This window comes from Mycobacterium farcinogenes, from assembly GCF_019739075.1.
Taxonomy (GTDB): domain Bacteria; phylum Actinomycetota; class Actinomycetes; order Mycobacteriales; family Mycobacteriaceae; genus Mycobacterium; species Mycobacterium senegalense.
This window is the reverse complement of the sequence record NZ_CP081673.1, coordinates 3,491,559-3,549,229: the sequence shown is the minus strand read 5'-3', so window position 1 is coordinate 3,549,229 and position 57,671 is coordinate 3,491,559. Positions and strand designations below refer to the sequence as shown.

Sequence of the window (57,671 nt, the reverse complement as noted above, 5' to 3'; positions counted from 1 at the left end):
GACATCGCACACCCGTCAGGGCACCACGACCGCGCGGCCGCGGACTTTGCCGTCGTTGAGGTCACGGTAGGCCTGGGGCGCATCATCGAGCGAATAGGTGGTCGACTCGGCGTGCACCATGCCACGGGCGGCAAGGTCGAGCAGCTCGACGAGCTCGGTTTGTCCGCCCCAATATGTGGTTTGGACGCTGACCTCGTAAGGCTGGGAGAAGAACGACAGAGGCACCGAGCCCCCGGCGATGCCGACGATCGTTACGTCGCCGAGGGGGCGTGCGGCGCTGCGCGCGAGTTCGATTGTGGCAGTGGCCCCGACGAAATCCAGTAGGACATCCGCCCCATGTCCGTCGGTGAGATCCTTGATGGCCGCAACAGCGTCGTCGTCCGACGGCAGGACGTGATCGGCGCCCATCTTCGTGGCCAGTTCCAGTGCTTCCGGCCGATTGTCAACGGCGACCACCCGGGCAGAGGTGGTGGCTTTGATCAATTGCAGCGCAACATGGCCCAGTCCTCCGACACCTATCATCACCACCGTCGACGTCGGTGTCATCTTGGGCCACGATCGGCGGATCGCATGATACGGAGTCAGGCCGGCATCGGTGAGCGGTGCGGCTGTCTCCGGCTCGAGTCCGTTGGGCAGCGGCACCAGCAATCGTTCGAACGGGACCAGCAGGTACTCGGCCATCCCGCCGTCCAGTCCGAGGCCGCCACCGCCGCTCACGACCGGGGCAGCCGTTGGATTCTCGCAGTAGTTTTCAAAGCTCAACCGGCAGCGCTGGCAGGTGCCGCAGCCCCACGGGCCGTAGACGGCGACGGCGTCACCCTCGGCCACCGTGGTAACACCGGCGCCGACGGATTCAACCCAGCCGGCGTTCTCGTGGCCCAGGGTGAACGGCATCTGCCACGGCATCGTTCCCGGTTCGAAATCGTGCATCAGGTGCAGGTCGGAGTGACAGGCGCCGGCACCTCCGACTTTGATCACCACTTGCCCCGGCCCGGGCGTCGGTTTCGGGACGTCGACGAGTTCGGGTTCGGTTTTCCAGTCCATCAACCGCAGTGCTTTCATCGTGCCCTCCATCGGTGTGAGTGAGCAGCTCTCATTCGAACGTAGGCCACGGATCGACGGTTCGGATCGGAAACCGGTGGTCATCTGCGGTGAACTCAGTTCGGTCCCTTCTCGCTGTACATTCGCGCCTATTGGGGCCAACCCGCGATCACCGACGGCACGTGGAAACCCCCTGCAGTAGAACCGATGTGATCCGCTTCGGGCCAGCGGTCACGGAAACGGTATAGGTGGAATGGCAGAAGGCAACGGGACTTCGGGAATGGCCCCGGGTAATTCGACTCGAGGTACGTCCGCCGGAAGCTGAGCGCGCGGGATATCGTTCGGCAGCGGCACCTCGGGGACCGCACTCGGCAGCGGTACGGGCGGAACATCACTGGGCAACGGGAACGGCGGTATGTTGGCCGGAACCGGCAATGTTGTCACGGGATCTTCGGACGCGGCCGGCCGTCCTGGGGCGACACCGCAGCCGGCCGTGGCCACCAGTGCGGCCGTCAAGGACGTGAGCAGCACGGCTCGCCGACACGTCCGTTCACTCCCGGCACCCACCTTGTTCACCCTTCGCGATCCGTGTTCGACGCTATCACCGGCCTGTCCCCGGGATGCGACGCTGTATCCGTAACCGCACGAAACTAGCTGCCCCCTCGGGCGACGATCACCGGCACACGAGACTCCTGGGACACTGCCGTGCTGACTGAGCCCAACAACATCCCGGTGAACCCGCCGCGACCGTGGCTGCCCACGACGACCAGCTGGGCATCTTCGGCACGGGCGAGCAGTTGGCGAACCGGATTCTCAAATTCGACCTCGACGCTGACGTTGACCGCGGGATAGCGTCTCTGCCAGTGGGCCAAGCGTTCGGCCAGGCTCTTTTGGGTCGTCGACTGTAACGCCGACCATTCCATGGCGAAAAAGCCGTTCGTGGCGGTTGAGTCGGCCAACACGTGCAGTGCTACCAAATCCACCCCGCGCCAAGATGCCTGCCCGAACGCGATTTCGGTCGCCCGTTCCGATGCCGGTGATCCGTCGATCCCCAGCAGCACCGGCGATTGCTGTGCCGACGGCGAGGATGCCGGCTCATCGTGAATGACCGCGACCGGGCAGTGGGCGTGGTGGACGACACCGGTGCTGACCGATCCGAGCAGTCGGCGATGCTGCCATCCCGTTTCGCCGCGGCATCCGACCACTACGATCTGGGCTTGTTTGGACAGACCGACCAAGGTCGGCGCCGGCTTGCCGAACCGCAACTCGCCGATGATTTCCGGTCGCTCGCCGGCGTTCGCACAGTCATGCGCGAGACTGATTGCCTCGGCCAGGATGGTGGAGCCTGCGTCCTGTTGAGCCTGGACGACCTCCGGTGGGATTTGGCCAACGGACCAGTCCAACGTCGAGGCCACCGCCGGTAGCGAATCTGTGACATGCACGATGGCCAGTGGGGCGTTACGCCCGACTGCCTCATGTACCGCCCATCGCACCGCCTCGCGCGCCTGCGGGGATCGGTCCACCCCGACAATCACGCTGTGTGCTGCGATTCGGTTCGACATCGCGCTGCCTTTCTTCCGGGAACGGCTTGCCGAGCAAGGCAACTTGGTGGTTGGTCGATGTCGACCCCACGTTCAGTTATCTCATGCGCAGAACGCGGAATGAAGGGCCTTTGGTCTCATTTTCCAGGCACCGACGTCAAGAGAATTGCAGCAACGTTGACCAGTACTCCCAGAACCGCATCAGGACCAACAGGGCCAGTGAGGTGTACCAGAGCACCACGAACGACCAGCGCCACTGATAAATGGCGCGGGCGAGCGCATTCCGGTGCAGCGGTTGCAGCGCTATCGAACTCACGACGACCATCAGAGGGATGGTGACCGCCCATACGATCATGCAATAGGGGCACAATGCGCCGATGCGGTAGAGACTCTGAAATATCAACCAGTGCAGGAATACCGAACCCAGGACGGTTCCTGCCGCCAGACCTGCCCAGTACCAGCGGGGCAACCGGATGCCGCCGACCGTCAGCACGCCGGTGACCAGCGTGACGGTGAAGGCAACCATCCCGATCAGTGAATTGGCGAAACCGAGCACCGAAGCCTGCCAGGTCACCATCACCGAACCACACGAGATAACCGGGTTGACGCTGCACGAGGGCACGTAGGACGGGTCGATCAGCAGCTCGATCTTTTCGACGGTCAGGGCCGTCGACGCTGCCAGCCCGAGGATGCCGGCGATCAACACATAGACCGCACCGGCCTTACCGACGGCTGGTCCCGGGGAGCGCTCGTTCTCTGCCACGCCGGACGAATCTAGTCTCGCGCCAAATACCGCAGCTACGGCCAAAGGTCCTCACTTGTCGCGTCCTCGACCAACCAGCTGTCCCGCCGCCGCCAGCCCCAGTGGGATCCTGAATTCCTGCCGAAGGTCCGCGCGCAGTGGGCCGAAATACCCTCGAAACACATATGCACACCTGGTGACACTGGCGTGGTCACTCCGCACCACCGCGTGGAGTCGGTACCGAATCGCCTTCTCCCGACACGTCTGAAGTTCTCGCTGAACGGTAAGGAGCTCACGATGGCTGCCAGCCCGATTCGGTCAAATCGGTTTTCGGTACGAAACATCTTGAAGACGGGCCTTTTCGGATTTCTCCTGGCTGCCCTGCTGGTCACGGCCCCGGCCTGGGTACACCAGCGTGGACAGTTGAATGTACCCGGGACTGTGTCCGGGGATGCGGCGATCCGAACGTGGTGGATCGACAGTCGTCCCGACTTCATCGCACTTCGGACCGCATTGGACGACTCACAGGAGGCGTTGCAGCAGGGGAACGTTGAGGCGTTGGAACCGGCGTGCGAGCGCATGCACGACATGGCCGCCGTTGATCTTGCCGCCCACCTGCCGACCCCCGATACGCGACTCACCGCCGAGCTGACGGCCGCGACGAACGACGCACACGACGCCGCACATATCTGTCTGTCCACGATTGGCGGTGCGATGATCAGCTATCGTGCCGAGTTCGATACCGACATGGACCAGGCGTACAAGCACATGGCTGCCGCCAGGGAGATCATCGACCGAGTCGTCAGCAATACCCGATATGCGTGACTGCTACCCGTTTTGGCGCCGAGATGGTCGCGGACAGTACGGAAGGCGCTGCGGGTATTTCTCTTCAGATCGGCGGTTGTCAGTCAGCCACTGTGCATCAGCCCAATGTGAGCCCGCGGGAGCCCTCCTGGTGCGCCGGCTGGATATGGCTCCACTGCAACCGAACCTGCGTGCCAGCGGGCGCGGACTCGACCACCGCACGATCGGCAAGTGCTCGCATCAGCGAGATTCCACGGCCGCGGGACGGGTCCTGTTCCGTGTCAGGATCTCTGATCCGCCAACGCCCTTCATCGGCGATGGTGACGGTGAGAGTCGACAGATCCCGATAGTCGGCCCGCAGATGCATCACCCCGCGTTGTGCGCTGGAGATGTAAGCGAACTCGGCAGCGTTGGCCAAGGCTTCGTGAACGGCGAGTACGATATCGCTGGCCTGGTCTGGCGCCAGGGTGAAACTCCGGCGCAGCCACTCAGAGAATTCGAAGCGTAGTTGCGCGACGTGCGGCAGTGTCGCGGGAACCCCAAGCTTACGAAAGCTTGTGGACCCGAGAGCTCCGGTGGTTTCGACTTGTCCGGATACTTCTGTCAATTCGCCTGCTCCGCCAGTGCGAGCAATGCCTCGGCACGCGTGGCATACACGTCGATAATGTTGGTGATACCGATCAGTGCCAGCGGGCGACCGGTCGCCGGACCGCTGGCGACGACAACGAACCGAGCCGCCGGGGCGAGAGCGTGGTGTGCGGACACGAGTAGCCCGATCCCGGCTGATGCGAGAAAATCTACTGCGCTCAGGTCCACGATCACGGCTTTGGGCACACGGGTCGCGGGCCAGGTCATCGCAGCTTCCAGCCGGGGAAGTGTCAGCGCATCGACAATTCCGGCTACTTCGACCAGGCAAATATCGCCGCGGCGTTGCTCTGTGACTGTGCAATGGGAATGATGCCCGCTGCCATTGGTCGCTGGGTCTGGCCCACTCGTCATCTACCGGCCTTCCTGGGTTCGGCTCTACCTGGTCTGCACCGTGTTTACGTCGATGAGGTGCCCGCGCAGTAGAGGCGAAGGTCCCAATGGGCCAACTCTTCCTGCAGCCCGCGGGATTTCATGGCGTCCACGGCCATACAAAGGCCATTCGTCACTAGCATCGACGGATTCCGCCCTGTTTAGCTCGGACGTTGTAGCGACGTGTCGAAGGGGACACCATCGTATCGATTCACGACTACTCAGAGAGGAAAGCACCCATGTCATGCGTCATGGCGAAAGCCGGTGTTGCCGGCTGCATCCCTATCCGAATCGACTCGGTGGGGTAGCCGCGCGATGAGACGGATGAAATGTTCTGCCGACGGGTGCGACGGCCACCACATCGTCGAAAGCCGCTGTCATTACTGTGATCAGCCGCCGAAGGCGCGGGGGCTGTGTGTATCCCACTACAACAAGGCGCACTACATCTGCAGTCAGCGCACGCTGCCGACTTACCACGTCCTCACTCCCGAAGATGTCCGAGCGATCCGCCGGTTGTCGGCATCTGGAGTGACGCAGTACGAGCTGGCCGCCAGGTTCGGAGTGACCCAAGCCAGCGTATCCAAAGTGGTGCGCCGAAAGACATGGCGTAACGTGGGATGACCATTCGCAGCCGTAGCCGAGAACCACCTCAGGAACAGGGAACGCCCCGCTGCGGAAGTTCAGCGGGGCGGCTGCAGCAGCGCGACCGACTGCTAGGGAGGGTCGAGGCTATCGGAACCTCGGCCCAGTCGCGCCTCCCTGACCAATTGGAACTGCAGCATCACCAAGGTAGTTCGCCGGTGCAGCGCCCTCATAGGGACTTTGGACCTCAAAGGATCACTGAAAGTCCCTACGTTGCCCGGGCTTTGGGGAACAGGAGTAGTGAAAGCGGAGTCGTGCCGACCGCGATCACGTTGAGGAAATCTAGGGCCTTGTGGCCCTTCCGGATTGCCGCTCTACTGATCCAAACTGGGGTCTCCCGAGATCGAGAGGCCTAGCTGATGGCTCAATACCGCGCACCGAAGTGGGTGTGGTTGCTACTGGTCGTGGCGTTACTCCTTTGGGTTGTGCTCTAAGACGCCTACGGCTGTCCACTTCGGTTCGAGGAGGCGCTCGACGGCACGATCATCACCGGGCAGGGCGAGTGGTGAATGAGGGCGTGGCTGGTCGAGCCGAGGACTGCACCCACAAATTCGCTGCGACCCCGACTACCAACGACGATCAGCTGCGCTTCATGCGCCCAACGCATCAATGCCCACGCCGTCCGGCCACTCGTCACCGCGCAATGAACGACGACCTCCGGGTAGTGTTCGCTCCACCGCTCGATGTGCTCATTCAGGAGTTGCAATTGTTGCGCTTGGTATTCCAGCCACCATCGTGGCTCTGAATCCCGGTCGGTGAGGCTGCCGGGCAATTCACCGCAGCTGAAGACGGCGGTGAGATCAGCGCCGCGCAGCGCAGCTTCCGCGAATGCCCACTCAGTAGCGTTGTCAGCTGCCTCAGAGCTGTCCACACCCACGACGATCGTTCGCTGCTGTTCTGCGTGCGCATCGTTTCGCACTCCGCGTACCACCACGACTGGGCCGTATCCGTGGGCACTCACGGACACCGCAACCGACCCGGCATTGGCGGCGCCCTTAGTTTCGGCGCGACTCGTGCCCACCACGGTCATTAGTGCCTCTCGTGACAAAGCAATCAGCATCTGCAGGGGTCGACCCACCATCGACGAGGTCTCGACTACTACCTCCGGGCACATGGCAGCAATCTGCTGCTGAGCCTCAGCCAGCAAGTCGACGGCGTTGAACTCCAGATGCTTCAGTATCCGGTGCTGTGACCAAGGGCCGAAATCGATTTCTGCCTCCCGCGGATCGATGATGTGGACCAGCCGCACCGAGGCCTTCCGCCGGTCCGCTTCGCGTGCCGCCCATGCGGCCGCGTCGAGAGCCGCCATCGATCCGTCAATGCCGACAAGTATGTTGGCATTGACGGCGGCCCCGTTCTCGTTCCTGGGCAATGGAACTCCTTGTTCTCGTTTCGGCGCCGTGACTGCGCGATGTAGTGGTCAGCCCACGTATTCCGCTGCGCTGTTCAGTCCGGCACGTCCGTCATACCCAGATTGGTGTCCCGATTGGGCCACGTGAAGGGTCCTTGGTCCCCAACATCGAGCCCCTCTCGGCGAGAGAACCGCTGGTGACAGCCGCCGCTGACGGCGAACCACTGAGGACTTTCGGCCCTGCTGAATCTGGCTTCCCAGCAGTACTTTTGACGGTGGCGCGACCAAGTGCCGCAGAGACGCCGAGACTTTGCAGGGTGTCCGCCGGAGCGCAGCGACTTCTGTTCGTCTGGAAGTGAGAGATGTATACGCCGGAACAGTGCAGGATACTGTCAGATCTACCCGTCGGATCCTGCGCCACTATTGTGAGAATCTCCGACGAATCGCCAGATTGCGTCGCTTTGCGGTTGCGTCACTTAGGTTTTCGTCCCGGGTATGCAGTGGAACCAATCCGGGTCGCACCGCTCGGTGATCCCGCCGTGTACCGCATTCTGGGCTATGACATGTGCCTAAGACGTCGCGAGGCGCGCCACATCCTGGTGACGGTGGTTTCGTGAACGCTCCTGCCTGTCACGGCAACGCTGCCGATGACATGCCTATCGGTCAAACGCGTATCGCTTTGGTCGGTAGTCCCAACAGCGGAAAGACCAGCGTCTTCAATCACCTCACCGGCATGAGAGCCCGGACGGGTAATTATCCGGGCGTCACGGTCGCGCGCCGTGTCGGAGCGGGTCGGCACAACTGTACAAGTTGGGGCACGGTGAAGTTCATCGTCGAAGACCTGCCCGGTAGCTACAGTCTGCACCCGGTGAGCCCGGACGAACAGGTGGTTGCGGATTTGCTGCACGGGGCCCTTCCCGGCATTTCCAGTCCTGACGCGCTGGCCGTGGTCGTCGATGTCACCGTGTTGGAGCGCTCGCTGTCACTGGTGTCCCAGGTACTGGCCCTCGGCCGGCCCACCATGGTCATCTTGACGATGATGGACGAACTTGCTGCCCGCGGCGGCCATCTCGACATCGCTCAGCTGTCGACCGCGCTCGGGGTGCCGGTAGCTGGAGTAATCGCCAGCCGCGGTAAGGGTTTCGGACCGGTACGGGAACTGATGGCCGCTCCGGAGTGCTGGCCGCGGGTTCCGTTCCCGCCGCCGCAGGATGACGCGGAGTTCAGTTCCTGGAGCGCATCCGTACTGGCCGCCGCCGAGTACCGGGCGCCGCGGGCCGACGACCGCAGTGCGCGAATCGACCGTGTGCTTTTGCATCCGCTGTGGGGAACGTTGACATTCCTGACGGTGATGGCCGCATTCTTTCAGGTCATCTTCACTGTCGCTGCGCCGCTTCAGGATCTGGTGGAGCAGTTCTTCGGCTGGCTGGGCGGTTCGGTCGCCACGGTCATTCCCAACGAGGCTCTGGCTGGGCTGCTCGGTGACGGTGTGATCGGCGGGGTCGGCGCGGTGCTCGTGTTCATTCCACAGATCGTTTTGATGTTCCTGCTCATCTCGCTACTGGAGAACGTCGGATACATGGCGCGGGCCGCGTTCTTGGTGGACCGCATCATGGCGACGACCGGGTTGGAGGGACGTGCATTCGTGGCGATGCTTTCCTCGGTGGCCTGCGCTGTACCCGGCATCATGGCCACCCGCACTCTGCCTTCCTCGCGCGACCGGATCGCGACGATCATGTCCGTTCCGCTGATGACTTGCTCGGCCCGCCTACCGGTTTACGTTCTCCTGGTCGCCCTACTGGTCGACCCGAACGTGCACTGGGGCCCGGTCGGGCTGCAGGGGCTGGTGATGTTCGGGCTGTATGTTCTCGGTGGTTGCGCGGCCATGACGACCGCATGGCTGTTCAAAAAGGTCGTCTTGGGTGGGGACATGTTGCCCTTTTACATGGAGCTACCGCCCTATCGGTTCCCACCGGTCAAGTCGGTGTTGCTCAGTATGTGGGACGCGGCGCAGGCATTCCTGCGTAAGGCCGGCACCATCATCCTGGCCACCTCGGTGTGCTTGTGGTTCTTGTTGAATTTGCCGCCTCACGCCGACGGCATCGACCAGTCATATGCGGCCGCGATCGGCAGGTTCATCCAGCCGATTTTCGAACCGCTCGGCTTTGACTGGCGGATTTGTGTCGGACTGATCGGCGCAATGGCCGCACGGGAAGTGTTTGTCGCCACCATGGGTCAGATCTTCGCCGCCGGGGATCCTGCCAGCCCGATTGACGCGATCCGCGGAGCAGTGTGGCTGTCCGGGCCGCACCAGGGCGAGATGTTGTTCACGCCGCCTACCGTGGCCGCGCTGTTGGTCTTCTTCGCCTTCGCGCTGCTGTGCATGTCTACGGTGGCGACGATCCGTCGTGAGACGAATTCTTGGCGGTGGCCGGTGGTGGCGTGGTGCTATATGTTTACGTTCGCCTGGTCCGGAGCCGTTGCGGCGCGTCAACTCACGATGTTGGTGACCGGGCAGTGACGGTGCTGCTGCATTCCGAAGCAACTGGGGACCCGCGAACCGTGCGGTGGGTCACCAACATCAACTGTGTTCCACGCAGTCTGATCGATGAGTTGCGCCTCGACGGCACTTTGGCAGCTGTGGAGGTGGCCGACGGCGAAATCCGCACCCGGTTGGCGTCTGGTCGCTGCTGGTCACGTGACGGTCCTCGGGTGAGAACTGCACTGTTTCAGGCGCTCTCAGCGATCCCGGCTTCCGATGACCGGCTACGGGACCAGATCGCCCGACTGGTGGCTCATGAGGTCGGGCCGTTCGTCGCTTCTCACGGCGGCAGCGTTCAGGTGGTGTCAGTCATAGACGGAGTTGTCACGGTCGCTCTCGAAGGCGCCTGTGGGCCTTGCAGTTTGCGCAATGCCACGCTGAATGATCTCATCCTGTCGTTGATCAGGGCCAAGTTCCCGGACATCCGGGCGGTACGCGCCGGCCCGTAGCTCGGCCACGCCAATAGGGTCTTTCGGCCCTATCCGCGGATAGGGATACCGCCGGTACCGTTTGTGTACACGCGGTGGGGATATGTAAACCCCGAATGGGAGGTCTGCAACATGGCTCGGACCAAGATGGTCAGGCGTTGGCGCAAGAACATGGACGTCAGCGACGACATTCAGTACACCGACATGCTCGCGACACTGTCCGAGGGTTCGGTGCGACGTAGCTTCAACCCGTACAAGGACATCGAGTGGGATACACCAGCATTCGCCGTCAAAGCAGACGACCCCCGGTGGATCTTGCCGGTATCCGATCCGATCGGAGCTCATCGCTGGTACCAGGGGCAGCCGGACGAGCGTCAGATCGAGATCGGCATGTGGCGGCAGGCCAATGTCGCCAAAGTCGGCGAACAGTTCGAGAACATCCTCATCCGCGGCCTGATGGAGTACTCGTTCTGGGTGCCCAACGGCTCGCCGGAATACCGGTATTGCCTGCACGAATCGATTGAGGAGTGCAACCACAATCTGATGTTCCAGGAGATGGTGAACCGCATCGGCATGGACGTGCCCGGCATGCCGCGGCTGCTCAAGTGGCTGCAGCCGCTGATCCCGCTGACCGCCGGCCCGCTGCCGATTCCGTTCTTCTTCGGCATCCTCGCCGGCGAGGAGCCGATCGACCACACGCAGAAGAACGTGCTGCGCGAGGGCAAGGCCCTGCACCCGATCATGGAACGGGTCATGGCCATCCACGTCGCCGAGGAGGCCCGGCACATGTCCTTCGCGCACCAGTACCTGCACAAGCGGGTACCGAACCTGCGCTGGCACCAGCGCCTGCTGTTGTCGCTTTACGTACCGTTGGTCATGCGGATCCTGTGCTCGGCGATCATCGTGCCGCCGCGCGCGTTCTGGAAGGAATTCGACATCCCGCGCTCGGTGCGCAAGGAGCTGTTCTTCGACGCCCCCGAGTCACGCAAGATACTGCGCGACATGTTCGGCGACGTCCGCATGCTCTGCTACGACACCGGATTGATGAACCCCATCGCCAAGTTGATGTGGAAGATCTGCAAGATCGACGGTCCGCCGAGCCGCTATCGCAGTGAACCGCAACGCCAACACTTGCTTTCCGTCGGTTAGCCGCCCTCGGCTGCCCGAAACCGCCCGCGAATTTGACTATTCCGGGTCGCATCGACGGCACAGCAGTAATTGCGTCATCGGCAATCCCGTGCATCGAAAGGCTTGATCGGCTATGACTGACATCGAACACTGCGACGTCCTGATCGTTGGTGCCGGCATCTCCGGCATCGGTGCTGCCTACTACTTGCAGCGCGAACACCCGGGCCGCCGTTACATGATTCTGGAGGCCCGTAATGCGATCGGCGGCACCTGGGATCTGTTCCGCTACCCGGGAATCCGATCGGATTCCGACCTGCACACGTACGGCTACGAGTTCAAGCCGTGGCGCGACGAGTACGCCATCGCCTCCGCTGACAAGATCCTCGACTACCTACGCGAGACGGTGTCGGAGAACGGGATCGACGGGCATATCCGGTTTCATCACAAAGTGCTGGGGGCAGCCTGGGATTCGAACACGGCCACCTGGACCGTGGACGTCGAGCGGACCAGCCGTGCCGGCGCAGAACCAGAACTCGTGCAGATTTCCGCCAGCTGGCTGTTCTGCGGCGGTGGGTACTACCGCTACGACCAGGGCTACACGCCAGAATTCCCCGGCTCTGAACGCTTCACCGGACAGATCGTGCATCCTCAGCACTGGCCGGAGGATCTGGACTACGCCGGCAAAAAGGTCGTCGTAATCGGCAGCGGTGCCACCGCGGTCACATTGGTCCCGGCAATGGCCGACACGGCCGGCCACGTCACCATGCTGCAGCGCTCGCCGACATACGTGATGCCGGTCCCGGCCAAAGACAAGTTTGCGAATACCGCGAAGCGTTTGCTGGGCGGCGAGCGTGGGTACGCGTTGACGCGGCGCAAGAACATCCTCAAGCAACGCGGAGTCTACGAATTCTGCCAGAGGTACCCGAAAGCGGCACGGGCGGTGATCCGTTGCTTCAACGCCGCCAAACTGCCGTCCGCGTTCCCGGTGGACGTGCATTTCAACCCCACCTACAAGCCGTGGGATCAACGGCTTTGCGCAGTGCCCGACGGAGATCTGTTCACCGCGATCAGGAACGGCAGCGCCTCGGTGGTCACCGACCGCATCGCGACGTTCACCGAGAACGGCATCCTGCTGGAGTCCGGTCGCGAGCTCGACGCCGACATCATCGTGACCGCAACTGGACTGAACATCCAGTTGCTCGGCGGTATGACGCTCACCGTCGACGGTACGCCCGTCAACCTATCGAAAACGGTGGCCTACAAGGGCATGATGCTGTCCGGCGTTCCCAACTTCGTGCTCGCGTTCGGCTATACGAACTCGTCGTGGACGCTCAAGATCGATCTTTTGTGCGAGCATTTCTGCCGGTTGCTGAGCCACATGGACAGCCACGGCTACGACATGGTGTCACCGGTTGCCGATCCGGAGATGGAAACGCTCCCGCTGCTGGATTTCTCGGCAGGATATGTGCAGCGCGCGCTGGACCAGATGCCTCGCCGCGGCGTTGACGGTCCTTGGGTGATGTCGATGAACTATTTCCATGATGTTGCGACTTTGCGCAAAGGTCCCGTGGCGGACCCGCATCTCGAATTTGCGAAGGTCGCGCCGAAGACCCGTTCCGAGGCAGCCTCGAGCTAGCCGGTGAGATCGTCGCGTTCGGCTGCGGCGATCAGGTCTTCGCGGGCGCGTGCCACCCGGGAACGGATGGTGCCGACGGGGCAGCCGCACACCTCGGCGGCTTCGGCGTAGGACAGGCCCAGGACCTGGGTCAGCAGCAGGGCGTGGCGCCGGTCGGGATCCAGGCCGTCGAGCAGGAGGCGGATTTCCACCATCTTCTCGAACCCGCCGACCGGGCGGTAGCTCTCCAGGACCTGCTCGACGTCCACCCCGTGCTGGGTGCGCGGCCGGCTCTGTTTGTGCCGAATCTGGTCGACCACCACGCGGCGGGCGATCGACAGCAGCCAGGTGCGCGCGGAGGAGCGGCCGCTGAACCGGGGCAGCGCGGTGATGGCGCGCATGAACGTCTCTTGGGTGAGGTCGTCGGCCGAACCGGCGTCGCCGAGGTAGGCGACGGTGCGCCAGACGTCGGTCTGGGTGGCCCGGATGAATTGCTCGAGCGCCGCTGAGTCACCGCGGCCGGCGGCGAAGGCCAGCCGCGTAACGTGGTCCTCGCCGCGTTCGGCTATGCCGAGGTCATCGGTCATCGGGCTCTTCGCTGCCTTTCGTTGTTCAGCCACAGTGGCCGTTCACAACTGCCACGCACCGATCTTCTCTGGGGCACAACAGAGATAACAGGGTCGAATGGCCCTACGGCCCGGTAATACGGCGTGGCGCTGCGGCGCCCAGGGCGATGAGTCAGCCGAATCCTGCGGCTGCCCAACGCGCCCGGCCCTATCTGCTCTGGCTCCTCGTCGGCGGGTTGGTGGGGATTGGCGTCTGGGCACTCCAATTCTCTTTGTGCGTATCGTACTTGGCTTTCAGCTAGCACAGACTCCGACTTCGGAACGTCTGTGGCTGGGCTACTTCGAACTTCGACGCTTCGAGACGGTTCGTCGACTTCTGACAATAGCCCTCAGGCGCGGGGGACTTCAGTCCCTAGCGGGAGCGATCGCGCAATGGTCGAATCATTTCAGCTGCTCGGTAGCACCGAAGGAGGTCCGATGAAACCCTGCCGACTACCGATCCCAGACCCGGCCTTCCCGGATTGGCGCTCGCATAGCAGCTGCCGCGACGTCGATCCGATGGTGTTCTACGGCCCCGATCACGAAAGGGCCGCGGCCCGACGCCGACGTGTTGCCAGAGCCAAGGCGATCTGTCATTCATGCCCCGTAAGACAGGTTTGCCTGAGACAATCACTGAGAGTTCCCGAGCAGCATGGGGTCTGGGGTGGGCTTACTCCCGATGAACGTGACGACATCCTCACGGCGTTGTCAGTGATAAACAGCTAGAAGGCAGTTCCGCGACGAAGTGGAATCGGGGGAGTGAGAAAGAGTGTCGACATCTCGGCTCCTGGGGTTTCATACTCCCGTCATCGATTCCCCGACCCGATACTGAAGTCGTGACCCCACAAGCTCACAGCGGTGGACTCGCGGACCACCCACTGATGATCATCGACGTGCAGACCCTCGCAACCGAATTCAAGATCGAAGCCGCCGGGCGTCTTCATGTAGAAAGACAGCATGTTGTCGTTGACGTGCCGCCCCACCGTCGCCGACAACGCAACATTGCGGCGGAGGGCACGATCTAGGCATAGACCCAGATCGTCACTGTTCTCCACCTCGATCATCAAGTGCACAATGCCACTGGCAGGTTGAGCGGGCAGAAATGCCAGGCTGTGGTGGCGGGGGTTCACCCCGAGAAATCGGAGCCACGCCGGTGGCCCGTCGGCGGGCAGTCCCAGCACCTGTGGCGGGAGTCGCATCGAATCGCGCAGTTTGAAACCCAGCACGTCGCAGTAGAAGTGCAGCGACTCGGCGTCATCGAGTGCGGTCAGCACCACATGCCCCAGCCCTTGCTCAGCGGTGACGAACTTGTGCCCGTACGGTGTGACCACCCGACGGTGCTCAAGCGCCACACCGTGGAACACTTCCAAGGTGTTGCCCGAGGGGTCCTGTAATCGGATCATCTCGTCGACACGCCGGTCAGCACGCTCGAGTGGCCCGGCTTCCTCATAGCGCCAGCCCTCTCGATCCAGCGCATCGCGAATATTTCCCAGCGCAGCGGCATTCGCGGCCTCCCACCCGGATACCAGCATGCGGTCATGTGTATCCGGGACGATCACCAGGCGAGTGGGGAACTCGTCCATGCGCAGATACAGCGCGCCCTCAAGGGGGCCGTTGCCTTCAACCATGCCCAGTACCTTCAGGCCGAATTCACGCCAGGCCGCCACGTCGGTGGCCGCGATATGCAGGTACCCGAGCGACCGGATGTTCATCGTCGCCGTTCGTCCGGTCATCTGTCAGACCATCGTGTCGGCCGAGGGCAGGCCGAACTCGTGGTTGCCGAAGATCAGGTAGGCGCGCTCCGGATCGTTGGCAGCGTGCACCCGGCCGGCGTGGGCGTCCCGCCAGAAGCGCTGCACCGGAGCGTCGTTCGATAGTGCCGTGGCACCCGAGGCCTCGAAGAGCCGGTCGATCGAGGCGATCGCGCGGCCGGTGGCGCGGACCTGGTCGCGACGGGCGCGGGCGCGCAACTCGAACGGGATCTCCTTGCCGGCCAGCAGCAGCGCGTACTCGTCGGCAACATTGCCCGTCAGCTGACGCCAGGCCGCGTCGATGTCGCTGGCCGCTTCGGCGATACGGATCTTGGTGAACGGGTCGTCCTTGGCTTTCTCGTTGGCGTACGCAGCGCGCACCCGCCGGCCCTGGTGCTCGACGTGCGCGTGGTAGGCACCGTAGGCCATACCCACGATGGGCGTTGAGATCGTGGTGGGATGAATAGTGCCCCAGGGCATCTTGTACACCGGTGCAGTGTTGGTCTGGCAACCTCCTGCGGTACCGTCGTTCATCGCTCTGAAGGACAGGAAGCGGTGCTCGGGTACAAATACCTCGTCGATGAGGAGGGTGTTGCTTCCCGTGCCACGCAGGCCGACCACGTTCCAAACGTCATCGATGTCATAGTCGGCGCGCGGGATGAGGAAACTGCCGAAGTCGACCGGGCGGCCGTCCTTGATGACCGGGCCTCCTACGAAGGTCCAGCCGGCATGGTTACAACCGGACGACCATTTCCATTCGCCGCTGACCAGATAGCCTCCGTCGACCGCCTTGCCCGAGCCCATCGGGGCGTAGGAGGACGACACACGCGCAGACACGTCGTCGCCCCAGACGTCGTCCTGGGCCCGCTGGTCGAAGAGCGCCAGATGCCAATTGTGCACGGCGAGGATGCCGGCCACCCAACCGGTGGAACCGCAGGCGCTGGCCAGCCGCCGGACCGCTTCGCAGTAAACGGTGGGATCGCACTGCAAGCCGCCCCACTGTTCCGGCTGCAGGAGTTTGAAGAATCCGATCTCTTCGAGTTCCGTCAATGACTGATCGGGGATCGCGCGCAGATTCTCGGTGGCTTGCGCGCGCTCGCGCAGTCGAGGTAGCAGTTCGGCGACCCCGTCGAGAACTGTCTGAGTGTCGCGGATCGCATGGATGCTGCTGTGGTCGTGTGAAATCACTAAACTGCCCTCCCAGGGCTCGGCTGATCGAGACCAGGGGCAGCGGTCTCGGATTTATCGCGAACGGCTGCTGTCGATGTTTCGCGCTTTCGAAGGTTTTCGGCCACTTCTGCGCGCCAGTACTCATTGGCCGCAGTGGTGTCCACCTCGTACTCGAACCGATCAGTCATCTCCGGAGTGACATCGGCGGCGTCGACGTAGAACTGTTCATACCATCGTCGCAGCTGATAGACCGGTCCGTCCTCTTCCACGAGAAGCGGATTGTCGATGCGGGTCTTGTTCTTCCAGATCTCGACGTCCTGCAGGAAGCCCTGGCTGACACCGTCGGTGAACGCACGCAACAGCAGGTCGGTGGCCTCGTCGCTCAGACCTTGTGGGCGGCGAACCATTATTCCCCATTGCAGTACAAAGGAATCCGGAGTCACCGGGTAATGGCAGTTGACCAGGATGGCTTCCACTTCGTACCCGCCGTAGCTGTTGTGCAGCCGGTTGATCATGAACGACGGCCCGAAGTAGGAAGCCTCGGAATCGAGGATCTGCTCGCCCGCATAGTGCGAACCGCCCAAGTTGACGTCGGGCCTGCCGATCGTCCGAAGGTACTGGGATGCTACCTGGCCTTCGAACACATTCTTGAAATACGTCGGAAACCCGAAATGGATGTAGTAGAAGTGCGCCATATCGACGATGTTGTCGACGATCTCGCGGCAATTGGAGCCGATGACCTCAGTGCGCCAGGACCATTCCGTCCAACCCTCGTCCTGAAACTCCGGAATGTCGGGGATGTCCAGATGCGGCGACGGCGCACTGCCTTCGGGGTCATGCCAAACGAACAAGAGACCTGCACGAATACTCGATAACCACACACGTGTACGTGCAAGTCGGGGAGCACGCTTCGCATACGGGACCTGAGTACAGCGGCCATTGCCGGCCCACCTCCAATCATGGAAAGGACATGCGACGGCATCACCTTTGATCGCGCCTTGCGAGAGGTCACCACCAAGATGTCGGCAGTACGCGTCGAGGACGTGCACCGCACCCTCACTGTCGGCGAAGACGACCAACTTCGTTCCGAACGCGGTGATCGAGTGCGGCTTGCCGTCGATGAAGTCCGACACCATTCCGAGGCAATGCCAGCCCCGGGCAAATCTCGTCGGCGTCGTTCCGACATCGATCTCACGCACCGCAGCACCAGTCGAATCTTTGGACAAAACGGTCACCTCCAGCTACCTCAGGAAAAACGAGAACACGTTCCTTAATTCGCTGGGTTGTCACACTAAGCGCAGGCTGGAGCTATAAGATAGGGACGAAGGTCCCTAGTTTGAATCGTCTCGCTTCCGCCAGCTACGGGTCGCGCCATCGGACCCGGTCCTGTTGGCGTGCAGTGATTTCAGTGATGCCATCACCGAAGTCGGTTGGTATGCAATACGTTTGGTGGAGCGTAGGCCGAGCTAAGGACCAAAGGCCCTTTTCTGCACCCATGTCCACGGCAATAGTGGTGTGCACTGCTGCATCGCCCGGTCCGAGAATGTAGGGAGCCGTCCGCCATGGTCAATCTGAATATCGCGCGAGGCTTTGATCCCCTCGACGCCGAGCGCAACCTGTCGGGTCTGCCGATTGCCGAGCTTGCGGAGCTGCGACGGACCGAACCGGTCCATTGGGTTGATGTGCCCGGCGGAACCGGTGGGTTCGGGGATAACGGCTACTGGCTGGTGACCCGGCACGTCGATGTGAAGGAAGTGTCGAAGCGCAATGACGTCTTCGGCACCTCCCCGGACGGCGCGATCCCGGTGTGGCCGCAGTCCATGACCCGTGAGGCGATTGACTTGCAGCGCAATGTTCTTCTCAACATGGACGATCCACAGCACGCCCGGCTGCGCAACATCATCTCGCGCGCGTTCACCCCGCGCGCGCTGGCGCGACTCGAAGACGAGCTGAACTTCCGCGCGCAGCAGATCGCGAAGGCCGGCGCGGCGTCGAACACCGGCGACTTCGTCGAACAGGTCGCCTGCGAGCTACCGCTCCAGGCCATCGCCGAGCTACTCGGTGTGCCACAAGACGACCGCGACAAGCTGTTCCGCTGGTCCAACGAGATGACCGCCGGCGATGATCCCGAGTACGCCGACGTCGATCCCGTGGCCTCGTCCCTCGAGCTGATCACCTACGCCATGAAGATGGCAGAGGATCGGGGTAAGAATCCGACCGACGACATCGTGACCAAGCTCGTCCAAGCCGACATCGATGGTGAGAAGCTCACCGACGACGAATTCGGCTTCTTCGTCATCATGCTTTCGGTCGCGGGCAGCGAGACCACCCGCAATTCGATCACTCACGGCATGATCGAGTTCTCTCACAACCCGGACCAATGGCAGCTGTTCAAGCGTGAGCGCCCCAAGACCGCCGCTGACGAGATCATCCGGTGGGCGACTCCGGTGTCGGCATTTCAGCGCACCGCCCTCGCGGACGTCGAGCTTCATGGCGTGCACATCGCGAAGGGCCAGCGGGTCGTGATGTCGTATCGTTCGGCCAATTTCGACGAGGAAGTCTTCGACCACCCGCATACGTTCGACATCCTGCGGGATCCCAACCCGCACCTAGGGTTCGGCGGCACCGGGGCGCACTACTGCATCGGTGCGAACCTGGCCCGGATGACGATCAACCTGATGTTCAACGCGATCGCCGATCACATGCCCGATCTCAAACCGATCGGTGCGCCCGAACGCCTGAAGTCCGGCTGGCTCAACGGCATCAAGCATTGGCAGGTTGATTACGGGGGCCACTGACGCCGTCCAGGCGAAAATCGCCTGGCCTCAATCCATTTGTCCTGACTCCATCGAAAGGCTGTTTGTGCAGGTCACCAGCGTCGGGCATGCCGGCTTCCTGATCGAGACCAAGGCGGGAAGCATTTTGTGCGACCCCTGGGTCAACCCCGCCTACTTCGCCTCCTGGTTCCCGTTCCCCGACAACAGCGCACTGGACTGGGACACCCTCGGTGACGTCGATTACCTCTACATCTCACACCTGCACAAGGACCACTTCGACCCGGAAAACCTGCGCCGCCACGTCAACAAGGACGCGATGGTGTTGCTGCCCGACTTCCCGGTACCCGACCTGCAACGCGAACTGCAGGCACTGGGCTTTCACCGGTTCTTCGAGACCACCGACTCGGTCAAACACACCGTGCGCGGCCCCAAGGGCGACCTCGACGTGATGATCATCGCGCTGCGCGCCCCCGCCGACGGCCCGATCGGCGACTCAGGCCTCGTGGTGTCGGATGGCGTCACCACGTTCTTCAATATGAACGACTCCAGGCCCGTGGATCTCGGAATGCTGGACACCGACTTCGGCCAGATCGACGTACACATGCTGCAGTACTCCGGGGCCATCTGGTACCCGATGGTCTACGACATGCCGGCCCGGGCCAAAGAAGCCTTCGGCATCCAGAAACGCCAGCGCCAGATGGACCGGTGCCGCCAGTACATCGCCCAAGTCGGCGCCACCTGGGTGATCCCCTCGGCCGGCCCGCCCTGCTTCCTCGACCCCGAACTGCGCGACCTCAACGACGACCACGGCGACCCGGCCAACATCTTCCCCGACCAGGTCGTCTTCCTCGACCAGATGCGCCGCCACGGCCACGACGGCGGCCTGCTGATGATCCCCGGCAGCACCGCCGATTTCACCGGTCACACCTGAATTCGCTGACCCACCCGGTCACCGACCCCGAGACCATCTTCACCACCGGCAAAGCCGCCTACATCCAGGACTACGCCCAGCGGATGGCCCCGGTACTGGCCGCCGAGAAAGCCTCGTGGGCCCCGGCCGCCGGAGAACCCCTGCTGCCCGGACTACGGGCACTGTTCGAGCCGATCATGACCCAGACCGACCAGATCTGCGACGGCATCGGCTACCCGGTCGAACTCCGCCTGTCCGGCCCCGACCACACCGAGACCGTGGTCCTGGACTTCCCCAAACGCCTGGTCCGCGAACCCATCGCCGACGAGAAGTTCCGCTACGGCTTCGCGATCCCACCCGAACTGGTGCGCACCGTACTGCGTGACAACGAGCCCGACTGGGTCAACACCATCTTCTTGTCCACCCGGTTCACCGCCTGGCGCGTGGGCGGCTACAACGAGTACCTCTACACCTTCTTCAAATGCCTCACCGACGAACGCATCGCCTACGCCGACGGCTGGTTCGCCGAAGCCCACGACGACTCCTCATCGATCACCCTCGACGGCTGGGAAATCCAGCGCCGCTGCCCACACCTCAAAGCCGACCTGTCCAAATTCGGTGTAGTGGAAGGCAACACGCTCACCTGCAACCTGCACGGCTGGCAATGGAACCTGGAGAACGGCAAATGCCTCACCACCAAGGGCCACGACCTCAGACACACACCGTGACGTGCACTGATTGTCATCCAGCAGCGCCGGCAATCGTCAGTGCGGCGACCGCTCGGGTGGCTGTACCAATACACGCCGGCACCCCGATGCCATCCAGATATCCTCCCGCTACGGCCAGTGTCGGCGGTAGACCGCTTCGCAACTGGGTGACCAGCTCCTGGTGGCCTGGCTGATACTGGGGCATCGCGTCGATCCAGCGGTGCACGTGAAAGTCGACGGGCGCCACGTCAATACCGAAGATGGTGCCAAGATCCTCTCGCGCCCAGCGCAGCAGGTCGTCATCGCTGGCGTCGTGGGCCAGTTTGTCGCCCAGCCGGCCGAACGACAGGCGCACCAGCTCGACGTCGCCGCGCCGTCCCCATTTCTGCGACGACAGGGTAATCGCCTTGCAGCGTAGCTTTTCTCCCGTAGCCACCAACACTCCCGACGTCCGGGGCAGAGCTGTGCCGACCGGGAGCGCCAGGCCCACCACGGCCACCGACGCGACGGGTATGTCGCGTGCGGCCGCCGCGCTGTGCGGCGCGAGGTGTTCGATCAACGGCGCCAGCCGGGGCGCCGGAACAGCCAGCACAACCGCATCCGTCGACCAGCGAGCGCCCTCGTCATCAAGGACCTCCCAGCCGGCTGCGGCACGGCCCACGCGCTGAACACCCGCCCGGACCCAACGGGCCCCCGACTGGCGATGCAGTTCGTCGATGAGCACCGAGTAGCCGCCCTGCACCGCACCGAATGCCGACCCGGAAATAGTTGGGGACAAGCCTCTTCGGGCCGCCTCGGTCAAGCTCGTCGCGCCGCGGTCGAGGGCGGCTGCCACGGCTGGAGCGGCGGCGCGCAACCCGATGTTCGCCGCCGAGCCCGCATACACCCCGGCCAGCAGGGGGTCCACCGACCTGGCCACCACCTGCTCGCCGAACCGATCGCCGACCAGTTCCGCCACGGTGGGGTCAGCGCCGACGCGCCAGACCAGCGGGCGGATGCGTTCGTCGAGCACTTGGGCGATCGATGCGTTGTCGACCAGGTCGAGCATCGACGATGCCATCGTCGGGATCCCTTGCACAGTGCGCTGCGGCAAGGGGTGCAACTCGCCGCAGCTGTAGAGCGACGGTTGCACACCGGTGGTCTGGATCTGCCTGTCGGCCAACCCCATCTCGGCCAGCAGTGCCGACATTTCGGGCCTGCGGGTGATGAACGCCTCGGCGCCGATGTCGAATGGCTGTCCGCCGAGACACTCAGTGCGCAGAATTCCGCCGAGCCGATCAGCGCCGTCGAACAGCGTGATCGACACGTCCGGACCGACGGACCTCCGAATCCGGTAGGCCGCTACCAGACCCGAGATCCCGCCACCGACAATGCAATAAGAAAGGCTCATCAGCAGCTTCCTTGTCTGCGGATACCGCCGCCAAGTCCGGCGGTGCTACCAGTTCCAGTCGTCGTCGGTGGTAGTGACCGCGGTTCCGATGACGTATGCGTTGCCGCTGCCAGAGAAGAAGTCGTGGTTCTCGGCTGCACCTGGATCAAGCGCGGACAAGATCTCCGCGGGAGCCTGGCTGTCGGCGCCTGCGAACAGCGGGTCGAAGCCGAGGTTGGCGAGGGCCTTGTTGGCGTTGTAGCGCATGTATGGCAGCACTGGATCTGTCATGCCCAGCGGATCGTACAGATAGTGGGCGTAGTCAGTTTCGTTGTCGAAGAGTTCTGTGAGCATGGCGTAGGCGAATTCGCGCAGTTCATTTTGCCGCGACGTCGTTTCGTAGCGGAATCCACGTTGGAATTTGTAGCCGATGTAGTACCCGTGCACGGCCTCGTCGCGAATGATCAGCCGGATGATGTCGGCGGTATTGGGCAGGATCGAGTGGGCTGCCCAGTGCAGCGGCAAGTAGAAACCGCTGTAGAACATGAACGATTCCAGCATGACCGAGCTGATCTTCTTCTTCAGTGCGTCGTCACCGCGGTAGTAGTCGTGCACGATGTGCGCTTTGCGTTGCAGGTAGATATTGCTGCGGGACCACGCGAACGCATCGGAGATCTCGCGTGTCGAACACAGGGTGGAGAAGATGGAGCTGTAGCTCTTGGCATGAACCGACTCCATGAACGCCATGTTCGTGTAGACGGCCTCTTCGTGTGGGGTGAGTGAATCTGCGAGCATCTCAATACATCCCACAGTCCCTTGCATGGTGTCGAGCAATGTGAGGCCGGTGAACACCCGCACGGTAAGCAGTTTCTGAGCATCACTGAGGGTGTTCCAGCTCGCCAGGTCGTTGGACAACGGCACCTTCTCCGGGAGCCAGAAGTTGGCCGTCAACCGATTCCAGACGTCGATGTCCCGTTGGTCGGTGACGGCGTTCCAGTTGATCGCTTCCAGAGGCTCCATCAACGGCTCGCCCGCACTCGGGGTGATCATGGTTCGTTGTTGTGGCCGACGTGAGCTTCACGGCGCATCCGCTCGACCATGTGCGGGTAGTGCAGTTCGAATGCGGGACGCTCCGAACGGATCCGGGGCAACTCGGTGAAGTTGTGCCGCGGCGGCGGGCAGGAGGTGGCCCACTCCAGCGAATTGCCATGGCCCCAGGGGTCATCGACGGTGACCGGCTCGCCGTAGCGCCAGCTCTTGAACACGTTCCACACGAACGGCAACACCGAGATACCGAGGATGAACGAACCGAAGGTGGACACCACGTTGAGTGTGGTGAAGCCGTCGGTGGGCAGGTAGTCGGCGTAGCGGCGCGGCATGCCCTCGTCACCGACCCAGTGCTGCACCAGGAAGGTGGCGTGAAAACCGATGAAGGTCAGCCAGAAGTGCACTTTTGCCAGCCGCTCGTCGAGCAGACGTCCGGTCATCTTCGGGAACCAGAAGTACACGCCGGCATAGGTGGCGAACACGATGGTGCCGAACAGGGTGTAGTGGAAGTGTGCCACGACGAAATAGGTTTCGGTGACGTGGAAGTCGATCGGCGGGCTGGCCAGCAGCACGCCGGACAGACCGCCCAGCAGGAAGGTGACCAGGAAGCCGATCGAAAACAGCATCGGGGATTCGAAGGTGAGTTGGCCCTTCCACATGGTGCCGATCCAGTTGAAGAACTTGATGCCGGTGGGCACGGCGATCAGGAAGGTCATGAAGGAGAAGAACGGCAGCAGCACGGCACCGGTGGCGTACATGTGGTGCGCCCACACCGCGACCGAGAGGGCCGCGATGCTGATGGTGGCGTACACCAGGGTGGTGTAACCGAAGATCGGCTTGCGGCTGAACACCGGAATGATTTCGGATACGACACCGAAGAACGGCAGGGCCAGCACGTATACCTCGGGGTGGCCGAAGAACCAGAACAAGTGCTGGAACAGCATGAGGCCGCCGTTGGCAGGATCGTAGATGTGCGCGCCGAGCCGGCGGTCGGCGGCCAGGCCGAACATCGCGGCGGTCAGCAAGGGGAACACGATCACCACCAGCATGGAGGTGATGAGGATGTTCCAGGTGAAGATCGGCATCCGGAACATCGTCATTCCCGGTGCGCGCATGCAGACCACTGTCGTGATCATGTTGACCGCGCCGAGAATTGTGCCCAGACCGCCCACCGCGATACCCAGAATCCAGAGGTCCGCGCCGACTCCGGGGGAGTGGATCGCATCGCTGAGCGGCGTGTAAGCCGTCCAGCCGAAGTCTGCGGCACCGCCGGGGGTGATGAAGCCGCCGAGGGCGATCAGCGCGCCGAATAGAAACAGCCAGTACGACAAGGAATTCAGCCGCGGGAATGCCACGTCCGGTGCGCCGATCTGCAGCGGCAGCACCAGGTTGGCGAACCCGAACACGATCGGGGTGGCGTAGAACAGCAGCATCACCGTGCCGTGCATGGTGAACAACTGGTTGAACTGCTCGTTGCTCAAGAACTGCAAGCCGGGTTCGGTCAGTTCGGTGCGCATCAGGAGTGCCATCACGCCACCGATCCCGAAGAACGTAAAGCAGGTGACGCAGTACATGATGCCGATCAGCTTGTGATCGGTCGTGGTGATGAGCTTGTAGATCAGGTTGCCCTTAGGGCCTGTCCGCGCCGGAAACGGACGGCGTGCCTCGAGTTCTCCGATTGGAGGGGCTTCGGCAGTCACTAACAAATCTCCTCTCGATACCCACACCCACGCGCCGACGAACGGCGCTTCGCACAAGGTGCCCGGTTGGCTACCACTGTTTCTCGCGCAGTCCCGGTCAGGAAGGGCCATAAGTCACCTATCGAGAGGCGCTGTCGAGGAATCGGACAGAAATCCCGTGCAGCAAAGGGTCTTTCGTCCTCGATTTGACGCTGAAGGTCCCCAAAGAATCAGACCATCAAGCGGTCTTTGTCCCCTGGCCATAGTTCGGGGTGCCTGTGCACGATGGAAACGCCGGGATTCGACACAGGGAGGTTTCTGTTGACGCACTTCACCTTCGGCGCCGGACGTTGTTGGATCGTGCGGGCGCTGGGTGCCAACCCCATAATCCGGCTCACTGACCGAGTGGAAGCTGTCGGGGCCGTCCTGGTCATCATCCTCATCTTGATCGCCACGGCCATCACCGGCGCCATCGGCACCGCCGTCCATGACAGCCGATCTCACCTGTACGCCGAACAGGCCGCCAGTGGCCACACCGTGCAGGCTCGCGTGATGGCCCGGACAAGAGCGGCTGTCGGAACGACAGGTAGACAGTTCGAAACCGATGCTCGCTGGCCAACCCCCTCAGGAGAGCGTTCTGGTTCAGTTGTTCTCAGCCACCCGGCCGCAGAGGGCGATCAGGTCGAGATCCTGGTCGATCCCACCGGCCGGCAGGTGCTCCCACCGCCCCCTCGCTGGCAGGCCGGTGTCGATGCGGTGTCGATCGGGGTTGCCGTGTGGCTGGTGTTTGTTGGCGTGATAGGCCTGGCAGCCGCACTGGCGCAGCAATGGTTGATGCGTCTGCGTTATCGAAAGTGGGATGCCGAGTGGCGCTTGCTGAAAAGCGATACCGGTGGACTGAGCGATACGCAGCGCTGACGGCGTCGGGGCCCGAGGCCAGACGGAAGGGTAATCCGATGGATGCAGACGTTATCGTCATCGGCGCTGGTGTGGCGGGTCTGGCCGCCGCCCATGAATTGACCAGGCGGGGCAAGAAGGTCGCTTTGGTCGACCAGGAAGGCCCCGCCAACGTGGGCGGGCAAGCTTTCTGGTCACTCGGTGGAATCTTTTTGGTCAACAGCCCTGAACAACGGCGGCTCAGGGTGCGAGACAACGTTGAGCTCGCCTGGGATGACTGGCAGGGAAGCGCCCAGTTCGATCGTCTTGACGACCAAGACCTTTGGGCGAGGAGATGGGCCCGTGCCTATGTGGAATTCGCGGCTGGAGAACTGCGTCCGTGGCTGGCCGGTCACGGTGTGAGGTTCCTGCCCACCGTGGGGTGGGCAGAGCGCGGCGATCTGTGTGCGAGCGGACACGGCAACTCGGTACCGCGATTTCACATCGCCTGGGGCGCCGGTCCCGGTTTGGTGGCACCGTTTGTCAACCTGGCCAAGCAGGCCGAGCTAAACGGACACCTACGGTTCTACCACCGGCACCGCGTCGATGAGCTGATGGTCAACTCCGGAGCGGCTATCGGCGTGCGTGGCACGGTGCTCGCGCCCGACACGTCGCCTCGAGGCGTCTCCACCAATCGAGATCCGCAGGGCGAGTTCGAACTCACCGCCGCAGCGGTCATCGTCGCAGCCGGCGGGATCGGTGGGAACGAAGAGATGGTGCGTCGGTTCTGGCCGAAAACACTTGGTAGTCCGCCGAAGAACATGATCACAGGGGTGCCCGCGTACGTCGACGGCCGCATGCTCGACATTGCTGCCGATGCCGGTGTGCGATTGGTCAACCGCGACCGCATGTGGCACTACACCGAAGGGGTACGTGACTGGAGTCCGGTCTGGCCCCACCACGCAATCCGCATCCTCCCCGGCCCGTCGCCCATGTGGTTCGATGCCCGGGGCCGACGACTGCCCGAACCGTACCTGCCGGGGTACGACACCAGAGGCACTCTGCGCTACCTGCGCACACGGCCTGACATCGCCGAATACGACCATTCGTGGTTCATACTCAACCAGAAGATCATCGAAAAAGAGTTCGCCCTATCGGGTTCCGAGCAGAACCTCGACATCACCGACAAGAGCGTCCGGGCCGTTGTCCGCGACCGCCTGCTCAACACCAAGGCGCCCAGGGCGGTCGAAGCATTCAAACGTCATGGTGCGGACTTTGTGGTTGCCAGGGAACTCGGACAGCTCGTGGCGGCCATGAACCGGATGACCGGTGAGCCGCTGCTGGACGCGTCCCTGATCCGGGCACAAATCGAGGCGCGTGATCTACAGGTGGCAAATCCGTTCAGCAAGGACGCACAAGTACAAGGTATCCACAACTCACGACGTTATGCCGGAGACCGCTTGACCCGCACCGCCGTTCCGCACCGAATCCTGGACCCCAAGGCAGGGCCATTGATCGGTGTGCAACTACACATCATGACGCGAAAGACATTGGGTGGTATTCAAACAGATCTGCAATCGCGTGCTCTCGGACTGGACGGGCGGCCGATCGACGGTCTCTATGCGGCCGGAGAAGTCGCCGGCTTCGGAGGCGGAGGACTTCACGGTTACAACGCACTGGAGGGGACATTCCTCGGCGGTTGCCTGTTCACCGGCCGCACGGCCGGACGCGCCGCAGCAAAAGCACTGTGAGATCCGACTACCGGAAAGCGCGTGGCTTTGTGCGGCTTTTGCCGGTCAAGCAAGTCTCTCTGCATTTCGAGCTGCGCGACTGAGCCGGCGCTCCTTGGCCGCGTCGAACTTGACACAGGACTCTTCGAGCTTCTCGACCAAGACACCCAGATCGTCCCGTGCCCGCGCTCCTTCGCCGGTGAAATCCTCGCGTTCGAAGATGCGCCACTTCCTGAGCTGTGGCATCACGATCTCCTCCAGGTGGACACGCGGTTCGTAAATACCGCCAACCGCAATGGTGACCGCCTTGCGGCGAAACGATGGAATCGTGTAACCGGGCATAGTGAAGTTGTCGAGAATCCGGAAGACCGAAGCGATAGCTTGATTCGGCGCCAGTTCGAAGCCAGCCGCGGAGATGTCGCGGTAGAAAAGCATATGCAGGTTCTCGTCAGCCGAAACTCGTTGCATCAGTTGATCGGCAATCGGATCATTGCACGCCTTACCGGTATTGCGGTGTGAGACCCGGGTAGCCAGTTCCTGGAAGCTCACGTAGAGGACCGAGTCGAGGAGGCTGTCGGCAAAAAGGGTGCCCTGCTGGTTCTGGCCGGGGGAGAAGCCGCGGGTGATCTGCTCGACCCGCAGCTCTTCGAGCTCGATCGGGTCGGCGGCACGCGTCACCACGAGGTAATCCCGCAGCGCCACGCTGTGCCGGTTCTCTTCGGCTGTCCACCGGTTGACCCACTGCCCCCAGGCCCCGTCCATGCCCATGTTCATCGCTATTTCGCGGTGATAGGAGGGCAGGTTGTCCTCGGTGAGGAGGTTGACCATCAAGGCGAGCCTGGCAACTTCCGACAACTGCGACTGCTCGGGGTGCCAATCCTCGCCGCCCAATGCGTAGTAGTTCTTGCCGTCCGACCACGGAATGTAGTCGTGAGGATTCCACTCCTTCATCATCGACAGATGTCTGTTGAGCAGGCGCTCTGCCACCGGTTCCAACTCATGCAGCAATCGCAGATCGTTCGAGTCCTTCGGCAAGATCACTCCTGAGTCCGTAACTGTAACTTGCAGTTTCATTCAACTGGTCACGCCGCAACGCCGGTAGGGACTTTTGTCATCGCTCATATTTGGAGAAGCCCGTTGGCGGTACGGCACAACGAGGTACGCCAGACCTCACCGCGCACACTGGTGTATCTCCGTGTCAGATCAGGCCTTTCGGCCCTGGCGCTGGTATGTCACACGGGGTAATCAGGAACCATGCCGCACGCGTGCTACCCAAAAAGACGGTGGCAAAGGCGCGACAATGGCGCCCCCGACCATCGGCCCCGTTTCTCCCTCAGGGATTGGGCATTGCTCACCACCGCGGCGGTCGCCGTGGCCTCGCTCTCAGGCACGGCGGGGTGGGAGCTGAACCACCACCTCAATGACGCGGGCACCTCCGCGGCAGCGGAGGCGCAGTGGCTGATCAAGTTGGTGAATCTGGCCGCCCAGTTTCCCTCCGGGTTCCACTTGACCTTTCCCGGTGCCACGGACGCCACCGAGCAATCTCTTCGTAGACCGGAGGCTCTGACGCGAGGGGCCACCGTCATACCGGCAAACTGCGCCAACCCGGCGGAGCGGGACAGCGACGCGTCGCCGCCCGCAGGGGCCGTCCTCGACAGCCTCGCCGGAACGACTCAGGACCGCCTGCTGGAAGTCACCGCTTTGGTGTCTCCTGAGCCCATACCGGTCCGAGATTCACCGCCACACTGCGATGCGGTGGTGTTCTACCGGGCCGGCGTCATCCAAGGCTTTACCGGCCCGGTGGAGCTACCCCCGTTGCCGGACGGGGTAGTGGTGAAATCGAGCCAGGCAGTGCGGGTCCGGTACACGATCACAGACGGCACCGGCCCCAGCACCGAGACCGTCCGTTATGTCTACCGCGCACTGCTCGATGACCTGCACTCCGTCACGGTCACTTTCACCGGCCGGCTCAACCCCGGGCCACGGGATGACATCGACCCGACTCCGGCCAACGACCTCTTCACCCGCGCGTTGGCGACGCTGCGAACACCCTGACCGGCTACGCACAACGTTGTGGCAGAACCAGTTCCGCCGACGCGCCGATCAGTAGTCGAGCTCAAACCACGGGGTTGGCCTCAGCGGCGTAGACACCGAGCAGGTCACGGGCGGACACGATGCCCACCAAAACACCAGCGCGCTCTACCAGGATGTGCCGGATATGCCGGTCGGTCATCCGAACCGCCACTTGCTCGACGGTGTCGGACGACTCGCACCAGACCAGGTTGGTGCTGGCCACGTCGATGGCAGGGACCGAGACTGGGTCCTGATGAGCGGCGATGACACGGATGGCGTCACGTTCGCTCACCAGCGCCGTGGGCCGCTCCTGATCGCCAACCACCACGGCACCGATCCCCGCCTCGGCCATGGCCTCCGCGGCTGCTGCGACTGTCGCGTCGGCCGGCACCCGAACCACTGCATCACCGATGAGATCCGCGACAGAGATCAAACCAGCTGAGGGAACATTGACCATGGCACGATCGTGGCACCGTATCCCGGCTGCGAATAGGGACTTAGGTCTTCTGATCGGCGGTCTGCAACGTTATGCCGAGATAGGACATTCGTATCTTTCGAGGGGGACTAAAGTCCTCTCGCCTTCGTAATCGACGTCACCGACACTTGCATTGTGGGAGTGTCAATCATCGCCTCGGGTGCTACGAAGTGCCTGGCAACCGGCCAGGGCGCTCCGCGTATGCCAATCGACGTCGGAATGAGCTTGCGATGCATAAAACTAACGTTGTGCGGATCTGGACTTCGCTGACGAGTCGTGCCCGAGACCAGGCCGGCGCGCTCTCTCCTCATCTGGCATGTTCGACCTGCGCCGCGGAACTCGGCGTCAGCGGTGCGAGCCTGCTGCTCACCGCGGGCCGCAACACGCTCGAGCTGGCGTCCACCACAAGTCAGCGGGTTCGCGAACTCGAGGAGCTGCAGGCCAGGGCCGGTGAGGGGCCTGGCATTGATGCGCTGGAATCGGGTTGGCCCATTCTTGCCGAAGATCTTGCATCCACCAGAAGTAGGCGTCGCTGGCCGACGTTTGCCGCCGAGGCGGTCAGTCGGGGAGTGCACGCGATGTTCAGTCTTCCGCTGGCGTTGGGAGCCGTGCCGCTGGGCGTGTTCGACCTCGTCCATGACACTCCGGGCGAACTGGAACACACGCAGTTGCTCGACGCCCTGCTGTATGCCGACACCGCGCTCGCACTGGCGATCGATGTCCGCAGTGGTATTACCGCACCGCTCGGTGTGGGCGTCGACCCTGGAGCAGAGCCGGCTCTGTGGCGTTCGGAAGTCCATCAGGCGATTGACATGGTTGCCAATCAGTTGGGCGTCACCGTCGTGGAAGCACTAGTCCGCTTGCGCGCATATGCCTTCGACCACCAGTTGACCCTTGTCGATGCCGGCCGGGCGGTGGTTGAACACCGAATCCCTGCTGGCCGGGTGGCAGCTGAAATCTTCTCCGCCGCTGGGGGAGAACCAGGATCGGGGTGACTGGGATACGTTGGCGCGCCGCATTTCTGACTTGAGGTCGAAAGTCCCTACCCGGGCTGCTTCCCGCCGACGTACGTTGGCGATGTGGCGTCCGCTGCGCGACGAGGCCTGCCGGGTGGCGGCAGAGATTCCGAAGTGGAAGCATCGCCACAGAAGTGCTTGGAGGGCCTCATGGTCGATGAACTGTTCTCAGGCTTTGTTGAATTCGGTTGGGGCAGAGCCCCGTGGGACACCGACCCCACGTTCACTCCCGAGGAGATGCGAGTCATTCTCAACCCCGCGCTCTCGGTCACCGAGGCCGCTCACACGATCGGGTGCGCGCGACATGACGTGGCACGAATCCGACGCGACAAGCGTGCCGCATCATCGACAATTTCGCGCAGTCGCCGGCGACCACTGCGGCGCCCCCGCCGAACCGTTTAGGGCCAGAAGGCCCTATTTCGGGCCCCGAGAGCGAACTAGCCTGGCCAGTGCTGCGGCGCCGTTTGTGTCGGGGTCACGGGGGCGCGACGAGGCTGAGAATCCAACTGCCGTCGAAGCCGTCGCGTTGCCGCAGCCGCCCCGCTGCGCGTTCCAGCGGGGCGCCCCTCTACACAGGGAGGCGTATCCGAATGTTGCGCACCGTCTTGCGCACCGTCGCGACGGTATTTGCCGTTATCTTCCCGCTCGGGCTTTTTATCGTGCTGGCAAGGGCTGCACAGCCTAAGCGCCTGCTCGAGGCGGGAGGCTGATCACTCGCCCTCGGCACGCAGCGTGATCTCCGAGATGTTCGTGCGGCTCTGCCCATCGACGGTGCCCAACTTCGAAATCCACACCAGCACATTGGACGTTTCCGTCTGATCGTCAACGGTGATGGTGTTCTCGCCCGGCCGTAACGCCACATTGGGCGTCAGCTCGATGGTGTCGGACAGACTGCTCGGTTGGGCGGTGTCTGCCGCGCGAATCTGGACTTGTGTTCCGGTGCTGGGCACGTCGACCGTCACCTCGCTCAGAGCCGTTGGCGAGGGAAGCTGAAGTAACAGGCCGACGCCTTGTTTGAAGGCCGGGAACGGCACGGCATCCTGATAAATGTCAGTGGACCACGACGTGTCCGGGTTGCCGTCGATGGCGATCATCGCAACGACCACCGCGACCACGGTCAGAACCAGGACGGTGCGCACCGGACGGGAGGCCAACGCGCGACGGCGGGCACCTGACCTCACCACGACCGTGTTGCGCCGGCGGCGTTGCCGGGTCCCGGCCGAATGATTGACCACCGAATCGGCGAAGAGCGTCCGGTCGTCCCATGGGCCGCTGACCTCCACCACATCCCCGTCGGAGAGTTCGCCGGTGATCGAGTTGCCACGGAGCTCGACCGGCACGACGGTGTGCGCTTGACCGGTCGACTCGTAGCGCTCCACGCGGAACGTCCAGACCTCGTCGTCGCCATCGGTTACGGATGGTGTCTTCTGCACGTCGCGCACGGTCCCGAGGATGGTCAGCATGGCCAACCGCTTGGTCTCCGGTGAGGTGCTCGGCTCGGGGATGTCGGGGATCTCCAGCGGGGCGGTGGGCCCACCAGTACCAGGCGTCACCGGCTGGGGCGCGGTCGACATATCCGTGCTGCCGCCCAGCGCACGGGCGAAGTCCAGGCACCGCGCGTAGCGCTTACCGGGTTGCTTGGCCAGTGCTTTCGCCATCACAGCGTCCAGATGGGCGAGGTCGCGGCGACGCTCGGACAGCCGGGGAGGCGGTGTGTAGAGGTGGTTGCCGGCCTGCACGATGCGACTGACGTCATCGAAGAGAGGCGAGCCGGTCAACAGATGGAAGGCGGTCGCCGCCAGAGCGTACTGGTCTGCTCGGCCATCGAGCGTCTTCCCGGTGAGCTGCTCGGGCGCTACATACGCGACCGTACCGATGGCCACGTCGGTCTCCGTCAGGCCATCCGCGTCGTCGGCTTCGCGGGCGATACCGAAATCGGTGAGCAGTATGCGTCGGCGCGCACTGCCCGACGGGGTCGTGACCAGGATGTTTCCCGGTTTGACGTCGCGGTGCAGCAGGTTCCGTTCGTGCGCGACGTCGAGCGCCTCGGCGACTGCCGTGACGATCTCCACCACATCCTGTAGGGGCATCCCCGAGGGGTGCTGCTCGATCAAGTGCTTGGCGTCAGTGCCCTCGACATAGTCCATCGAGATCCACAGCCGGCCGTCGAACTCGCCCCGGTCGTGCACCCCGACGATGTGCGGATGCCACAACGACGCGGCCAACTCCGCCTCTCGATTGAACCGGGCGCGGAACTCGTCATCGCGTGTGGTGCTCACCGACAGGATCTTGAGTGCATCCAGTCGGGGAAGGCGGGGGTGCTGGGCCAGGTAGACCTCGCCCATGCCACCGGCGCCCAGGAGCCGCTGAATGGTGTATCCGGCGAAGACGTCACCGGCATTGAACGGCATGTTCGCAGCCTACAAAGCAGGGCAAATCGATGGGAATCGACGCGGTATCAGCTGCTGCCGAGAGCATCAGCGAGATCGGGGGGAATTTTGGGGTTTTCGAAGTCCGGGTACCAGCGAGTGATGATCTCGCGTACTGCCAGCTCGGCTTCCAGTTGACAGGCGATGGAAAGGATTCCGGCGATTGCCCGGAACATGAGCGCGTGTTCGGCGGGAATCGTGAGGACCGCGCCGCCGAGGAAGTCCTGCCCTCGAGCGAGCCCTGGCACACGGGGCGCGACACCCTGCAGCCACCGCCGACTGAACTTGAATCGTTGCGCCAGTAGAGGTTCGGTGAACGGCCCGAAGTAAGACATTACGTCCTCTGGCCTCACATCAGTGTCCGAGCTGCTGAAGCCTACTGCATTGAGCGCGCTCGCGAGTTCAGACAACACCAGCGCTTGCAGCTTCTGATCAGGAATATCGGCCAGCTCCACGGAGCGGGCAATTTCCGCCAGCCGGATATCGTCCAGAAATGCCAGCGCGGACCGGTGAACTGTGGCTACGGCACCAAAGTCGATCACTGCCAGCCGACCGTCGGGGGTCAATTGGTAGTTGCCCGCATGCGGGTCGGCATGCATCAACCCGAGCCGCGACATCGATGCTGCGCTGAACTCGAAGAGAAGCCGCGCAGCATGGTTCTTGGTGGCCTGATCGCCGTCACTGATCAACTCTGAGAACGCTTGACCGGTCACCCAATCGGAAACCAGAACTTTGGGTGCCGATGCCACCACTCGGGGAACGAGAAACTGTGGGTCGTGCGCGAAGGCAGCGGCGAATGCTCGCTGGTTGTCCGCCTCGCGCCTATAGTCGAGCTCTTCGGTCATCCGATCGGATAATTCTGCAACCACCGAATGCACGGACAGACCAGGAAACAATGGCTCAGCCAGTCGGCTGAACCGGCGCAGTTGACGCAGGTCGGACAACAGTGCGGTATCGGCGCCCGGGTATTGCACTTTGACAGCCACGGGTCGGCCGTCGTGCCAGACCGCCCGGTGCACTTGGCCGATGCTGGCTGCTGCGACCGGCACGTCGTCGAACTCGGTGAAGCGTTGACGCCAACGTGTGCCCAACTGCGCGTCCAACACACGGTGTATCCGGGCGGTGGCGATCGGCGGTGCTGAGGCCTGCAATCTCGTCAGTGCTTGCCGATACGGTTCGGCGTAACGCTCCGGTACCGCAGCCTCATAGATGCTCATCGCCTGGCCGAACTTCATGGCTCCGCCCTTGAGCTCACCAAGCACTGCGAAGACCTGTTCGGCATTTCGCGTCGACCACTGCTTGGCGATCAGCTCGGCGTCGCCCCCGGCTAACCGCTGACCCCATCCAAGCGCAGCTCGTCCAGCCGCGCCGAGCGGGACCTTCGCCAGCTTTGCGCCACGTCTCGTTGTGCCGCGCGGAACAGACGCCACAGCCTTACCGTGCCATACCTCGGACCCGCGGGTTCCGGTTTCGATGAGCGCGGTGAGCAGTTACTTCAACGTCAAGTGTTCTGTGATGATGGTGCGGGCGAAGCTGATGAGTCGCTGACGGGTGAAGATTTCGGGTTCGGACATCAGCAGTCGGCCCGCCTCCCAGCACAGAGTGAACATGACGTGGGCGGTCACCTCGATATCTGTGGCGGGTGGTAGCGGCGCCTGACGCAGGTAGTTCTCGAGGAGTTGAGTCATCGCGGTGCGCTGACTGTCGATGCGGCGACGCAACTTTGGGGTCGAGCTGTCGACCAGGCTGAAGGCCGCTCGCCAGCGATCAGGCGCCTCGAGTACTACGGTCAGGAAGCCGTCGAGGTAATCGAGGATCGCCTTGCCCGGGTTGTCGGGATGGTCGAATGCCGACAGCAGCGGGGACAGTTGCGCCACCGCGGCTGCCTGCTCCCGATCAAGTGAGGCTCGCAGCAGGTCGTCGGTATCGGTGAAAACGCTGTAGACAACGGGGCGGGTGACGCCTACTTCGCGGGCGACGGTGTCCATGGACACCTTGTGAATCCCCTGCTCGACGATGATCTTCAGGACGGCATCCAGAAGCTGCTCACGACGTTCGGGAGCGGTCATCCGTGGGGCATAGGCCTTGTTGCGTCGGACCGGAGCGCTGGTCACGGTGCCTCCTGATTGTGCACTACCGCCGGTGAGCGGGTTGATTCTTGACATCTCTCAACCACTGGCAAATACTACACTCACTGTAGCTACAATCAATGTAGCTTTTAGGGGGGTCCCAAATGCCGCGTCGCCACTGCATCATCGGAGCGGGGTACACCGGTCTGGCGGTGGCCAAGGCCTACGCCGATCTCGGTCTGGATTACGACCACGTCGAAGCAACCGACGCCATCGGAGGCAACTGGTCGCACGGGGTGTATGACTCCACGTTTCTGATCAGCTCCAAGGACGTCACCGAATACCCCGACTACCCGATGCCGGACCACTATCCGGACTTCCCCAGCGCCGCGCAGATGCGCGACTACTTGCGGGCATTCGCCGCGGAATTCGGACTCGATCGCCGAATCGAATTCGAGACCCTGGTCACCGCGGTCACGCCACTGGACGGCAACGGAATGTCGGGCTGGCGAGTCGAATTCGCGACCGGTGACGTACGGGAGTACACGGGCGTTGTGGTGGCCAACGGGCACTACTGGGACGTCAACGTGCCCTCGTACCCGGGCGAATTCACCGGCAAGCAGATCCATTCCAAGCACTACAAGCGGCCAACCGACTTGGACGGCCCACGGGTGCTGGTGGTGGGGGCCGGTAACTCCGGCTGCGATCTCGCGGTGGAGGCAGCGCTGACTTTCGGGACCGCGGAAATTTCGCTGCGCCGCAGCTATTGGTTCATCCCGAAGTACGTCTTTGGCATCCCCAGCGGAAGATTCGACATCGGGTCGGTGCCGATCCCGAAACTGGTCCAGGAAACCCTGTTCCGATTGATCGTCGCCCTAGGTATGGGGAGCTTCCGCAGCTTCGGGCTGACGAAGCCCGAGCATCGCATTTTCGACCAGGATCTGGTGGTCAACCAGCAGCTGCCGTACTTCCTCAAACACGGCCGGCTCACCATCCGCCCGGAGATCGAGCGATTGGACGGTCGCACCGTGCATTTCACAGACGGCACCAGCGGACGGTACGACACCATCCTGTGGGCAACAGGGTTCAAGACGACGTTTCCGTTCCTTGGTGATGGGCTGCTGGATTTCGAGCGGGGCCAGCCGGTGTTGGTAGGACACACTTTTGCCCGAGGACTTGCGAATCTGTACTTCGCCGGTCTGGTTGCGCCCCGCTCTGGCGCGGGCATGCTGCTGATGAATTCCTCGCGCCTGCTCGCCGAATGCGCACTGCTGCAGCAGCGCCTGGCCACGCCGATCGGCGATCTGTTCGCCCGATTCTCCGAGCCTTCGAGCGAAATACTGGCGGGCGGACCCGAACTGCGCTGGGAGGTTCTCCGTGGCCGGTTCGCGGTCAGGGTGTTGAGCCGGCTGCGCACCGTGCGCTCGCTGCTTCCCGGCCGGTCCTCTGCCACGGCGGCGCCGTATGACGGTGAGCCCGGGACGGACGCGGCCCGCGATCTGCCGCTCCTCGCGGCTGCGCCCTCTATTGACTGATCCGACAACCCGTTTCACGACCACAGGAGCCCATCTATGCCAAACGCCACCGGTGCACCACGGCTCGTCGACATCGGCAGCCCACTGACTCTGCCGTGCGGGGTCACCCTGCCCAACCGTATCGCCAAGGCCGCCATGAGTGAACAGCTCGGTGAGATCGACGGCGCACCGAGCCAGACATTGGTCCGGCTCTATAGCGCATGGGGGCGCGGCGGCGCGGGCCTACTCGTCACCGGCAACGTCATGATCGACCGTCGTGCCTACGTCGAGCCGCGCAACGTGACGTTGGAGGATGACCGGCACCTGGAAGCGGTCGGCAACTGGGCCCGCTCCGGAGCCCGCGCCGGAGCGATCATGGTCATGCAAATCAACCATCCGGGCCGCGTAGCTGTCGGCCCGCTACACCGCCGCCCAGTCGGTCCGTCACCGTTACGGCCCGGAGCAGTCGGTTTCAACCTACGCAAGCCACGAGCACTATCCCTCGACGAGATTGACGATCTGCGCCGGCGCTACGCCCGCACCGCCGAACTCGCGGTGGCCGCGGGCTTCTCAGGGGTGCAGGTGCACGCCGCGCACGGATATCTGCTGTCGCAGTTCCTCTCGCCGATCGCCAACCAACGGAGCGATCAATACGGTGGGACGCCCGAGAAGCGGCGGCGGTTACTGCTCGAGGTGATCACCGACGTGCGAGCAGCCATCGGCCCCGCTGCTGTCCTGTCGGTGAAGCTGAACTCGGCCGACTTCCAACGGGGCGGCCTCGATGAAGACGAATCACTGGAAATCGCCCTCGCCTTGGAGCGTGCGGGCATCGACCTGCTGGAGGTCTCGGGCGGCAACTACGAAGCACCGGCTATGACCGGTGTCGTGCAGGACGCCACCCGCGAGCGCGAGGCGTACTTTCTGCGCTACGCAAAGCGCCTGCGCGACCGATCGGCGGTGCCGCTCATGCTGACCGGCGGTGTGCGTACCCGCGACTTCATGAACGAGGTGCTTGCCCTTGGCGCGATCGACGTCCTCGGTCTGGGCCGGCCCTTCGCTGTGCGGCCCGATATCGCTGCGGCCCTGCTCGCGGGGACCGGCGAACCGGTGACCTTGCCGACCGCACCAACATTGACGATTCCCGGTGCTACACCGATCAATTCGTATCTGCAACTCGCCTGGCACGCGGCCAAATTCCGGCGCATCGCCGCCGGGGCCACACAGGTGAGCGGCCCGGGTGTGCTGCGCACCCTGCTGGCCGCCGGTACCACCGTGACCGCTCGCGCGCTCACCCAATTCTGATTCAGGAGTGTTCATGAGCCTGCCCACACCCACTCCCGATACCCGGGCCGTCGTAACCGGTGCATCCTCCGGTATCGGTGTCGCCTTGGCCGAAGGCCTGGCGCGGCGAGGATATTCACTGATTCTGGTCGCCCGCCGCGAGGACCGGCTCCGTGAACTCGCCGGCCGCCTCGCCGCGGACTTCGGCGTGGTGGTCGAGATTCGGCCCACCGACCTGTCCGATCGAGGCGAGCGCGGCAAACTCTGCGACGAACTCGCGGGACGCGCCGTCTCCGTGCTGTGCAACAACGCCGGATTCGCCACCTACGGCGACCTCGCGAGCGCGGACCCGGCCCGCGAGCGACAGCAGGTCGAGCTGAATTCGGTTGCCGTGCACGACCTCACCCTGGCTGTGTTGCCCGCCATGGTCACGCGCGGGGCCGGCGCGATTCTGATCACCGGCTCCACCGCCGGCAACCAGCCCGGCCCGAACAATGCCACCTATGCCGCCACCAAGGCATTCGCCAACACCCTCGCCGAATCGCTGCACACCGAGCTTGCCGGCACCGGCGTGAGCTGCACCCTGCTCGCACCCGGCCCCGTGCGCACCGAATACGCAGAGGCCGCCGAGGCTCCCAACTTGGACAAGCTGGTGCCGGCAGCGCTCTGGGTGAGTGCCGAACACGCTGCCGACGCGGCGATTTCGGGAATAGCCGCCGGCCGCCGCCGCGTCGTGCCGGGCCTCTTCGCCAAAGTGCAGACCGTCAGCGGCCAGTACACCCCACGCGCGGTCATCGGACCGGTGCTGCGCGCCGTCTACCAAAAGGTCAAATGAGATGGACTGGGAACCTACCGTGCGCACCGCAGGCCGCTCTCTCGGCACCGACCTACGCCGGGCACTGACCGTCGGAGACCCGCGCCGCACGCTGTACCGCGACGCCCATTACTTCAGTGCCACTGTCGAAATCGATCCACGTCAGATCCGCCCGTGGCTACCTGCGGGGATACGGCTGGCCGAACCTGCTCGCGCAGACGTGTTCACCGCCTGGTTCCCAGACTGCAACTACGGATCGGTCTACCACGAGGCCGGACTATTCGTGCATGTGGAAACCTTGCGGCGCACCGGCATCCACTGCCCGTGGATGATCCTCGACGACGACGTGGCCCTGATCCTGGGCCGCGAATTGCTCGGCTATCCCAAAAAGCTCGGCACCATCGACTGGTCACTCACCGACACCGAGATCCGCGCCGAAGCCGGCCGCCGCGGCCACAAACTCATCGCCATGAGCGGCCGACTCGGCGCAGTGATCGCCGACCCGCCACCGATCCTGGCGCGGCCACACCGCAACATCGCCGGACTGTCCGGAATCTTCCCATCCTGGCTGATCGCCTTCACTCCACAAGAAAAAGTCCTCGAGGTCCGCCGAATCGAGGATTTCAGTCTGGATGTCTCCGGCTCCGAGCGTGATCCCATCGACCAGATGGGCATTGGCAGGGTAGTGGAGGCCCGGCTGCACCGGGTCGACTTGCTGGGCGGCTGGATACCACCGATTCCTTTACGTCCCACCCTTCCCGGCTTCAGCGCCACACGCCTGCGCCCGCGCGTTTTGTGAACCAACGCCTCGGATTGGCGGGACGGTTCCGAGGACGAGCGCACAGCTCGGGAACACTTCCGCCACAACAGAATACGTCACAGTGACGAATATTGCCCTCCTCGGGACTTTGCGGAAAGGGGATAGGCAGGACCGCAGAAGGCAACAGGATCCGGGGAATCGAGGCAGGTAACTCCATCCGGGGCGCATCGGCCGGAAGCAGAGCCCACGGAATTTCGTTCGGCAGCTAGACGGTAGGCACGGCGCTCGGCAACGGCACCTGTGGAACATCGCTCGGTCGATCTGGATCGCAGGAGCACCCGACCGAGAGCGTCGCGGCGGGCCAGCAGTCGCAGGAGCAGTGCAGTGCGCCACCGAGCCCGACCCGTATCACCGACGAGGCGCTAGGCTCTGCCGCGGCCAGCCGGCGCCGAAAGTGCCTGTAGAGCAACAAGATTATGCGGCCAGGCACTCGTCGACAATTCGTCACTGTGACATAAATAAGGCGGCGCCACCCGGGAATCGCAGCGGGGGTCAGCGGAGGCCGTCGCCGGCGAGAGGCCGATGCGAGTGCTGTCGCGCATATCCAAGCCGACGATACGTTGCGACCGGAACCGCGACGGCTTGTGCAGTTCACGCATCGCGCAATCGCGCTATGAACGAGATCGAATGGCCGGCGGCCACACAGAGGCTGCAGGGAACAACGCCGCAGCCAAAGCGAAGAACGTTGTCCGATCCGGGAAATGTTGAGAGTACAAGGGTGCTGTGACCTGGGTACTTTCAACTAGTCGCGGACCGATCCGCTGGCGATTATTCCGCGAACACGTGAGAGTGTCGGGCGGAATCCGGAAAGACTTGAGAGTGTCGGGCCGTGGTCGGGATCCGCTAGCGTTTCTGCTGCGGAAAGTTCGGCTAACTCGCATGTTCGGTAACCGTTTGGCCCGGTCGTTGCGTGCCGTACCTGGAAGCTCCGGAGGTGATCGCGGCGGGCCGGCTCTACTGCCGGGTCACCAACGAGCACGTCGGTGAGGTCCGTCGGGTAGACCGCCGATCTGCAAGCCGTACCTGAAAGTTCAACCTGCACGGGAAGCAGCGGCCACGGTGATGCGGGCGGGCGTCGGAGGTCCGGTGCCCGGTGTCCAGGTTGGCGATGGAAGGCGACGAGATGCGGACAGCGCAACGTCGAGACTGAGGCCCTCGACTCATCAGGCGGGCAAGCGAGCTTGTCGTGTGCCAGACAACGGCAGGATTCGCCGATGAACTTTTTCTCTGCGGCACAGAATCTTTCGGTCCCGCCACGCCATTCCGTAATCGATTGGACCTAGCGGATACGGTAACGACATGACTGTTTCCGAATGCAACGACGAACTTGCTCCAGACGACGAACTGATGTCGGCCATTGACGAATTACTCCTCAATGCCGTCGTTGTCAGCGTCACCGGTGCGCATCTGCTAAACGAGACGTCGAGGATGCGCTGCGTAGAACCTGGCATCGACATCGAGGTGTTCGATTCAGAGCACGGGTGGAACGAGAGCGAAGGCTTGCAGCAGCCGCTCAAGGATGCGCACGAGCTAGCGTCCCTGTGCCTGCGTGGAGCCGGCGAAACTCTCTTCGCCTCGGCATCGGTCCTGAACAGCCCGTCGCAGTGGGCGGTGTCACCTGCGGTCCTCGCCCGAGCGACCGCGGTGTATTCGGCGAAAGCATTTCGCCTGAGCGACCCCGGCTTATCGGCATGGGACCGCTGCAGCCTGTCTCTGCATTTTTGGAAGACAGGCGTCGCGAATAAGGCTCATGGCCATATGAACTCCGAGACTGATGAGATTCAACGCTGGATCGATACGCATGGCCTAAAAAAGCCGAAGCAGACCAGCCAAGAAGACCAGTTGGTGGCGTCGATGTATGTCGAGGAGGAAAGAAACAGCAAGAAAGTCCACGGCCGGCGCCTGAGATTTCTGGAGGATGACAACTTCTATGCTCGCCTCTCGAACCTGGCACACGCGAATCCGGTGAATCTGTCCATTGCCGTGAAGTCCCCGGACTCCATACCGGAGTACGCGAAGGTGCGCGTTCTGTTCGATGCGATGTTTGGGTTGTACTGCGGATACAAGGCAGCTCAGCGCATCAACGAGTTACGCGGTGGGCCGACAGAGCCCCTCGACGAAATGTACGACTCGATCGTGACGCTGGTGGATGCAGGACGCATAGCCCGGGAATCGGTGGATCTCAAGTACAACCGCCGTTTCCACTGGTAGGCGTAGGCACGGCCGCCTCGACGGCGAAGATCTGCTCCAAATTCCCTGCTACCAGGACGACTAACGCGAAGCACGCACCACGGGTGCGCCTGCGGGCTCGGCCAAAGGCCGAGCCCGCACAAGGCACGTTTAGTCGAACCAGACGTTCGGGAGGCTCAGCGCGGCAGAGGAGGTTGATCCTCTAGCGCGACCTGGGCCAACAGTGCATGGGCGACTCCCATCGTGGCGCGCGCTTGCGCGTAGCCTATGAGCTCTGCGGGTGAAAGTGTCCCGATATCAACATTATTGAAAGCCGTCCAGGCCCTGGAGAGGTCGTCTTCAGCCTCAGTGCGGTGGGTGTGGAAGCCTCTGCTGTCTGCCATGGCCTTACCGTATCGGTCTTGACAGGTGTCTGGGATGATGACGGCACGGCGGTGCTGCGACCTGATCGCTCGACTCGTCTTGGACGGGTCAGGCTGGACTATTCCGCGTTGACGTGAGGGTGCCGGACGGAGGTGGTTTCGATTGAAGCCCAGTGGTCGTCGGTGAGCAGGCGTCGGTGGCAATGCCGTGATTCGAGCTACTGTTCATTGTGCGCGAGTACCCGTGCTCCCGCCCGTTGGCAGGCTTAACGTCATGCGTTGAACGCCTCAGGTGCTTCTTGGCTTCGGTGGCCATTGTTGCGGGTCAACAACGGGCGGCATGCTGTCGGGGTCGGAGTCCCAGTCGAAACTCGTGCCGTTCCAGTGCCCGGGGTTTGCGAACGAGACTGTTCCGTCTCCGTGGAAACTTGAGCCGTCGAACGTAGTCTGACCATCATGGTCGGCTAGGAATACCCCTTCGCGGAAAGTTATCCGCGCGTGGTTAGTAGTAACGAACGTCGCTTCTGTGAATCGGATGCGACCGCGGTCTGCACGAAACACCGCGTGGTCAAACGTAATCCCTTCGTTGCTGTTGGCGGCAAATGTGGCCCACATGAAGGTAATGCAATCGGGCAGCTGTCCGTCGGTGAATACTTGCCGGGCTGGGTTCGTTGCCGTGAAGTGGGCAGCTTCGAAACTGATCGCTCCGGCGCCGTCCGTGCTGAACGTCGATTGAATAAACGATAGTCCGCCGTCGCGCCGCGAGTCGAAATGAGCGGAATGAAAGGATATGCGCCCTTCTTCGCGCGCCAGGAATGTCACGCCTTCGAAGCTGATACCCAGTATCGCGTCCGCAGTAAAGGTCGCGTCAGCGAAGTTCGTCCAGTCCCTGCTTCCCGTTGCGGTGAACGTCGCGCCGTCGAATGTTATTGCGTCTTCGGCCGATCCGTTGAAGGCCGTTCCCTCGAATCCGACGTATCCGGTGAAACTTGCCCCGGAGAAGTCGGCCGACGTTATACGGGCGCCGCTCAAATCGAGGTCGTGCAGGTGGGCACCTGAAAGGTTGATCGCACATGCTGACCAGTTAGGCGATGCATCAGGTTGTAGGTGCTGCCGGAGTACCGACGAAATTGTCTCGCGGACGACGCGTTCCTCTGCGATGTCTGCGTTGTCGTCCAACGGATCCCACGGTCGTCGTAGATAGGAGCATAAGACGTCGACGCATGCCTGGATCTGGCGGCTCGAAGGGTCGATTGCATGCCAGTCGTCTGCCAGTGCCGCCAAGGAGTGAGCTCCAGCGTGTCGGCTCATGACGGTTGCGCTGTCGAGTTGCGTTGTAGCCGTAGTGAATCGAGCGTGCAGGTCGCGTCTAACTTCTTGTGCTCGCTCGTCTCGATACCGTAGCTGCTCAGCGTCGTGACGTTCCTTTTCGGCGGAACGTGTGTAGTGGCCGCTGTAGTAGGCCAAGACACCAGCGGTGATAGCACCGAAACCGGCCGCCAACGTTGCGTACGGTTGGGCCGCGTGTTGCCAAAAGGCCGCCCAGTTCGGTGACCCGTGGGCTAACACGACGTATGCGGCCGGAGGTAAGCCCACACATGTGGCCGCACCGGCGGCGAGTGCGCTGAGCGTGCGGCCAAGACCAAGATGTCTGCGGACTGGCGCTCGGCGGTGAGGCAGATCAGACATGGTGGCCGGGCGTTCGGAGTTTGGTGGGAGTCGGCATCAGCTGCAATCCTTCTCGCGAGATCTTGGGCCATCACATCACAGCGTCGTGGGTCGCAGCACACGTACCTGCGGGCGACTTTCGTCGGATTGCCCTTGCCCGACGCGCAGGATGCCCGAGATTGCGACGGTGGCGTTTTGGATGCGCAAATCGGTTGATGACCGTGTGGTCAGCGTTCAGTTGGGTCGGCGTAGTCGGGCTGTGCGGTGGTTGTTGCCCTAGCCACGCAGGCGGCGTGCCTGGCTACCGCTGGGGGCTCTGGCGCTGCTGGCATCGTTGTCCACAGTCTGGTCGACCCGAGCGACTACTGTCTGTCACGTGCAGCCCTACGAAGCGATCACCCTGGTCGAGCGGGTGCTTCGCGATCTCATACGGGAAGTGATGGCAGAGGGCTGGCGGGACGATCCAGCGGTCAGGATTGACCGCCTCGAGGACAAGCTGGCCGCTGAAATGGCCAAGCGGCGGGGGACCATCGCGTCGAGCGACCTAATCGAGTACCTGGAGTTCCACCAACTCAGAGAGATCATCGGTCGCGATCAGAATTGGGCGAGGTTCGAGCCGATCCTCGGTAAGAAGAAGTACTTCGAAACCTACATGGATCGCCTAGAGGGTTTCCGCAATCCAACGATGCATGGGCGACAACTGTACCCATTCGAACAATCACTCGTGGTGGGGATCGTTGGAGAGATCACCAATCAAGTGACAATCTGGCGCAGCGAACAAGGACCAGACTTGAAGTACTATCCCGAAATCGTCTCTGTCACCGATTCTTTTGGACGCCAGCCCCGCAATGGGACGCCAGCAGAGTTGTGCGTGCGCCCTGGGGACTGCATCACGTTCAAGTGCATCGGCTCAGACCCGCACGGCCGGCTGCTCAGATGGGACCTTCGGGTGAAAAGCCGGGGCGGGTCGATGGTCACAGAAGACGGCCGCAAGGGCGAGGAAGTCACTCTCAGTTGGACGGTGCACCCGAATCAGATCCAAGAGGGCGCCGACGTATGGATCACGCTCGAAAGCGATAGTCAGTATCACCGGCACGGTGAGTTCGATGACCGCTTCCATCTTGCGTATCACGTGCTGCCACCCTTAGACGCAGACCTAGGATCACCGGGCGAGTAAGCGCACAACCGATGCCGGTGCGCTACTGCCCGAGCCCGGGCTCGGGCAGTAGTTCTGCCCCCCGATCGGGACCGAGGCGTACCAGTGGCTCTGGATAACGTCGAGCGACCGAGCACGAACACACCAGTGGCTCGCTGAGGTCAACAGGTCCATCGTGGACTCGCATCAGCACTCAGGAGATGACCGGGCAGCGTGAGCTGATCCAGCCGACCACCGGTCACGGGGGAGTCGCGCTGGGATCAGGTGCTCACGAACTGACCGCCTCCCCAATACGAGATGGGCAAGCCGAAGTGCTTGCTCATCGAGGGTGATGATGGCCATCGGTGACGGCAGAGAGCTGACCGGTACGCGTCACCGCTGAACTGGTGCCGCCGGAGGCCCCACATGCACTGCGCCGAGATCATCGGCCCCGGTCATGTTGCTGCCGGCGGCGCTATTCAACGTCGCTCGCCGCATCCCAAACCCCTGCACTCATCACCACCCGGCGTTGCCGTCAACCAGACCGCTCAGATCGCTAGGGCTCGTCAACAGCAGCGACAACTCCCACCGCACCAAATCGATGGCCATCACCACCTGCGGGTCATCTGGATCAAATCCCTCGTCCACCAGCGCTTGGCGATCCTCGGCATCCACATCCAGTTAGACGCCCAGCCCCTCGATCCGGTTCCCATCCCACAACCCCCACTCGGCGATCCCGGGTCGATCCACCGCGCTGCCGAACCCCGAACCCAGATCATCGAGTAGGGCACACCGGATAAGCGTGTCGCTCACCGTCGCAGACCCAACCCCTATCCCCGTGAGCGATCGTCGAGAACACCCCCGCACTGGGCTACAGACAGTTCCAGCCGTGCGGCTCACCACGAAACCGAGGAACATTGGCGGCGCCACACTCTTGTCGCACAGCTTCATGCCTCGCCGCAGCGCTACGCGGCGTTGAATGCGTCCTTCAGGTTGCCGCGGTCGAGTGTGCGCCTGACGCTGAATGCCGCTGCCACAACTGATGTGGGCACAGATTCTCGGCCTGCACGTTCTCAGGTACGTGCGGATCAAACACAACGAGGTCCGTCTACTGGGTCGAAGGTCGCAGCCCACTGTGCTGGTGGTTACCGCTGGCCGTTGTGCGGAGGGATGCCCGCCGGGGTGGGTGGTGGAAGTCGGCTGGTTGCGTCGAGAAACGCGCGCACGCCGGTGAGTTGGTCGAGGTAGAGGCGGATCCAGGGGTCTTCGGGTGTGCGGTGTGCGTGTGGTTCGGCGGTGCCGGTCACCAGGCGCAGTACGCGGGTGTAGAGGCCGTGCACTGCGGTGCGCTCGTGGGCGATCCAGTCCTGTGGTTCGTCGGTGACGCCGTGGCCGTCGCGGGTCCACGTCAGCGGCATTGCGTGCTGGAGCGCGCCGTATTCTTTGACCCACACGAGCCCGGCCCGTACCTGGTTGGGTGAGAGTCCGGTCGCTTTGGTCAGCTGTGCGGTGGACAGCCGGCCTGGCTTGGCGGCGATGAGCGCTTCCAGAACCCGTTCCCCCGAAATATGCCTGGGTAACCGGCTGGCCATGGTCCTACGCCTCGGTGAGTAGGCGTGCGAGTGCTTCGTCCAGACTGACGTCGCCGGTGTCGACTGCGGTTTCGATCCAGTCTGCGGTGCTGCGCACCCGAGCGATATTGGTGTGCACCGTTTCTCGTTCCTCGACGGTGAACGTGTGACCTCGAAGATGCGGCACCGCGCGGCCGGCGGAAGCGACGAATTGGGCGCACATCGCGATCAGTTCGATGTATTGAGCGCTGTGTTCGATCCGGGGTATCGCTGGGGTGCGCTGGCGGGCGCAGACGATGGCTTGGCGGGATTGCTCGACTTGGGCGGTGTTGACCGCGTGCCGAGCGGTGCGGTCGGCCATCGCGTGGAACGCCACACTGGGCCGGTTCAGGAAGTTCTTGGTGGCTTCGGTGGCGATGCTGTCGTCGTTGGCCAGCTCGTGGATGCGGTCGAGTTTCTCCTGCCGGGTTTTGGGGATCGGTGATTTCCAGCCCGCGGCGCGGCACGCGGTGTCCACTGTCCACCGATCGTGGCCGGTGTCGTCTGCCGGTGGCCGGTGAATCACGTCGAACCGGTCGTCCAGGCCGGCCAGGATCTTGTGAATGTAGTGCGAAATGCCTTTTACTCGTTCGGATTTCGGCCAGCGCGAGGACACCCATCGGTAAGTGTCGAGGGTCTTGACCGGCATGCCCAGGTCTTCGGAGAACCGCGCAAGGCCGTATCCCACGCTCATCAGCGGTTCGGCGGCGTGTTCGCCGCCGCGGGGTTGCATGGGTGCCACTTTCAGCGCGAGGTCTCCCAGGCCGAATTGGGCGTGGGCCTGCTGCTCAACCAGCGTGCGTCCCTCGCGCACCAATGTCTTGTAATGACGCTCGCTGACGTTTCCCACCATGGTCGGCATCGACATCATCTCCTCGCCATGCCCGACCTCGCACGCCGCTGCCGATCGCGACGGCAATACCGTCTTGTCGTGATGCGATGTGCGAACGTTTACGGATAGGTACCGCCGCATTGTGCAGCGGTGATCACTCGACCGCAATACCGATGCGCCCCCTATTTTCGCTGTTCAACGGGGATATTCGTCGTCCAAACAACCCGTTCGGGTAGGCGTCACGGTGACGGCTGCGGCGAACGTTTATCGCGCCAGGCGCGGGTTCGGCACCGATGCGAGCAGTAGATGGCCGACGACCGATGCTCGATACCGACAATCCAGTCCTGCCCACACACCGGGCACACCGCCCGCGCCGCGGAAACACCGCGCATCGTGCGCACACGGGTCCGGGTGCGTTGGGTCCAGCGCCAATGCCGGGCCCGGCACGCCGCCGAACAATACAAGGCATCACCACGTACAGACTCGCTCAGCGGGGCTCCGCAGCCGTGACAGTAACGGCCCACCAGTGCCGGTTCGACCATCACCATCGCCTCCACTGTTCAAGCCATCGGCGTGTTGCCCTGCCCTCTGATGTCACCCGGCGGGGCTCACACCAGACTAGAGTGCGCCGCTGTGTCGATCCCGCCAAAATGAGGTGGGGCAGTTCACTGATCTCGAACCTGTTGGGAAAGCCGCGATCCCGCGGGCGGCCATGGCTCCTCGTGGTTGATCGATGTACCCGATCACCTTGTTCCCAACGCCTAGGTCAGGGCACCGGCCAAGCTCGGCGGTGGGCGCAGGGGCCGAACCAAGACTCAGCCGTTGGCCACGCGATAGTGTTCCCGCACGCGCCGCGGGTCGCGGGTGCATCCAAGGGCGATGCAGTAGGTGACGACAAAGTCGGCGTCGAGCCCGGCTCGGTGAAACGTCCGCATGAACTCGTGGACATAACCGCGGTCACGCCCGCTCTTAGGTGCAGACGATAAACGGTCGTCGAGGAAAAGCATGCTTTCGAACTCGTCGTGCAGCGAGGGCTCTAGCGGTGGCGTCAGTTCGCCGGTGGCGGCGTTGAACGCGCCTGTGGCGGTTGCCCATCCGAGCACCCCGGGCGCCTTTCCCCATTCGAATACCGTGAGGGTGGATTCCCCGACGCGGGATACACACTTGATCAAGGACTCTTCACTGGGCCATGCCGCTACCACGGGCCCGCCCCACGGAACTGTGTCGGATCGGGCAGAAACCCATGTCGACTGGGCGGCCAGGGCCGCTAATACAGGTGGGTTGTCGATCGCGTTGCCCGACTTCTGCGGCGTCATGATGACGCGCTTGCCTTGGCCGCGGCGCTCATTTGCGTTGAGCCACTTGGCGAGCCGCTTGCCGGTGATCGTCTCCATACGCGCTTCAAAGGGAACCCAGGCCGCGTTGTATCGGGGTTCGACGACGTGCATTCTTCGCAACCTACACCTCGGCACCGACGACGAACTCGTGGTGAACCGACCGAGCTGCGCGTCGATGACCAGAAGTCGCCCGTGGCCGCTTTCTCGTGTCCGATCCGGCACGATAACGGTCATGACCCCCGACATATGGATTTCAACGACGACATCCGAAGTCACCTTTGAGAACAACACCCCGGGCCGCCAATGGCAGCGCGTCGGCACGATCGACACCGCGCAAGAAGCCGATCTTGCCAAACACATCCAAGTACTGCTCAACCTGCGCGGCTCCGCGCCGCCAATCTCCGGCTTCTACGTAAGCGCAGACCCCGACAACGTCTGGGTCCGCGCTGCACAGCGGGATCCTGCCGGGCAGCCGCCGTTCTGGATCGCGGTCGACCCCTGGGGCCGGGACAGGCCCACGATTGTCAACGCGGCTCAGACCTACTTCGTCAGCAACGAGATGGCGACCGCGACAAGGTCGCTGGCCCGGCGTGCACCGCAGCCCCATCCCGGTCGTGCCGTGAAACCAGTCATGATCGGTGTCAAGATCAAGCACCACGAGGACGGGCTGTTCACCCCGCACGTGAATCGATAACTGCGGCGCTGGTCGGTGGCGCGATCGATACCATGACCGAGGGGAGGTATGGCCCGTGGATTGTCCACCCGAGAAGACCCAGGCGGGTGTCCAGCCCGCGGCGAAGTGCCAGGCGGTGATCAAGAAGATCGCGGCCCGGGCCACCACGGCCTCGGCGAAGCTGGAGAACCGCCAGGTGCCGGCCGGGCATGTGCGTTCGGCCGGTGTGCAACGCCTGCTGTCTGAGCGGCAAGGCCGCGAACACCGACCCCGCTGACCCCTCGACCCGGTGCACCGCCGCGCGCGGGCACGAGTTGGTCTGCCCTGCTTGCTGATGTCGTCGCCGCTCGATCAGCCGGGCGACCCGTTCAACCCCAGTTTCAGCAGCGCCAGAGTGCAACACATTTCATCGGGCGCGGAATTTGTCGGCGCGGCGACGTTCTTGTTGGAAATCGGCTGTCCACCAACGGCCCTCGGCGATATCGAGGAACTCCTTAGCTCGGCGCCGATCCAGCACGAGTTTGTCTTCATGGTCGAACCACTCTGCGGGATCTTCACCGTGTTTGGCCAGCACCTCGCGCAGTGAGGACGGCGTCATGGCGCTGATGCCTGGCTGGGACGGCAGACGATTCAGCCTTTTGGCCACGCTGCTGAGCGCGGTTCCCAGCTCGACGATTGCTTCGGCGGTGCCCTCAGCGAACGGCAGCTCGGGCATGGCCACGTCGAAGCCGGCAACATTGGCCGGCACCTCGGCGGCCAGCTCATCGAGATCGGAGAACAGCCGGTCATATGCCGACCTGCGGATGATGGCCAATTCGCTGCCGGTTACCACCAGGTCGACTTCTGACTCCAGCATGAGATCAGGCTTCTGAGTGCGGCGCAACGACCCGGCGAACCGGCCCCAGAAGGCCGCTTTCTTCAAGGTCCGGGCCGGATTGATCGCCCGGACACATCCGATCATCTCCCCGCTGGGCTGGCGAAACACGATGCCGTACAACGCGAAGTTTCCGTCAGCGAGTTGACCTGCGGTGATATCTGTCAATCCCTCACAGTCGGCGATGAGCCGAACCAGGTCGGCGCTGTCGTCCTGGTCATCGCCGCCCTCCTCTGGCTCAGCTCGGTGCACGGCGGGTAGGTCGACAATCTCGCGGCGGATGTACTCCTCGCCGGCGACAGGCAGAACCTCGTGGCCGAAGTCGATCGCTTCGGCGGACGCGAGATAGGCCATCGCATCGTGAACCACAGCCCTCAGGTCCTCGAAGGTGTCCGCGTGCAGGTCGATCCGTCCGCCGGTGAGTTGGCGGGCGCGGGGCCGCCAACCGACAATTAATTGCGGGTCGGAATCGGTTCCAATCCCCAGCCAGTCCTCGTCGTTTCTCATATATCGCCCCCCTCAGAGCACTGCGCCAAAATACGGCACCGATTCTAGCCATCAACTTTCACCAACCCGCCGGCAAAATTCACCCCACTGAATGGCTCGCCGGCTCGCGGCGGGGTCTTGGCGAGGATCAAGACGTCCTGTTCGTTGACACGCCCTGCAATCACCTTCCACCCCAGCACATACAGCGTCGGGTTGATAAATAGTAGATCGCTGTTCACGAACACAATCCACGCCACCGCGAAGTACACCAGATACGCCCCGGTCGACCACCAGGAATTCGGTGGTCCGGACAAAAACGGCAGCAAATAAGTGGCCAGGTATCCCGATACTTCGCTGCCTTTGTCGCGCACAGTGCTGGCCTGCACCGTGCGCGAGTTCTTCCTGCGCTGACCATATGTGCAGCGCCAGCCATCAACAACGACCACCGCGCCGGCAGCGAAGTAGCCGATACGAGCCGGCCACGTCGTGCACTGCAACCCGAAGATCAGCAACAGCGGCATGTAGGACAGCACAAAGAGCCTGGTACGCATCCACGTCCTGCCGAGACGGTCGAATGCCCCCTCAGCCGCTGGTCCGCTGGTCGTGCCCATACCCACCACGCTAGGCAATGTGTCCGACAAACTGGACATCTCACCCGCAATGACGGTGGCGGCGATCAGCGCCCGATCCCTGCGCCGACGAGCAGACGGGGCGGTGGGCAGCAGGATGCGCCCGGAGTCACTACCTCACCGTGGCCGCCAATGTCACAGTCCGAGCTGTCGGCGCAGCTCGGACAGTTGGTGCGCGGCGAGGTCGAGGACTTCGGCGGCCGCCGGCAGGCAGTACCTGAACTGCTTGTCGTTCTCCACGACGACCAAGTGCGTGTCGCCGGCCAGGATGAAGTGGGCGTTCTTGCCCCGCAGGTGTGCAGCGCAGTGCCGCTCATGATTTGTGCGAGGTGTTTCGACGCGGACGTGGCGCAGTATCGCTTTGGGGGACATGCCGACTCCTTCGGGGCACGGTGCGGGTTGTGGTTACTCGTGTTGGGACAGTTGGGATCTCAAGGTGTCACCGACGGTGTCAGCGATCTCGTCGATGCGGTCGAAGATGGTGCTGAACTGTTCGCGTGACCAGTCACCGCGGGTGCCGTTGGGCATGCCTACCGCTTCGTTGATCGCCGCGGACAGACGCCGGATCGCGATGACGGAGTTGTGCTGGCGAGGGCCCGCGGTGACGGCCATCAGCTGATGACCCCGCGGGGGCAGATCCAGGTCGGCCAGGATTCGGTTGGCTACCGACTTGGTGCGTTGGTTGACGCGAGTTTTGGCCGACTGTCGGGCGCGTTGCGGGGAGACCGGGATCGGTTGTGGCGCGGGCGGCACGGCGGCAGCCTGCTGGGCGAGCAGACGCTGGCGTAGCTGGTCGCGTTCGACGAGGTCGCCGAGGCGGACACCGGGAGCGACTTCGCGGCCGAGGATCTCGTCGAGAACGCGGTCGTCGGTGGGGTCGAGGTAGGTCTGCTCGACGAAGTCGGTGAGGATCTCGTTGTCAACGAGCATGCCGCCGTCGAAGCGGCGGGCCCGCGGGCCACCGTCACCGTCCTGGTCGGCGTCCTCGTCGGTGATGCCGGCGACCCATCCGTGCACCAGGGCTTGATCGTCGAGGTCGAGTTCACGGAACTCCGACCAGCGGGCATCGTTGTTCAGCCCGACGTGGGACACGATGTGGCCTTGATTATCGGGGTGCTCAGGGGCGGCTTCCTGCACGACGCGCATCACCCGGCCGACGAATTGGATGTAGGGCGCCAGACTGCGAAACGGCCGGAAGATCGCGGCCACGCTGAGCCGGGGGTGGTCGAACCCTTCACCGAGCATCTGCACCTGCACGATGCAGTCGAGCTGACCTTGGCGCAGCCGCTCGATCACCGCGTCCTGGGCGTCTTCGTCCATATCGGAGTGGATTTCAGCGGCCCGGTATCGGCACTCGTTGTAGAGGGCGGCGACCTGGCGGGCATGGTCGACCGAGCATGCGGCAGCGATGATCTGATGCTGGATGCCCGTCTGGGCGCGCATCCGGTCGCACGCCTGAATGCTGGCTTCGACGATGTGGCGGTTGCATTCCGGGCTCAGCGCCACCCCGCGGCGAAACCACGCCTCTTCGCGCAGTTGCAGGACTTCCTCGAGAGTGTGATGGCGGGTGTCGTCGCGGTAGGTGAAGTAGATCTCGGCCGGCGCGACGTTGCGGGAGTGGATCTGCTTGATGTAGCCGGTGACCATCGCCCGGGTGAACGGATACCGGTAGACGATCTCACCGTGCAGTTGCTGCTGATCGGAGCGAAACGGGGTGGCGGTGAGACTGACCACCTTGGCGTTGGGGAAACGGCGAAAGACCTTCTGCCAGCTTTCGGCCGCGGCGTGATGGCCCTCGTCGACCAGGATCATGTCGAAGAAGTCCTCGGGGAACTGCGGCAGCCAGCGATCAGCCTGGCTGGCCAGCTGCTGGATGTTGCAGACCACGAAGTCGCTTTCGATCGCATCGTGGATATTGGCATTGGGTCCGTCCAGGACGGCCATCCACGGTCCCGCGGTGAAGTCCGACAGCACGCGGCACTTGGTCCAAAAGCATTGTGGGCTGGTGATGTCCACGGCATCGGCGACGCCCTTGCGGATGGTGAGATTCGGGGTAATCACCAGTGTGCGTCCACGCGCGATGCCGAAAGGCAAAGTGGCCATGATCCCGGTCTTGCCGCACCCGACCGGAATCTGCACAATCGCGGGACCAGCACCGGTGGCGAAGTGTTCGCGGACCGCGCGATGCGCCTCACGCTGCGGGTCGCGCAGTGCGGCGTTGGCTTCGATATCGGCATTGGCGGTGGCGAACACACTGCTGTCGGCGCCGGCGGCGGCAGCCTCCTGGGCACGGCGGTACTGCAGCCGGAACGGCTCCAGATCGGCGCGCCGATAATACCGGTAGTCACTGCCGGGCCGCCGCAGCGCGGGCAGGGTGCCATCACGATCCCATCGCCGCAGCGTCTGCGCGGACACCCCAAGGTAGGCCGCGGCTTGCGCGACACGCAGGAAACCTTCATCAGCCATAGGGCTCACTATACAACCTTGTACAACATTAACAAGATGGTTTCCGGGCGCTTGGAGCGCCGACATTGATGCCTCTGACCTCGACACACCGAGCCGGTACGGGGCTGATCGCGACGAGACCGGACGCTCACTGGTATATTTTCTGGCATGTCGCAATACCCGGATCCGCAGGTTGTGGTGGATGATCTTGGCGACAAGTTCTTGCGCGCCTTCGTCGTGGCCGTCGACACCGCGCGGGCGGATCTGGCGGTCTTCGAGGAGTTCAAGCCGCAGTGGTTCGTCAACTTCTCCAAGCGTTTCGTCGCGAACTTCATCCACGAGCGCATGTGGGACTCCATGACCAGCCAGGTCGCCAGTCATCCCGAGGTGACCGTCGTCGATGAAGAGCCGACGCGGCAGATCCACTACGGAGCCAACTATGTGGTGCGCTTCAAGCGCCACGCCGCCAACTTGCGGATCGAGACGTTCCCGACCAGCGGAGCGTTGGCGTTCTGGACCAATCAGGCCGCGTTGCCCGGCTTGGAGCTGGTCACGCTGGCCATGGGTTATATCTGGGAGCCCGAGCTCGGTGAGATCGGTGAGGCGATCTTGTCGTTCCGCGACGGCAAGAACAACCCGGTGTGGTCGGTGACCTTGACGTCGCCGGCAGGTGGTGAGGCGACCGGCATCACGTGGGAACCGATCGACCCACAGCTGCCGCAACTGGACCTCAGCGACGTGGTCGAAGAGCGCGACGAAGGCACCACGGATCAGCCATGAGCCAGATCGGCGACGTCATTCTGACCGCCCGACGCGCCGCCGGACTCACGCAGGAAGAACTCGCAGAGCACCTGGGAATCACTCAGGCCGCCTTGTCGCGCTACGAGAATGACCTGCGCGAACCCGACGACGCCACAGTCGAGCGAATGTCTGAAATCCTTGATGTGTCACCGGATTTCCTCACCCATCCATTCCAGCTTCGGGGAGCGTTGGCAGCCGACGCGCACATGCGCCGGCAGAAGACGACCAAGGTCTCGGAGTGGAAGTCGGCCGAATCGAAGTTGAACCTCTACCGGATGCGGTCGGCGTTTTTGACCCGCCGCATCCCGATGAGCCCGACCAACCACATGCCCACCTTCGATCCGGATGACACGACACCGGCTGATGCTGCCCGCATGGTGCGGGCCCAGTGGAGGATGCCGATCGGTCCCGTGCGCAATCTGACGCGCTGGGTCGAGTCGGCCGGCGTCATCGTTGTCGAGGAGCACTTGGGAACTCGGCGCATTGACGGGTTGTCGCAGTGGGCCAGCGAGTATCCGGTCATATTGCTCAACGCAGATCTGTCCACTGATCGGAAACGATGGACGCTGGCCCACGAGGTGGGCCACCTTGTGTTGCATTCGAGCTATGTGGACCCCGATGTCGAATCGCAAGCCGACGATTTCGCCGCCGAACTGCTGATGCCGTCGCACGTGATCGAGTCCGACCTGCACAGTCTCACGCCGTCACGGTTGCTCGCGTTGAAGAAGATGTGGGGCGTCTCGATGCAGGCGATCTTCGAGCACGCCCACCGTCTGGGGAAAGTCAGCGCTGCCGACCGCACCAAGTTCTATCGCACCATGAACGCGCGCGGGTGGCGCCGGCACGAGCCCGGCGCCGATGCCATCCCCACCGAGCGACCCGAGTTGGCGCAAACGATCGGACAGACGCTCATGACCCGTGGCGGCCTCAGCCGAGACGAAGTCGCCCGCTTGACCGGTCGCCGCACTGCCGGCAACGAAAGTGTGTTTCTCCCACCGGAAACACGTCTGCGGGCCCTCTAGGTGCGGTCGCGATGAACCCGTCGATCGGCACCGCAATGACCTCTGCCCGCACCGGTGTGGTTCTGCGTGGGTATCTGCGCTGCTGGGGTGTGGATGTTGTGCTTGCCGCGGGAGCGTCAGGCGGTTCCCTCAGGTGCCAGGCCCCACAATCCGTTCCAGCTTCGTGCCGTCGAGCGGCTATTTCAACGTGGCTGCCCGCTGCCTGATTTCCTTCTCGTCGAATTGCGGGTGGGCGACTGCCCGCAAGTGCGTCACGAGCAGCTGCCCCCGCATCAACGCAAGCCCATTGAACATGGCGCCAAGCAGCGAGTACGGCTTGCCGTCGGTCTCGTTGCGAAACGTACTCATTCGCTCCAGTGATTGCGTGACCGCTCGTGCGCACGAGGGAGAGACCACTTCGATGACCGTCTTACGGCTCAGGAACTGGTACGACAACTCCATGTAGCGCACGCCGCTCACGTCGAATCCGTCTTCCTGCACGCTGCCTGCACCAAGTCGCGCAAGTTCGGCGTCGATGAGCACGAGCAGTTCGGTTACGTGTTCTGTCAACAGCTTCCGATTGAATCCGCGCAGCTCGCGCTTGCCGTGCGTTCTCAGTGCGAACAAGGCGACCACAACCGAGGCAAGACTGATCACCACTGACACCCACGGCAGGAAGGTCATGGCCAGACCCTATACAGGTCCGCGGCTGCCCCAGCGCGAGCACAACCGACAAACGTGCTGCCGCGCCGCGCGACGACAACTCAGGCTCTGGCAGGTCCGGCGGCCCGGGGCTGCAGGGTTCGTCAGGTTTGTTGATTGTCCGTTGCTGCGGGGGAGTGTCGGGGGCGGGCGGGGGCTTCGACTTCGGAGTCGGGTTCGATTCGATCGCTGGTGATGGCGTAGCGGTAGGGGTCAAACGCGCCGCTGGTGGCCAATCCCTCGACGACTTCTCGTCTGAGCCGCTCCACGCTGGCGGTAGCGATGTTGCGGGTCATTCCGCGTGCGGTTTTGATCTCCCGGCGTTGAGCCAGGATCACCCGCGTCAGCGATACCGCGTTGGGATACCACGCCGCGATCTCAGCCGGCGACAGCGGTGGGCTTTCGTCGGTGATGTCGAGGCGCTCCCAGCGCCCTCGAATGTCGGATGCAGTCATGACGACCGGCCAGCGGCTCCACCTCGACAGGCACGTCACCGCATCAAGGAAGCTGGCATGGGTGGGCCCACGTCCCCAGCGGCTGATTATTCGCTTGTGCTGCAGGTTTGCGGCAATAATTTCGGGGCATGCGGCAATCGAGAATTGGTGTGGTCGTGGGCATTTCAACGACCCATTCCCGAGCCAGCGGCTGTGGGTGGGGCAAATGAGCTGTTCGTGGCTGGCGAAGACGGTGACGCAGTCATCGGTACCCAGTCGCGCGGCGACACACTGTTGGCACGCGGGTCGCTTGCCGGCGCAGGAACTTACTTCGCCGGCCAATTGTGGGTACGCACGCAGACTGGCCGGCGTGCGTAGTTCGGGGAGGGAGAAGACCAGGTGGCGTTTCGAGTAACCGGTCAATGTTGACAGCGTGGTCGCAAACCCGCGGCCCTTCGACAGGTCGCGAAGCATCCCGGGGCGCAGCAAGTTTTGGTCGGTGACTCTGCCGAGGTAGCTGTGCAATGTT

Annotated in this window: 52 protein-coding genes and 1 pseudogene; 23 read left to right on the top strand and 30 right to left on the bottom strand. The window is 63.1% G+C overall.

Going from position 1 to position 57,671, the window contains the following annotated elements:
- Nucleotides 1–15: 15 nt before the first annotated feature.
- From K6L26_RS16860 to K6L26_RS16850, 3 genes are all read right to left on the bottom strand, one after another.
- A complete protein-coding gene (locus tag K6L26_RS16860) occupies nt 16–1,062 on the bottom strand; it encodes an NAD(P)-dependent alcohol dehydrogenase (RefSeq protein ID WP_221850860.1) in 1,047 nt (348 codons plus the stop codon).
- A gap of 629 nt (nt 1,063–1,691) precedes the next feature.
- Complete coding sequence (locus K6L26_RS16855; RefSeq protein ID WP_221850858.1) at nt 1,692–2,603, bottom strand: universal stress protein; 912 nt, start codon at nt 2,601–2,603, stop codon at nt 1,692–1,694.
- A 136-nt stretch (nt 2,604–2,739) separates the two neighbouring features.
- Entirely contained in the window at nt 2,740–3,345 is a 606-nt protein-coding gene (locus K6L26_RS16850; protein ID WP_221850857.1) for a vitamin K epoxide reductase family protein, read from the bottom strand.
- 276 nt (nt 3,346–3,621) lie between these two features.
- Here K6L26_RS16850 and K6L26_RS16845 point away from each other — a divergent pair, with 276 nt between their 5' ends.
- Nucleotides 3,622–4,149, top strand: coding sequence for a hypothetical protein (locus K6L26_RS16845; RefSeq protein ID WP_221850855.1), 528 nt, complete (start codon nt 3,622–3,624; stop codon nt 4,147–4,149).
- A gap of 97 nt (nt 4,150–4,246) precedes the next feature.
- Here the strand turns inward: K6L26_RS16845 and K6L26_RS16840 are convergent, their stop codons facing one another.
- From K6L26_RS16840 to K6L26_RS16830, 3 genes are all read right to left on the bottom strand, one after another.
- Complete coding sequence (locus tag K6L26_RS16840; protein ID WP_221850853.1) at nt 4,247–4,735, bottom strand: ATP-binding protein; 489 nt, start codon at nt 4,733–4,735, stop codon at nt 4,247–4,249.
- Nucleotides 4,732–5,127, bottom strand: a complete 396-nt coding sequence (locus K6L26_RS31705) for an STAS domain-containing protein (protein WP_221850851.1) — start codon at nt 5,125–5,127, stop codon at nt 4,732–4,734. Before K6L26_RS31705 ends, K6L26_RS16840 begins: the two co-directional genes overlap by 4 nt.
- Before the next feature lie 1,099 nt (nt 5,128–6,226).
- Nucleotides 6,227–7,159, bottom strand: coding sequence for a universal stress protein (locus tag K6L26_RS16830; RefSeq protein ID WP_221850849.1), 933 nt, complete (start codon nt 7,157–7,159; stop codon nt 6,227–6,229).
- Nucleotides 7,160–7,500: 341 nt separating this feature from the next.
- On the opposite strand from K6L26_RS16830, the gene K6L26_RS16825 reads away from it, so the two are divergent.
- From K6L26_RS16825 to K6L26_RS16805, 5 genes are all read left to right on the top strand, one after another.
- Nucleotides 7,501–7,755 (top strand): FeoA family protein, encoded by a 255-nt coding sequence (locus tag K6L26_RS16825; protein ID WP_221850847.1) that lies wholly within the window; start codon nt 7,501–7,503, stop codon nt 7,753–7,755.
- A gap of 35 nt (nt 7,756–7,790) precedes the next feature.
- The gene (gene feoB, locus K6L26_RS16820; protein WP_221850846.1) at nt 7,791–9,659 is read left to right on the top strand and encodes a ferrous iron transport protein B; all 1,869 of its coding nucleotides are present in this window, start codon (nt 7,791–7,793) and stop codon (nt 9,657–9,659) included.
- Between the two features lie 191 nt (nt 9,660–9,850).
- Nucleotides 9,851–10,129, top strand: coding sequence for a NifU family protein (locus K6L26_RS31700; protein WP_230983509.1), 279 nt, complete (start codon nt 9,851–9,853; stop codon nt 10,127–10,129).
- Nucleotides 10,130–10,240: 111 nt separating this feature from the next.
- Entirely contained in the window at nt 10,241–11,257 is a 1,017-nt protein-coding gene (locus K6L26_RS16810) for an AurF N-oxygenase family protein (protein ID WP_221850843.1), read from the top strand.
- A gap of 112 nt (nt 11,258–11,369) precedes the next feature.
- Entirely contained in the window at nt 11,370–12,872 is a 1,503-nt protein-coding gene (locus K6L26_RS16805; protein WP_221850842.1) for a flavin-containing monooxygenase, read from the top strand.
- Here the strand turns inward: K6L26_RS16805 and sigC are convergent.
- Nucleotides 12,869–13,438 carry an RNA polymerase sigma factor SigC gene (sigC, locus tag K6L26_RS16800; RefSeq protein WP_047328140.1) on the bottom strand — a complete coding sequence of 190 codons (570 nt, stop codon included), beginning with the start codon at nt 13,436–13,438 and terminating at the stop codon, nt 12,869–12,871. The two genes, K6L26_RS16805 and sigC, sit on opposite strands and share 4 nt — an antisense overlap.
- A 411-nt stretch (nt 13,439–13,849) precedes the next feature.
- Here sigC and K6L26_RS16795 point away from each other — a divergent pair, with 411 nt between their 5' ends.
- The gene (locus K6L26_RS16795; protein ID WP_342394399.1) at nt 13,850–14,182 is read left to right on the top strand and encodes a WhiB family transcriptional regulator; all 333 of its coding nucleotides are present in this window, start codon (nt 13,850–13,852) and stop codon (nt 14,180–14,182) included.
- 80 nt (nt 14,183–14,262) lie between these two features.
- Here K6L26_RS16795 and hsaC read toward each other — a convergent pair whose 3' ends face one another.
- The 3 genes from hsaC to K6L26_RS16780 are packed head-to-tail and all read right to left on the bottom strand — an operon-like array spanning nt 14,263 to nt 17,603.
- Nucleotides 14,263–15,168, bottom strand: a complete 906-nt coding sequence (hsaC, locus tag K6L26_RS16790) for an iron-dependent extradiol dioxygenase HsaC (RefSeq protein WP_221853412.1) — start codon at nt 15,166–15,168, stop codon at nt 14,263–14,265.
- Between the two features lie 24 nt (nt 15,169–15,192).
- Nucleotides 15,193–16,371 carry a 3-hydroxy-9,10-secoandrosta-1,3,5(10)-triene-9,17-dione monooxygenase oxygenase subunit gene (hsaA, locus tag K6L26_RS16785; RefSeq protein ID WP_435405369.1) on the bottom strand — a complete coding sequence of 393 codons (1,179 nt, stop codon included), beginning with the start codon at nt 16,369–16,371 and terminating at the stop codon, nt 15,193–15,195.
- A gap of 23 nt (nt 16,372–16,394) precedes the next feature.
- Nucleotides 16,395–17,603: a 3-ketosteroid-9-alpha-monooxygenase, oxygenase component gene (locus K6L26_RS16780; RefSeq protein ID WP_221853410.1), complete on the bottom strand. Its 1,209-nt coding sequence runs from the start codon at nt 17,601–17,603 to the stop codon at nt 16,395–16,397.
- Nucleotides 17,604–17,939: 336 nt separating this feature from the next.
- Here K6L26_RS16780 and K6L26_RS16775 point away from each other — a divergent pair, with 336 nt between their 5' ends.
- A complete protein-coding gene (locus tag K6L26_RS16775; RefSeq protein ID WP_047041135.1) occupies nt 17,940–19,175 on the top strand; it encodes a cytochrome P450 in 1,236 nt (411 codons plus the stop codon).
- Nucleotides 19,176–19,239: 64 nt separating this feature from the next.
- Nucleotides 19,240–20,792, top strand: a pseudogene (locus K6L26_RS16770) (Rieske 2Fe-2S domain-containing protein).
- Nucleotides 20,793–20,805: 13 nt separating this feature from the next.
- On the opposite strand, the gene K6L26_RS16765 reads toward K6L26_RS16770, so the two are convergent.
- The 3 genes from K6L26_RS16765 to ctaD are packed head-to-tail and all read right to left on the bottom strand — an operon-like array spanning nt 20,806 to nt 24,887.
- Nucleotides 20,806–22,161, bottom strand: a complete 1,356-nt coding sequence (locus K6L26_RS16765; RefSeq protein WP_221850840.1) for a protoporphyrinogen oxidase — start codon at nt 22,159–22,161, stop codon at nt 20,806–20,808.
- Nucleotides 22,162–22,206: 45 nt separating this feature from the next.
- Nucleotides 22,207–23,190, bottom strand: coding sequence for a class 1b ribonucleoside-diphosphate reductase subunit beta (gene nrdF / locus K6L26_RS16760; protein ID WP_019348900.1), 984 nt, complete (start codon nt 23,188–23,190; stop codon nt 22,207–22,209).
- Complete coding sequence (gene ctaD / locus K6L26_RS16755; protein ID WP_064897459.1) at nt 23,187–24,887, bottom strand: aa3-type cytochrome oxidase subunit I; 1,701 nt, start codon at nt 24,885–24,887, stop codon at nt 23,187–23,189. The genes nrdF and ctaD overlap by 4 nt, the downstream gene beginning before the upstream one ends.
- A gap of 264 nt (nt 24,888–25,151) precedes the next feature.
- Between ctaD and K6L26_RS16750 the strand changes: the two genes are divergently transcribed.
- Nucleotides 25,152–25,784, top strand: coding sequence for an Rv1733c family protein (locus K6L26_RS16750; protein ID WP_435405336.1), 633 nt, complete (start codon nt 25,152–25,154; stop codon nt 25,782–25,784).
- Nucleotides 25,785–25,822: 38 nt separating this feature from the next.
- Nucleotides 25,823–27,493 (top strand): FAD-binding dehydrogenase, encoded by a 1,671-nt coding sequence (locus tag K6L26_RS16745; protein ID WP_221850839.1) that lies wholly within the window; start codon nt 25,823–25,825, stop codon nt 27,491–27,493.
- A gap of 45 nt (nt 27,494–27,538) precedes the next feature.
- Here the strand turns inward: K6L26_RS16745 and K6L26_RS16740 are convergent, their stop codons facing one another.
- On the bottom strand, nt 27,539–28,546 hold the full coding sequence (locus tag K6L26_RS16740) for an acyl-ACP desaturase (RefSeq protein ID WP_221850837.1): 1,008 nt from the start codon (nt 28,544–28,546) through the stop codon (nt 27,539–27,541).
- Between the two features lie 273 nt (nt 28,547–28,819).
- Here K6L26_RS16740 and K6L26_RS16735 point away from each other — a divergent pair, with 273 nt between their 5' ends.
- Entirely contained in the window at nt 28,820–29,527 is a 708-nt protein-coding gene (locus tag K6L26_RS16735) for a DUF5642 family protein (RefSeq protein WP_221850835.1), read from the top strand.
- 61 nt (nt 29,528–29,588) lie between these two features.
- Here K6L26_RS16735 and K6L26_RS16730 read toward each other — a convergent pair whose 3' ends face one another.
- The gene (locus tag K6L26_RS16730; RefSeq protein WP_221850833.1) at nt 29,589–30,002 is read right to left on the bottom strand and encodes a CBS domain-containing protein; all 414 of its coding nucleotides are present in this window, start codon (nt 30,000–30,002) and stop codon (nt 29,589–29,591) included.
- A 188-nt stretch (nt 30,003–30,190) separates the two neighbouring features.
- On the opposite strand from K6L26_RS16730, the gene K6L26_RS16725 reads away from it, so the two are divergent.
- Nucleotides 30,191–31,015: a GAF and ANTAR domain-containing protein gene (locus tag K6L26_RS16725; protein WP_221850831.1), complete on the top strand. Its 825-nt coding sequence runs from the start codon at nt 30,191–30,193 to the stop codon at nt 31,013–31,015.
- A 731-nt stretch (nt 31,016–31,746) separates the two neighbouring features.
- Here the strand turns inward: K6L26_RS16725 and K6L26_RS16720 are convergent.
- Genes K6L26_RS16720 through K6L26_RS16710 form a run of 3 tightly spaced genes read right to left on the bottom strand, consistent with a single transcriptional unit; the run spans nt 31,747 to nt 35,579 of the window.
- Nucleotides 31,747–33,447: a serine/threonine-protein kinase gene (locus tag K6L26_RS16720; protein WP_221850829.1), complete on the bottom strand. Its 1,701-nt coding sequence runs from the start codon at nt 33,445–33,447 to the stop codon at nt 31,747–31,749.
- Between the two features lie 47 nt (nt 33,448–33,494).
- Nucleotides 33,495–34,895: an ABC1 kinase family protein gene (locus K6L26_RS16715; protein WP_221850827.1), complete on the bottom strand. Its 1,401-nt coding sequence runs from the start codon at nt 34,893–34,895 to the stop codon at nt 33,495–33,497.
- A gap of 60 nt (nt 34,896–34,955) precedes the next feature.
- Nucleotides 34,956–35,579: a TetR/AcrR family transcriptional regulator gene (locus K6L26_RS16710; protein ID WP_245008604.1), complete on the bottom strand. Its 624-nt coding sequence runs from the start codon at nt 35,577–35,579 to the stop codon at nt 34,956–34,958.
- A 119-nt stretch (nt 35,580–35,698) separates the two neighbouring features.
- Between K6L26_RS16710 and K6L26_RS16705 the strand changes: the two genes are divergently transcribed.
- The 5 genes from K6L26_RS16705 (at nt 35,699) to K6L26_RS16685 (ending at nt 42,174) form a co-directional block, all read left to right on the top strand.
- Nucleotides 35,699–37,069, top strand: a complete 1,371-nt coding sequence (locus tag K6L26_RS16705; RefSeq protein WP_221850826.1) for a flavin-containing monooxygenase — start codon at nt 35,699–35,701, stop codon at nt 37,067–37,069.
- A 36-nt stretch (nt 37,070–37,105) separates the two neighbouring features.
- Nucleotides 37,106–38,350 carry an NADH:flavin oxidoreductase/NADH oxidase family protein gene (locus K6L26_RS16700; protein WP_221850824.1) on the top strand — a complete coding sequence of 415 codons (1,245 nt, stop codon included), beginning with the start codon at nt 37,106–37,108 and terminating at the stop codon, nt 38,348–38,350.
- A 13-nt stretch (nt 38,351–38,363) separates the two neighbouring features.
- Complete coding sequence (locus K6L26_RS16695) at nt 38,364–39,164, top strand: SDR family NAD(P)-dependent oxidoreductase (protein WP_221850822.1); 801 nt, start codon at nt 38,364–38,366, stop codon at nt 39,162–39,164.
- 1 nt (nt 39,165) lies between these two features.
- Complete coding sequence (locus tag K6L26_RS16690) at nt 39,166–39,942, top strand: acetoacetate decarboxylase family protein (RefSeq protein ID WP_221850821.1); 777 nt, start codon at nt 39,166–39,168, stop codon at nt 39,940–39,942.
- Between the two features lie 1,320 nt (nt 39,943–41,262).
- Nucleotides 41,263–42,174 (top strand): hypothetical protein, encoded by a 912-nt coding sequence (locus tag K6L26_RS16685; RefSeq protein WP_019344750.1) that lies wholly within the window; start codon nt 41,263–41,265, stop codon nt 42,172–42,174.
- Nucleotides 42,175–42,803: 629 nt separating this feature from the next.
- On the opposite strand, the gene K6L26_RS16680 is transcribed toward K6L26_RS16685, so the two are convergent.
- Nucleotides 42,804–43,694 (bottom strand): pentapeptide repeat-containing protein, encoded by an 891-nt coding sequence (locus K6L26_RS16680; protein WP_161494442.1) that lies wholly within the window; start codon nt 43,692–43,694, stop codon nt 42,804–42,806.
- 865 nt (nt 43,695–44,559) lie between these two features.
- Between K6L26_RS16680 and K6L26_RS16675 the strand changes: the two genes are divergently transcribed.
- Complete coding sequence (locus K6L26_RS16675; RefSeq protein WP_019347193.1) at nt 44,560–45,360, top strand: hypothetical protein; 801 nt, start codon at nt 44,560–44,562, stop codon at nt 45,358–45,360.
- Between the two features lie 474 nt (nt 45,361–45,834).
- Here the strand turns inward: K6L26_RS16675 and K6L26_RS16670 are convergent, their stop codons facing one another.
- The 5 genes from K6L26_RS16670 to K6L26_RS16655 form a co-directional block, all read right to left on the bottom strand.
- Nucleotides 45,835–45,993 (bottom strand): hypothetical protein, encoded by a 159-nt coding sequence (locus tag K6L26_RS16670; RefSeq protein ID WP_019347192.1) that lies wholly within the window; start codon nt 45,991–45,993, stop codon nt 45,835–45,837.
- A 6-nt stretch (nt 45,994–45,999) separates the two neighbouring features.
- Nucleotides 46,000–46,131, bottom strand: coding sequence for a hypothetical protein (locus K6L26_RS31890; protein WP_019347191.1), 132 nt, complete (start codon nt 46,129–46,131; stop codon nt 46,000–46,002).
- Between the two features lie 332 nt (nt 46,132–46,463).
- Nucleotides 46,464–46,910: a hypothetical protein gene (locus tag K6L26_RS16665; RefSeq protein ID WP_019347190.1), complete on the bottom strand. Its 447-nt coding sequence runs from the start codon at nt 46,908–46,910 to the stop codon at nt 46,464–46,466.
- A gap of 4 nt (nt 46,911–46,914) precedes the next feature.
- Nucleotides 46,915–47,790 carry a DUF6192 family protein gene (locus K6L26_RS16660; protein ID WP_043369900.1) on the bottom strand — a complete coding sequence of 292 codons (876 nt, stop codon included), beginning with the start codon at nt 47,788–47,790 and terminating at the stop codon, nt 46,915–46,917.
- 785 nt (nt 47,791–48,575) lie between these two features.
- Nucleotides 48,576–49,331, bottom strand: a complete 756-nt coding sequence (locus K6L26_RS16655; protein WP_131721956.1) for a hypothetical protein — start codon at nt 49,329–49,331, stop codon at nt 48,576–48,578.
- Here K6L26_RS16655 and K6L26_RS16650 point away from each other — a divergent pair.
- Together K6L26_RS16650 and K6L26_RS16645 are read left to right on the top strand one after the other, a co-directional pair.
- Nucleotides 49,330–49,791 (top strand): hypothetical protein, encoded by a 462-nt coding sequence (locus K6L26_RS16650; protein WP_019347187.1) that lies wholly within the window; start codon nt 49,330–49,332, stop codon nt 49,789–49,791. The two genes, K6L26_RS16655 and K6L26_RS16650, sit on opposite strands and share 2 nt — an antisense overlap.
- Before the next feature lie 55 nt (nt 49,792–49,846).
- The gene (locus K6L26_RS16645) at nt 49,847–50,047 is read left to right on the top strand and encodes a hypothetical protein (RefSeq protein WP_019347186.1); all 201 of its coding nucleotides are present in this window, start codon (nt 49,847–49,849) and stop codon (nt 50,045–50,047) included.
- Between the two features lie 129 nt (nt 50,048–50,176).
- Here K6L26_RS16645 and K6L26_RS16640 read toward each other — a convergent pair whose 3' ends face one another.
- The 4 genes from K6L26_RS16640 to K6L26_RS16625 form a co-directional block, all read right to left on the bottom strand.
- On the bottom strand, nt 50,177–51,151 hold the full coding sequence (locus K6L26_RS16640) for a hypothetical protein (protein ID WP_019347185.1): 975 nt from the start codon (nt 51,149–51,151) through the stop codon (nt 50,177–50,179).
- A gap of 44 nt (nt 51,152–51,195) precedes the next feature.
- The gene (locus tag K6L26_RS16635) at nt 51,196–51,741 is read right to left on the bottom strand and encodes a KwaA family protein (RefSeq protein ID WP_131721957.1); all 546 of its coding nucleotides are present in this window, start codon (nt 51,739–51,741) and stop codon (nt 51,196–51,198) included.
- A gap of 153 nt (nt 51,742–51,894) precedes the next feature.
- On the bottom strand, nt 51,895–52,131 hold the full coding sequence (locus K6L26_RS16630) for a hypothetical protein (RefSeq protein ID WP_019347183.1): 237 nt from the start codon (nt 52,129–52,131) through the stop codon (nt 51,895–51,897).
- Nucleotides 52,132–52,164: 33 nt separating this feature from the next.
- A complete protein-coding gene (locus tag K6L26_RS16625) occupies nt 52,165–54,225 on the bottom strand; it encodes a DEAD/DEAH box helicase (RefSeq protein ID WP_019347182.1) in 2,061 nt (686 codons plus the stop codon).
- A gap of 147 nt (nt 54,226–54,372) precedes the next feature.
- Between K6L26_RS16625 and K6L26_RS16620 the strand changes: the two genes are divergently transcribed.
- Together K6L26_RS16620 and K6L26_RS16615 are read left to right on the top strand one after the other, a co-directional pair.
- Nucleotides 54,373–54,984 (top strand): hypothetical protein, encoded by a 612-nt coding sequence (locus tag K6L26_RS16620; RefSeq protein WP_019347181.1) that lies wholly within the window; start codon nt 54,373–54,375, stop codon nt 54,982–54,984.
- On the top strand, nt 54,981–56,027 hold the full coding sequence (locus K6L26_RS16615; protein WP_019347180.1) for a helix-turn-helix domain-containing protein: 1,047 nt from the start codon (nt 54,981–54,983) through the stop codon (nt 56,025–56,027). Before K6L26_RS16620 ends, K6L26_RS16615 begins: the two co-directional genes overlap by 4 nt.
- 177 nt (nt 56,028–56,204) lie before the next feature.
- Here K6L26_RS16615 and K6L26_RS16610 read toward each other — a convergent pair whose 3' ends face one another.
- Both K6L26_RS16610 and K6L26_RS16605 read right to left on the bottom strand, forming a co-directional pair.
- Nucleotides 56,205–56,690: a hypothetical protein gene (locus tag K6L26_RS16610; protein WP_019347179.1), complete on the bottom strand. Its 486-nt coding sequence runs from the start codon at nt 56,688–56,690 to the stop codon at nt 56,205–56,207.
- A gap of 122 nt (nt 56,691–56,812) precedes the next feature.
- Nucleotides 56,813–57,163, bottom strand: coding sequence for a hypothetical protein (locus K6L26_RS16605; RefSeq protein WP_019347178.1), 351 nt, complete (start codon nt 57,161–57,163; stop codon nt 56,813–56,815).
- Nucleotides 57,164–57,671: the final 508 nt, after the last annotated feature.

Bases quoted from the DNA above. Each gene is read 5' to 3' on its own strand.
- K6L26_RS16860 (WP_221850860.1), bottom strand. From the start codon at position 1,062: ATGAAAGCACTGCGGTTGATGGACTGGAAAACCGAACCCGAACTCGTC.
- K6L26_RS16855 (WP_221850858.1), bottom strand. From the start codon at position 2,603: ATGTCGAACCGAATCGCAGCACACAGCGTGATTGTCGGGGTGGACCGA.
- K6L26_RS16845 (WP_221850855.1), top strand. From the start codon at position 3,622: ATGGCTGCCAGCCCGATTCGGTCAAATCGGTTTTCGGTACGAAACATC.
- K6L26_RS31705 (WP_221850851.1), bottom strand. From the start codon at position 5,127: ATGACGAGTGGGCCAGACCCAGCGACCAATGGCAGCGGGCATCATTCC.
- K6L26_RS16825 (WP_221850847.1), top strand. From the start codon at position 7,501: ATGTATACGCCGGAACAGTGCAGGATACTGTCAGATCTACCCGTCGGA.
- feoB (WP_221850846.1), top strand. From the start codon at position 7,791: ATGCCTATCGGTCAAACGCGTATCGCTTTGGTCGGTAGTCCCAACAGC.
- K6L26_RS16810 (WP_221850843.1), top strand. From the start codon at position 10,241: ATGGCTCGGACCAAGATGGTCAGGCGTTGGCGCAAGAACATGGACGTC.
- K6L26_RS16805 (WP_221850842.1), top strand. From the start codon at position 11,370: ATGACTGACATCGAACACTGCGACGTCCTGATCGTTGGTGCCGGCATC.
- sigC (WP_047328140.1), bottom strand. From the start codon at position 13,438: ATGACCGATGACCTCGGCATAGCCGAACGCGGCGAGGACCACGTTACG.
- K6L26_RS16795 (WP_342394399.1), top strand. From the start codon at position 13,850: ATGGTCGAATCATTTCAGCTGCTCGGTAGCACCGAAGGAGGTCCGATG.
- hsaC (WP_221853412.1), bottom strand. From the start codon at position 15,168: ATGAACATCCGGTCGCTCGGGTACCTGCATATCGCGGCCACCGACGTG.
- K6L26_RS16775 (WP_047041135.1), top strand. From the start codon at position 17,940: ATGGTCAATCTGAATATCGCGCGAGGCTTTGATCCCCTCGACGCCGAG.
- K6L26_RS16765 (WP_221850840.1), bottom strand. From the start codon at position 22,161: ATGAGCCTTTCTTATTGCATTGTCGGTGGCGGGATCTCGGGTCTGGTA.
- nrdF (WP_019348900.1), bottom strand. From the start codon at position 23,190: ATGATCACCCCGAGTGCGGGCGAGCCGTTGATGGAGCCTCTGGAAGCG.
- K6L26_RS16750 (WP_435405336.1), top strand. From the start codon at position 25,152: ATGGAAACGCCGGGATTCGACACAGGGAGGTTTCTGTTGACGCACTTC.
- K6L26_RS16745 (WP_221850839.1), top strand. From the start codon at position 25,823: ATGGATGCAGACGTTATCGTCATCGGCGCTGGTGTGGCGGGTCTGGCC.
- K6L26_RS16740 (WP_221850837.1), bottom strand. From the start codon at position 28,546: ATGAAACTGCAAGTTACAGTTACGGACTCAGGAGTGATCTTGCCGAAG.
- K6L26_RS16730 (WP_221850833.1), bottom strand. From the start codon at position 30,002: ATGGTCAATGTTCCCTCAGCTGGTTTGATCTCTGTCGCGGATCTCATC.
- K6L26_RS16720 (WP_221850829.1), bottom strand. From the start codon at position 33,447: ATGCCGTTCAATGCCGGTGACGTCTTCGCCGGATACACCATTCAGCGG.
- K6L26_RS16705 (WP_221850826.1), top strand. From the start codon at position 35,699: ATGCCGCGTCGCCACTGCATCATCGGAGCGGGGTACACCGGTCTGGCG.
- K6L26_RS16700 (WP_221850824.1), top strand. From the start codon at position 37,106: ATGCCAAACGCCACCGGTGCACCACGGCTCGTCGACATCGGCAGCCCA.
- K6L26_RS16695 (WP_221850822.1), top strand. From the start codon at position 38,364: ATGAGCCTGCCCACACCCACTCCCGATACCCGGGCCGTCGTAACCGGT.
- K6L26_RS16690 (WP_221850821.1), top strand. From the start codon at position 39,166: ATGGACTGGGAACCTACCGTGCGCACCGCAGGCCGCTCTCTCGGCACC.
- K6L26_RS16685 (WP_019344750.1), top strand. From the start codon at position 41,263: ATGACTGTTTCCGAATGCAACGACGAACTTGCTCCAGACGACGAACTG.
- K6L26_RS16665 (WP_019347190.1), bottom strand. From the start codon at position 46,910: ATGGCCAGCCGGTTACCCAGGCATATTTCGGGGGAACGGGTTCTGGAA.
- K6L26_RS16660 (WP_043369900.1), bottom strand. From the start codon at position 47,790: ATGCCGACCATGGTGGGAAACGTCAGCGAGCGTCATTACAAGACATTG.
- K6L26_RS16650 (WP_019347187.1), top strand. From the start codon at position 49,330: ATGACCCCCGACATATGGATTTCAACGACGACATCCGAAGTCACCTTT.
- K6L26_RS16655 (WP_131721956.1), bottom strand. From the start codon at position 49,331: ATGACCGTTATCGTGCCGGATCGGACACGAGAAAGCGGCCACGGGCGA.
- K6L26_RS16640 (WP_019347185.1), bottom strand. From the start codon at position 51,151: ATGAGAAACGACGAGGACTGGCTGGGGATTGGAACCGATTCCGACCCG.
- K6L26_RS16635 (WP_131721957.1), bottom strand. From the start codon at position 51,741: ATGGGCACGACCAGCGGACCAGCGGCTGAGGGGGCATTCGACCGTCTC.
- K6L26_RS16630 (WP_019347183.1), bottom strand. From the start codon at position 52,131: ATGTCCCCCAAAGCGATACTGCGCCACGTCCGCGTCGAAACACCTCGC.
- K6L26_RS16625 (WP_019347182.1), bottom strand. From the start codon at position 54,225: ATGGCTGATGAAGGTTTCCTGCGTGTCGCGCAAGCCGCGGCCTACCTT.
- K6L26_RS16620 (WP_019347181.1), top strand. From the start codon at position 54,373: ATGTCGCAATACCCGGATCCGCAGGTTGTGGTGGATGATCTTGGCGAC.
- K6L26_RS16615 (WP_019347180.1), top strand. From the start codon at position 54,981: ATGAGCCAGATCGGCGACGTCATTCTGACCGCCCGACGCGCCGCCGGA.
- K6L26_RS16610 (WP_019347179.1), bottom strand. From the start codon at position 56,690: ATGACCTTCCTGCCGTGGGTGTCAGTGGTGATCAGTCTTGCCTCGGTT.
- K6L26_RS16605 (WP_019347178.1), bottom strand. From the start codon at position 57,163: ATGACTGCATCCGACATTCGAGGGCGCTGGGAGCGCCTCGACATCACC.